Origin of the sequence: Actinosynnema sp. NPDC023794 (genome assembly GCF_040639675.1) — a bacterium.
Taxonomy (GTDB): domain Bacteria; phylum Actinomycetota; class Actinomycetes; order Mycobacteriales; family Pseudonocardiaceae; genus Actinosynnema; species Actinosynnema luteola.
Map to the genome: position 1 here is coordinate 56,639 of NZ_JBFAFR010000007.1, position 57,177 is coordinate 113,815.

At 72.9% G+C, this 57,177-nt stretch carries 51 protein-coding genes, 1 tRNA gene and 2 pseudogenes (1 of these 54 running past the window's edge); 31 read left to right on the plus strand and 23 right to left on the minus strand.

Annotated features, from left to right (window positions below):
• Positions 1-355 carry the 5' end (the start) of a hypothetical protein gene (locus tag AB0H12_RS17630; protein WP_499623873.1) on the minus strand. It extends 632 nt beyond the left edge of the window, so only the first 355 of its 987 coding nucleotides appear in the window; its start codon is at positions 353-355; the stop codon falls past the left edge of the window.
• A gap of 71 nt (positions 356-426) precedes the next feature.
• Between AB0H12_RS17630 and AB0H12_RS17635 the strand changes: the two genes are divergently transcribed.
• A complete protein-coding gene (locus tag AB0H12_RS17635; protein WP_499623874.1) occupies positions 427-897 on the plus strand; it encodes a MarR family winged helix-turn-helix transcriptional regulator in 471 nt (156 codons plus the stop codon).
• A 12-nt stretch (positions 898-909) separates the two neighbouring features.
• On the opposite strand, the gene AB0H12_RS17640 is transcribed toward AB0H12_RS17635, so the two are convergent.
• Genes AB0H12_RS17640 through AB0H12_RS17650 form a run of 3 tightly spaced genes read right to left on the minus strand, consistent with a single transcriptional unit; the run spans position 910 to position 4,155 of the window.
• Complete coding sequence (locus tag AB0H12_RS17640) at positions 910-1,368, minus strand: NUDIX hydrolase (RefSeq protein ID WP_499623875.1); 459 nt, start codon at positions 1,366-1,368, stop codon at positions 910-912.
• A gap of 35 nt (positions 1,369-1,403) precedes the next feature.
• Complete coding sequence (locus tag AB0H12_RS17645; protein WP_499623876.1) at positions 1,404-1,904, minus strand: hypothetical protein; 501 nt, start codon at positions 1,902-1,904, stop codon at positions 1,404-1,406.
• A 7-nt stretch (positions 1,905-1,911) separates the two neighbouring features.
• Positions 1,912-4,155, minus strand: a complete 2,244-nt coding sequence (locus AB0H12_RS17650) for an NACHT domain-containing protein (RefSeq protein WP_499623877.1) — start codon at positions 4,153-4,155, stop codon at positions 1,912-1,914.
• 530 nt (positions 4,156-4,685) lie between these two features.
• Between AB0H12_RS17650 and AB0H12_RS17655 the strand changes: the two genes are divergently transcribed.
• The 3 genes from AB0H12_RS17655 to AB0H12_RS17665 all read left to right on the plus strand — a co-directional run bounded on the left by AB0H12_RS17655 (position 4,686) and on the right by AB0H12_RS17665 (position 11,787).
• The gene (locus AB0H12_RS17655) at positions 4,686-7,358 is read left to right on the plus strand and encodes a tetratricopeptide repeat protein (protein ID WP_499623878.1); all 2,673 of its coding nucleotides are present in this window, start codon (positions 4,686-4,688) and stop codon (positions 7,356-7,358) included.
• Positions 7,359-8,055: 697 nt separating this feature from the next.
• Positions 8,056-8,397: a hypothetical protein gene (locus AB0H12_RS17660; RefSeq protein ID WP_499623879.1), complete on the plus strand. Its 342-nt coding sequence runs from the start codon at positions 8,056-8,058 to the stop codon at positions 8,395-8,397.
• A 567-nt stretch (positions 8,398-8,964) separates the two neighbouring features.
• Positions 8,965-11,787 (plus strand): tetratricopeptide repeat protein, encoded by a 2,823-nt coding sequence (locus AB0H12_RS17665; RefSeq protein ID WP_499623880.1) that lies wholly within the window; start codon positions 8,965-8,967, stop codon positions 11,785-11,787.
• A 121-nt stretch (positions 11,788-11,908) separates the two neighbouring features.
• On the opposite strand, the gene AB0H12_RS17670 is transcribed toward AB0H12_RS17665, so the two are convergent.
• From AB0H12_RS17670 to AB0H12_RS17680, 3 genes are all read right to left on the minus strand, one after another.
• Positions 11,909-12,859 (minus strand): DUF7710 domain-containing protein, encoded by a 951-nt coding sequence (locus AB0H12_RS17670; protein ID WP_499623882.1) that lies wholly within the window; start codon positions 12,857-12,859, stop codon positions 11,909-11,911.
• Between the two features lie 42 nt (positions 12,860-12,901).
• The gene (locus AB0H12_RS17675) at positions 12,902-13,342 is read right to left on the minus strand and encodes a barstar family protein (RefSeq protein ID WP_499623883.1); all 441 of its coding nucleotides are present in this window, start codon (positions 13,340-13,342) and stop codon (positions 12,902-12,904) included.
• Positions 13,343-13,430: 88 nt separating this feature from the next.
• The gene (locus AB0H12_RS17680) at positions 13,431-14,075 is read right to left on the minus strand and encodes a 4a-hydroxytetrahydrobiopterin dehydratase (RefSeq protein ID WP_499623884.1); all 645 of its coding nucleotides are present in this window, start codon (positions 14,073-14,075) and stop codon (positions 13,431-13,433) included.
• A 210-nt stretch (positions 14,076-14,285) separates the two neighbouring features.
• Between AB0H12_RS17680 and AB0H12_RS17685 the strand changes: the two genes are divergently transcribed.
• Together AB0H12_RS17685 and AB0H12_RS17690 are read left to right on the plus strand one after the other, a co-directional pair.
• Positions 14,286-14,360, plus strand: a tRNA-Arg gene (locus AB0H12_RS17685).
• 18 nt (positions 14,361-14,378) lie between these two features.
• Positions 14,379-16,688 carry a hypothetical protein gene (locus AB0H12_RS17690; protein ID WP_499623885.1) on the plus strand — a complete coding sequence of 770 codons (2,310 nt, stop codon included), beginning with the start codon at positions 14,379-14,381 and terminating at the stop codon, positions 16,686-16,688.
• 414 nt (positions 16,689-17,102) lie between these two features.
• Here the strand turns inward: AB0H12_RS17690 and AB0H12_RS17695 are convergent, their stop codons facing one another.
• Positions 17,103-17,741 (minus strand): DNA-binding response regulator, encoded by a 639-nt coding sequence (locus AB0H12_RS17695; RefSeq protein WP_499623886.1) that lies wholly within the window; start codon positions 17,739-17,741, stop codon positions 17,103-17,105.
• A gap of 95 nt (positions 17,742-17,836) precedes the next feature.
• Between AB0H12_RS17695 and AB0H12_RS17700 the strand changes: the two genes are divergently transcribed.
• Positions 17,837-18,742: an oxidoreductase gene (locus AB0H12_RS17700; protein ID WP_499623887.1), complete on the plus strand. Its 906-nt coding sequence runs from the start codon at positions 17,837-17,839 to the stop codon at positions 18,740-18,742.
• Positions 18,743-18,770: 28 nt separating this feature from the next.
• Here the strand turns inward: AB0H12_RS17700 and AB0H12_RS17705 are convergent, their stop codons facing one another.
• Complete coding sequence (locus AB0H12_RS17705; protein ID WP_499623888.1) at positions 18,771-19,337, minus strand: hypothetical protein; 567 nt, start codon at positions 19,335-19,337, stop codon at positions 18,771-18,773.
• A gap of 150 nt (positions 19,338-19,487) precedes the next feature.
• Here AB0H12_RS17705 and AB0H12_RS17710 point away from each other — a divergent pair, with 150 nt between their 5' ends.
• Positions 19,488-20,045 carry a TetR/AcrR family transcriptional regulator gene (locus tag AB0H12_RS17710; RefSeq protein ID WP_499623889.1) on the plus strand — a complete coding sequence of 186 codons (558 nt, stop codon included), beginning with the start codon at positions 19,488-19,490 and terminating at the stop codon, positions 20,043-20,045.
• A gap of 81 nt (positions 20,046-20,126) precedes the next feature.
• Here AB0H12_RS17710 and AB0H12_RS17715 read toward each other — a convergent pair whose 3' ends face one another.
• Positions 20,127-20,705 carry an SMI1/KNR4 family protein gene (locus AB0H12_RS17715; RefSeq protein WP_499623890.1) on the minus strand — a complete coding sequence of 193 codons (579 nt, stop codon included), beginning with the start codon at positions 20,703-20,705 and terminating at the stop codon, positions 20,127-20,129.
• Between the two features lie 592 nt (positions 20,706-21,297).
• Positions 21,298-21,918, minus strand: coding sequence for a CGNR zinc finger domain-containing protein (locus tag AB0H12_RS17720; RefSeq protein ID WP_499623891.1), 621 nt, complete (start codon positions 21,916-21,918; stop codon positions 21,298-21,300).
• Between the two features lie 138 nt (positions 21,919-22,056).
• Between AB0H12_RS17720 and AB0H12_RS17725 the strand changes: the two genes are divergently transcribed.
• Positions 22,057-22,998, plus strand: a complete 942-nt coding sequence (locus AB0H12_RS17725) for a pyridoxamine 5'-phosphate oxidase family protein (RefSeq protein ID WP_499623892.1) — start codon at positions 22,057-22,059, stop codon at positions 22,996-22,998.
• Positions 22,995-23,462: a nuclear transport factor 2 family protein gene (locus AB0H12_RS17730; RefSeq protein ID WP_499623893.1), complete on the plus strand. Its 468-nt coding sequence runs from the start codon at positions 22,995-22,997 to the stop codon at positions 23,460-23,462. The genes AB0H12_RS17725 and AB0H12_RS17730 overlap by 4 nt, the downstream gene beginning before the upstream one ends.
• Before the next feature lie 125 nt (positions 23,463-23,587).
• Here the strand turns inward: AB0H12_RS17730 and AB0H12_RS17735 are convergent, their stop codons facing one another.
• From AB0H12_RS17735 to AB0H12_RS17750, 4 genes are all read right to left on the minus strand, one after another.
• Positions 23,588-25,516, minus strand: coding sequence for a bifunctional aldolase/short-chain dehydrogenase (locus AB0H12_RS17735; RefSeq protein ID WP_499623894.1), 1,929 nt, complete (start codon positions 25,514-25,516; stop codon positions 23,588-23,590).
• Positions 25,497-26,447 (minus strand): S-methyl-5-thioribose-1-phosphate isomerase, encoded by a 951-nt coding sequence (gene mtnA, locus AB0H12_RS17740; RefSeq protein ID WP_499623895.1) that lies wholly within the window; start codon positions 26,445-26,447, stop codon positions 25,497-25,499. The genes AB0H12_RS17735 and mtnA overlap by 20 nt, the downstream gene beginning before the upstream one ends.
• Before the next feature lie 130 nt (positions 26,448-26,577).
• Positions 26,578-27,057: a LysE family translocator gene (locus tag AB0H12_RS17745; RefSeq protein ID WP_499623896.1), complete on the minus strand. Its 480-nt coding sequence runs from the start codon at positions 27,055-27,057 to the stop codon at positions 26,578-26,580.
• 21 nt (positions 27,058-27,078) lie between these two features.
• On the minus strand, positions 27,079-27,357 hold the full coding sequence (locus AB0H12_RS17750) for a hypothetical protein (RefSeq protein WP_499623897.1): 279 nt from the start codon (positions 27,355-27,357) through the stop codon (positions 27,079-27,081).
• A 198-nt stretch (positions 27,358-27,555) separates the two neighbouring features.
• On the opposite strand from AB0H12_RS17750, the pseudogene AB0H12_RS17755 reads away from it, so the two are divergent.
• From AB0H12_RS17755 to AB0H12_RS17765, 3 genes and pseudogenes are all read left to right on the plus strand, one after another.
• Positions 27,556-27,714, plus strand: a pseudogene (locus AB0H12_RS17755) (phosphopantetheine-binding protein); the annotation flags it as partial.
• Positions 27,691-28,524, plus strand: a complete 834-nt coding sequence (locus AB0H12_RS17760; protein WP_499624115.1) for a thioesterase domain-containing protein — start codon at positions 27,691-27,693, stop codon at positions 28,522-28,524. The pseudogene AB0H12_RS17755 and the gene AB0H12_RS17760, both read left to right, overlap by 24 nt.
• Positions 28,457-28,699: an acyl carrier protein gene (locus AB0H12_RS17765; protein WP_499623898.1), complete on the plus strand. Its 243-nt coding sequence runs from the start codon at positions 28,457-28,459 to the stop codon at positions 28,697-28,699. Before AB0H12_RS17760 ends, AB0H12_RS17765 begins: the two co-directional genes overlap by 68 nt.
• An 11-nt stretch (positions 28,700-28,710) precedes the next feature.
• Here AB0H12_RS17765 and argJ read toward each other — a convergent pair whose 3' ends face one another.
• Positions 28,711-29,868: a bifunctional glutamate N-acetyltransferase/amino-acid acetyltransferase ArgJ gene (argJ, locus tag AB0H12_RS17770; RefSeq protein WP_499623899.1), complete on the minus strand. Its 1,158-nt coding sequence runs from the start codon at positions 29,866-29,868 to the stop codon at positions 28,711-28,713.
• A 438-nt stretch (positions 29,869-30,306) separates the two neighbouring features.
• Between argJ and AB0H12_RS17775 the strand changes: the two genes are divergently transcribed.
• The 7 genes from AB0H12_RS17775 (at position 30,307) to AB0H12_RS17805 (ending at position 36,069) form a co-directional block, all read left to right on the plus strand.
• Complete coding sequence (locus AB0H12_RS17775) at positions 30,307-31,086, plus strand: enoyl-CoA hydratase/isomerase family protein (RefSeq protein WP_499623900.1); 780 nt, start codon at positions 30,307-30,309, stop codon at positions 31,084-31,086.
• Complete coding sequence (locus tag AB0H12_RS17780; RefSeq protein WP_499623901.1) at positions 31,083-31,412, plus strand: hypothetical protein; 330 nt, start codon at positions 31,083-31,085, stop codon at positions 31,410-31,412. Before AB0H12_RS17775 ends, AB0H12_RS17780 begins: the two co-directional genes overlap by 4 nt.
• Positions 31,409-32,248 carry an asparagine synthase-related protein gene (locus AB0H12_RS17785; RefSeq protein WP_499624116.1) on the plus strand — a complete coding sequence of 280 codons (840 nt, stop codon included), beginning with the start codon at positions 31,409-31,411 and terminating at the stop codon, positions 32,246-32,248. The genes AB0H12_RS17780 and AB0H12_RS17785 overlap by 4 nt, the downstream gene beginning before the upstream one ends.
• Positions 32,249-32,256: 8 nt before the next feature.
• Positions 32,257-33,066, plus strand: a complete 810-nt coding sequence (locus AB0H12_RS17790) for a TauD/TfdA dioxygenase family protein (RefSeq protein ID WP_499623902.1) — start codon at positions 32,257-32,259, stop codon at positions 33,064-33,066.
• A gap of 186 nt (positions 33,067-33,252) precedes the next feature.
• Positions 33,253-34,899, plus strand: a complete 1,647-nt coding sequence (locus tag AB0H12_RS17795; RefSeq protein ID WP_499623903.1) for a vanadium-dependent haloperoxidase — start codon at positions 33,253-33,255, stop codon at positions 34,897-34,899.
• Between the two features lie 104 nt (positions 34,900-35,003).
• Positions 35,004-35,564: an RNA polymerase sigma factor gene (locus tag AB0H12_RS17800; RefSeq protein ID WP_499623905.1), complete on the plus strand. Its 561-nt coding sequence runs from the start codon at positions 35,004-35,006 to the stop codon at positions 35,562-35,564.
• A 37-nt stretch (positions 35,565-35,601) separates the two neighbouring features.
• Entirely contained in the window at positions 35,602-36,069 is a 468-nt protein-coding gene (locus AB0H12_RS17805) for a peroxiredoxin family protein (protein ID WP_499623906.1), read from the plus strand.
• Between the two features lie 4 nt (positions 36,070-36,073).
• On the opposite strand, the gene AB0H12_RS17810 is transcribed toward AB0H12_RS17805, so the two are convergent.
• Complete coding sequence (locus AB0H12_RS17810) at positions 36,074-37,597, minus strand: MFS transporter (RefSeq protein WP_499623907.1); 1,524 nt, start codon at positions 37,595-37,597, stop codon at positions 36,074-36,076.
• Positions 37,598-37,811: 214 nt separating this feature from the next.
• Between AB0H12_RS17810 and AB0H12_RS17815 the strand changes: the two genes are divergently transcribed.
• Positions 37,812-38,813, plus strand: coding sequence for a methyltransferase (locus AB0H12_RS17815; RefSeq protein ID WP_499623908.1), 1,002 nt, complete (start codon positions 37,812-37,814; stop codon positions 38,811-38,813).
• Positions 38,814-38,974: 161 nt separating this feature from the next.
• A complete protein-coding gene (locus tag AB0H12_RS17820) occupies positions 38,975-41,023 on the plus strand; it encodes an NACHT domain-containing protein (RefSeq protein WP_499623909.1) in 2,049 nt (682 codons plus the stop codon).
• Here the strand turns inward: AB0H12_RS17820 and AB0H12_RS17825 are convergent.
• From AB0H12_RS17825 to AB0H12_RS17845, 5 genes are all read right to left on the minus strand, one after another.
• On the minus strand, positions 41,004-41,858 hold the full coding sequence (locus AB0H12_RS17825; RefSeq protein ID WP_499623910.1) for a hypothetical protein: 855 nt from the start codon (positions 41,856-41,858) through the stop codon (positions 41,004-41,006). The two genes, AB0H12_RS17820 and AB0H12_RS17825, sit on opposite strands and share 20 nt — an antisense overlap.
• A 203-nt stretch (positions 41,859-42,061) precedes the next feature.
• Entirely contained in the window at positions 42,062-42,739 is a 678-nt protein-coding gene (locus tag AB0H12_RS17830) for a response regulator (RefSeq protein ID WP_499623911.1), read from the minus strand.
• Entirely contained in the window at positions 42,721-43,830 is a 1,110-nt protein-coding gene (locus AB0H12_RS17835) for a hypothetical protein (RefSeq protein WP_499623912.1), read from the minus strand. Before AB0H12_RS17835 ends, AB0H12_RS17830 begins: the two co-directional genes overlap by 19 nt.
• Positions 43,823-44,944 (minus strand): sensor histidine kinase, encoded by a 1,122-nt coding sequence (locus AB0H12_RS17840; RefSeq protein ID WP_499623913.1) that lies wholly within the window; start codon positions 44,942-44,944, stop codon positions 43,823-43,825. The genes AB0H12_RS17835 and AB0H12_RS17840 overlap by 8 nt, the downstream gene beginning before the upstream one ends.
• Before the next feature lie 226 nt (positions 44,945-45,170).
• Entirely contained in the window at positions 45,171-46,358 is a 1,188-nt protein-coding gene (locus AB0H12_RS17845) for a PucR family transcriptional regulator (RefSeq protein ID WP_499623914.1), read from the minus strand.
• 109 nt (positions 46,359-46,467) lie between these two features.
• On the opposite strand from AB0H12_RS17845, the gene AB0H12_RS17850 reads away from it, so the two are divergent.
• From AB0H12_RS17850 to AB0H12_RS17865, 4 genes are all read left to right on the plus strand, one after another.
• On the plus strand, positions 46,468-47,142 hold the full coding sequence (locus AB0H12_RS17850) for a response regulator (RefSeq protein ID WP_499623915.1): 675 nt from the start codon (positions 46,468-46,470) through the stop codon (positions 47,140-47,142).
• 76 nt (positions 47,143-47,218) lie between these two features.
• Complete coding sequence (locus AB0H12_RS17855) at positions 47,219-47,437, plus strand: hypothetical protein (protein ID WP_499623916.1); 219 nt, start codon at positions 47,219-47,221, stop codon at positions 47,435-47,437.
• 212 nt (positions 47,438-47,649) lie between these two features.
• Entirely contained in the window at positions 47,650-48,027 is a 378-nt protein-coding gene (locus AB0H12_RS17860; protein WP_499623917.1) for an STAS domain-containing protein, read from the plus strand.
• A gap of 405 nt (positions 48,028-48,432) precedes the next feature.
• Positions 48,433-50,016: a lipase family protein gene (locus AB0H12_RS17865; protein WP_499623918.1), complete on the plus strand. Its 1,584-nt coding sequence runs from the start codon at positions 48,433-48,435 to the stop codon at positions 50,014-50,016.
• Between the two features lie 10 nt (positions 50,017-50,026).
• Here AB0H12_RS17865 and AB0H12_RS17870 read toward each other — a convergent pair whose 3' ends face one another.
• A complete protein-coding gene (locus tag AB0H12_RS17870; RefSeq protein ID WP_499623919.1) occupies positions 50,027-50,512 on the minus strand; it encodes a hypothetical protein in 486 nt (161 codons plus the stop codon).
• A 254-nt stretch (positions 50,513-50,766) separates the two neighbouring features.
• Between AB0H12_RS17870 and AB0H12_RS17875 the strand changes: the two genes are divergently transcribed.
• The 5 genes and pseudogenes from AB0H12_RS17875 (at position 50,767) to AB0H12_RS17895 (ending at position 56,805) form a co-directional block, all read left to right on the plus strand.
• On the plus strand, positions 50,767-51,180 hold the full coding sequence (locus AB0H12_RS17875; RefSeq protein WP_499623920.1) for a hypothetical protein: 414 nt from the start codon (positions 50,767-50,769) through the stop codon (positions 51,178-51,180).
• Between the two features lie 174 nt (positions 51,181-51,354).
• A pseudogene (locus AB0H12_RS17880) lies at positions 51,355-51,954 on the plus strand (RNA polymerase sigma factor); the annotation flags it as partial.
• Positions 51,955-52,343: 389 nt separating this feature from the next.
• Positions 52,344-53,573, plus strand: a complete 1,230-nt coding sequence (locus AB0H12_RS17885) for a hypothetical protein (RefSeq protein ID WP_499623921.1) — start codon at positions 52,344-52,346, stop codon at positions 53,571-53,573.
• Between the two features lie 284 nt (positions 53,574-53,857).
• Complete coding sequence (locus AB0H12_RS17890; protein WP_499623922.1) at positions 53,858-54,106, plus strand: hypothetical protein; 249 nt, start codon at positions 53,858-53,860, stop codon at positions 54,104-54,106.
• A gap of 89 nt (positions 54,107-54,195) precedes the next feature.
• Positions 54,196-56,805, plus strand: coding sequence for a CHAT domain-containing protein (locus AB0H12_RS17895; protein ID WP_499623923.1), 2,610 nt, complete (start codon positions 54,196-54,198; stop codon positions 56,803-56,805).
• Positions 56,806-57,177 lie beyond the last annotated feature (372 nt).

Sequence of the window (57,177 nt, forward strand, 5' to 3'; positions counted from 1 at the left end):
CGTCGTAGAACACCCGGGTCTGCACGGCGTGCAGCGCGATGAACCCGCCGTTGGCCGCGAGCGCGACGACGTTCACCCGGTGCAGGCCGGTGGTGTAGCGGCGGACCCGCGTCTGCGCGTAGTGGATGAGCCACCAGGACACGACCTGGTGCGCCACGTACCCGGCCCACGCCGACGCGCGCGTCCAGAAGGTCGGCTCGGGCAGTTTCCAGTAGTACCAGGAGGCACCCCGGTCGGGAAGCAGGACCGTGCCGTGCAGGCCCTGGCCGACCAGCCACACCAGGCCGGTGAGCACGAAGCTCCCCGCCACGCCCCAGAGCAGCAGCCGGCCGTGACCACGCAAAACGTTCAGCACGCTGAACATTATGGCAAAACGTTCAGCATGCTGAACGATCGCGCCCCCGGTTGCTCTGCGAAGATGGTCCGATGGGCCGAGGAGACGAGCGGGAGGTGTCGCGGCGACCGGATCAGGTGCGTGCCGACGTCGACTCCTGGCCGACCGGACGGCTGCTGTCGGTGGCCGCGCGGGTCGTGGAGAGCCGGTTCGACGAGGTGCTCGACGGGCTCGGCCTGACGCACGCGGGCCTGATCGCGCTGCACCACCTCGCCGACGGGCCTCTCGCCCAGCGCGAGCTGGCGACGCTGTGCAGGGTGACCGACCAGACGATGAGCCGCACCATCGAGCGGCTGAACCGCTCCGGCCACGTGACCCGCGGCTCCGACACCCGCGACCGCCGCCGCACCCTGGTCGGGATCACCCCGACGGGCCGCGACGTCCTGGCCGCCGCCCGCCGCAAGGAGCAGGAGTCCGAGTCGCTGCTGGGCGCGGTGGACGACTACCACCACTTCCGCCGTCAGCTGATCACCCTGATAACCGCCGCCACCCGACCGCGCTGACGGGGGGCCGGTTCACGCGGTCGAGGGCCGTGCGACGCGTCTGGCGATCTCGGCGTCGAGCGGGCTCATGCCGTCAGCGACCGGGTCGGAGGGTGGCCACCACAGGAAGTCGAGCACTTCTTCGTTGACCAGCAGCCGGGGCGCGGCCCGGAGCCTCACCCGGTAGACGGCGAGGAGTTCGTGGCGGTCCGGGGCGACGAGGTCGAACTCGGCCACCGCGACACCGTCCAGCGCCACCTCGCCGATGCCGGTCTCCTCGCGCAACTCCCGGACCGCGGTCTGGCGCGTCGTCTCCCCTGGCTCACGCCCGCCGCCTGGGAGCTCCCACTCCCGGCGCCAAGCGTCGAACACCATGAGCACGGCGCCCGCGTACTCGACCACCACCAGGGCAGCCGGGACGACGTCCCGATCGCCCAGGGACTCCAGCTCCCCGTCGACGACAGTGCGGAACCCCACCAACGCGTTGCCCACGCGGTCACGGATCGGGAGCGGTCGCGGGGAAGGGTTCACCGCGATTCCCGCTCGCCGCCCGTCGCGGTGGTGCGCCGCCCGCCCGGCGACCCGTAGAACCACCACGTCCCGGTAGGCGGCGGTGGGAGCGTGCCGCGGATCAACTGCGCCAACGCGTGCCCCAACTCCGCCGCCGGCGCCGTGGGCGCTGGTTCCCGGCCCCGGAACCTGACCGGCGCATCGTCGAGGATCAGCCACGCAGCCGCCTCGTCGGCGGTGAAGGCCCCACGCTCCCGCACCAGTTCGGCCGCCTCGTCGAACAACCGCGCCAGTTCCTCCCGCTGTCCGGTGTTCAGCCCGAGGTCGAGGTCGAGGTGGAACTCGGTGATCACCGCGTGCACGCGCAGCTCCCGCACGACACCCGACCACCACGCCGGCCGCCGGTCGGGCGAGGACTCCTCGACGAGGCGCACCGTCTGGGCGAGCAGCAGCGACAAGCTCGCGTCGTACGCCCACAACTCGGTGCCGTGCAGCCCCACTGCCTTGGTCGCGGTCACCGCACGATCATCGCAGGGACTTCCCGGTGAGGTGGTCCTGCAGCCGTGCGTGCCGGAACTGGTACACCGGACCGGTCCGGCGGACGATGCCCAGCCGGTGGGCGTCGTCCAGGAACCCCAGGAGCCGCCGGGGGACTTGCCGTCCGGCGCGCAGCGCGAGGACTGCCACCAGGTACCGCCCGCTGGGCTGGTGAGCCCCGACCCCGAGTGCGATCGCGAGGGTGACGAGGACCCCGACCACGAGCCCGGCCGGCGATCCCCCGGTTCCGCTGAGCACGTCCTGGAGCCAGAACGCGAGGCCGATCACGGAACCGCCCACGACCGACTTGAGGCACACCAGCCGCACGTCGCGGCGGAACGCGGTGACAGGAGTCTGCGGCCGGTCGTCGGCCTGCGGGGTCTCGGCCCAGTCGACCAGCCCGACCGCGAGCCAGGTGGCGCCTCCGAGCACCAGGCCGAACACCAGGGCGGACCGCAGCCCGTCCGAGGTCTCGCCCGCCGCGCCGAGCACGCCGCCGAACACGAGTCCGGCCGAGAACCCGGGCACGAACCTGAGCACCAGGCCACCGCCGGCCCACTTCGTGAGCTCGCGCACGAGCAACCGGGTTCGACCGCGCAGCCGCAGATCCGCGTACACCGGCGTCTTCGGTGGGGTGAAACCGACGGCCCGCGCCGCCAGCACGCCGACGATCACCACCGGGATGCCGCCTGCGACCAGGAACACCAGTCCCACCACGGGTTCGCCGCCGACGAGTCCCGCGCCGACGCCGGCGCCCAGCAGGCTGAACCCGAACACGAGTCCGGCCACGTGCCCGATCGTGAGCCCCCGGGCGAACCCGACGACCAACCCGAACGCGAGACCGACCAGGGGGCCGAGGAGGACCCCGTTGACGGGCCCGACGAGAAGCCCTTCGCCCACCGCCACCGCCATACCCAGCACGACCCCGGCGATGAGCCCCGCCGCGACCGCGACGCGGCGTCGTGCCGCGCGGTGCAGCCGCCACCAGGCGAAGTCCCGGCTGCCGATCGTGGTCAGGTGGTGGGCGAGGAACGTCAGCCACCTCGTCGCGTCGGTCGGCTCCCAGGCCCGCCGGGGCCGGAACACGTGCTCACCGTCCCGGGGCGGGTTGACGCTGATGAGCGCGGCCACCAAGTGGTCGAGCAGGTGCTCGACCACCGCGTCCGCACTCGGGAACCGGCTGCGGTCGCACAGCTCGGCCGGGTGCGTGCCGGTGTCGACGTAGACCTTGCGGAGCAACCACAGCGCCAGCGGGGTGGACAACGCCTCGGTGACCGGGCCGCGCCGATCCCCGGCGAGGGTCGCCAGCAGACCGCGCCAGTCGCCCGCGGCGCCCGGCGGGAGGCACCCGGCGAGGTAGTCGGCGGCGTCGGCGGGGGTGAGTGGGTCCGGCTCGATGACCGCGCCACCGGTGAGCGCGTCCCCACCCGGCGCGGTCACGGCCGCCTGGTACTCCGCGGTCCGGCAGGTGAGCACGAGCGGATCCGCGGCGACCTCGTTCAGCCGGAGCAGCACCGCGGGGCGGACGCCCTCGGGCAGCTCGTCCAGACCGTCCAGGACGGGCAGGACCCTCCGCCCGGTCACCAGCGAGCGGGCGGCGTCCGGACCGAACGCGGTCGCGCGCAACGCCGGGTAGTCCTCGGCCAACCGACGGGTCAGCCACTCGTGGAGCGTCTCGGCGCCGGGGTCCCACTCCGACAGGGGGACGAGCACGGGCACTGGCTCACCGGGCTCCGCGTGGTCGAGCAGTTCGCGGAGCAGCAGCAAGGCCAGCGTGGTCTTGCCCGTGCCCGGCTCGCCCAGGATCACGAGCCGTCGGCGCTCCAGGCCCCGGAACCGCGCGGCGATGTCGCCGATGCGGTCGGTCCGCCCCGTGAACCGGTGCCGCCCACGACCGAGCAGGACGCGCAACCGGCTCTCCCGGGCGACGTGATCCGCCACGTCCAGTTCGGTGAACCGCCAGCGCACCGCGAGCGGGCCGGGATCGTCCAGCTGACGGACGTCGACCTCGTCGCGCCACTGACCGAGCACCTGGCCCGCGAGCTGGCGCTGGGCCGCGTCGGTCTGCTCGACGGTCGAGGTCGTGAGCGTCACGAGCGGTGGCCGGCGCGCCCAGAGGACCAATCCCAGCACGAGCGGGGTCAGCGCCGCGACCAGGCTGCCGACGCTGGCCGCCGACTGCAGCCCGTTCGGGGAGCCGAGGGCACGGACGAGCACGGTCACAACGGCCACCAGCGCGACCACCGCGACTGCCCACCGCCGCCAACCCGCCACATCACCTACCTCGCCGACAGGCGGACCGCGTTAGCCCGTCCGCACCCGCTTCACCCGATCGAGTCATACTTCGCCCGAACCGGGACGGCGGGCGCGGCATCACCGAACGCTCGACGAACGCGTGCTCATGCCGGTGAGCGCACCGATCGGTGTTCGTCGTCGTCCGACCGGGCCAGAACCTCCTCGACCAGCCGACGCTGACTGTCGTCGAACTCGAGCCATCCACGAACGGCGACGTGCATACCCAGGGCCGTGCACGTACGGGTACCCCCGCCGATCGTCGGCTCGTGCGTCGTTGCGCGACGCCCGTTTCAGCGGCACGAGCGGGTGTTCGGCTGGTCTCGAATCGACGGTGTCCGCAGTTGTGCGTTGTGGCGGGTCGTGCGAGTGGGTTCTGTTGGCGGTTGGTCGGTGGTGGTTGAGGTTCGGGGTGGGTGGTGGCCGGTTCGGGGGACGATGGTGGCCTCGGCTTGGTGAGACAGGTCGGCGTGGCTGCGGCTGGTTCGGTCGTCAACCAGGCGGCCCGTGACCTCACGGTGCAGGCTCCGCCGGTGGTGCCGGTGATGGAGTCGGTGTCCGCGGTCGTGGGTGTGGGTCGTGTTCCGGCGAGTGCGGACGTGTTCGTGGGCCGGTCGGAGGAGTTGGCGCGGTTGGACGCCGCCGTCTCCCGGGCGGGTGGTCGTGCGGTCGTGGTGGCGGTGCACGGTCTGGGCGGGGTGGGCAAGTCCACGTTGGCCGCCCGGTTCGCCGAGGTGCACACGAACCGGTTCTCGCTCGTGTGGTGGGTGGTCGCGGACTCGCCTGCGGCGATCGAGGCCGGGCTCGCGGACCTGGCCGTCGCGATCGCGCCGGAGGCGGCGGTGCTGCCGGCGGAACAGCGCGTCGAGTTGGGTGTCCGTTGGCTGGCCACGCACGACGAATGGCTGCTGGTGTTGGACAACCTGACCACGCCGGCCGACGCGGCGGGGTTGTTGGAGCGGGTTCGCACGGGCACGGTGGTGATCACCAGCCGCCAGGGCACCGGCTGGCGCGGGATCTCCACCGTGGTGCTGGACGTGCTCACGGCCGGGCAGGCAGCGAACCTGCTGGACCGGTTGGTGCGGGCCGAATGGCCCGACGCCGACCTGTCCGGCGCGGACGTGTTGTGCGCGGAGTTGGGGTTCCTGCCGCTGGCGATCGAGCAGGCGGCGGCCTACCTGGCCCAGAGCCGGGTCAACCCGACCGCGTACCTGGATCTGCTGGGCAGGTTCCCGGCGCGGATGCTCACCGCCGCGCGGGAGGGCGGGGACGTACGGCGGACGATGGCCCGGGTGTGGCACGTGACCCTGGACCGACTGGCCGACACCCCGCTGGCGGGCGACGTGTTGCGGGTGGTGGCGTGGTGGGCGCCGCACGGCATCCCCCGCGACTTCCTCGCCGGTCTCAGCGAGGAACCCGACGTGCACGAGGCGTTGGGACGTCTCGCCGCCTACAGCATGATCACCCTGACCGGGGCGACGGTGTCGGTGCACCGACTGGTCCAGGCCGTCACCCGCACCCAGGACCCCCACGACCCCCATCGCCGCCCAGAGGACGTCGCCGCAGCCCGCGACGCCGCAGCCGCCATCCTGTCGAACACCGTGACCGAGCTCGACCCGCGGTCACCTGCCGACTGGCCCCGCTACCAACAGGTGCTTCCCCACGCCCGCGCCCTGCTCGGGCACACCACCCCCGACACCGACATTCCCCACACCACTCACCTCCTGGCCCGACTCGGCCACTACCTGGACAGCCGGGGCGAACCCGACACCGCCGTCACCCACCACGCCCGCGCCGTCCACATCTGCCAGCGTCTCCACGGACCCGACCACCCGGAGACGCTGACCGCCCGCGGCAACCTCGCCAACGCCTACCGGGCCGCCGGTGATTCCGGTCGGGCGATCCCGCTGCTCGAAGCCGTCCTCGCCGACCGCGAGCGCGTCCTGGGCCCCGACCACCCGGACACGTCGACCTCCCGCAACAACCTCGCCTACGCCTACGAGACCGCCGGCGACCTGGGTCGGGCGATCCCGCTTTACGAAGCCGCACTCGCCGACGGCGTGCGTGTCCTGGGTCCCGACCACCCGGACACGCTGCCCTTCCGCGGCAACCTCGCCAACGCCTACCGGGCCGCCGGTGATTCCGGTCGGGCGATCCCGCTGTACGAAGCCAACCTCGCCGACTCCGAGCGCGTCCTGGGCCCCGACCACCTGGTCACGCTGACCTCCCGCAACAACCTCGCCCTCGCCTACGAAACCGCCGGCGACCCGGGTCGGGCGATCCCGCTGCTCGAAGCCACCCTCGCCGACCGCGAGCGCGTCCTGGGCCCCGACCACCCCCACGCGCTGACCTCCCGCAACAACCTCGCCTACGCCTACCACGTCGCCGGTGACCCGGATCGCGCGATCCCGCTGCTCGAAGCCGTCATCGCCGACCGCGAGCGCGTCCTGGGCCCCGACCACCCCCACGCGCTGGACTCCCGCAACAACCTCGCCTGTGTCTACCAGCTCACCGGTGACCTCGACCGGGCGATCCCGCTGCACAGAGCGGTCCTCACCGACCGCGAGCGGGTCATGGGCCCCGACCACCCGAACACCTTGGTGTCCCGCAACAACCTCGCCCACGCCTACGAGGCCGCCGGTGATCCGGGCCGAGCGATCCGGTTGTACGAAGCCGCCCTCGCAGGCTTCGAGCGCGTCCTCGGTCCCGACCACCCGAACACCTTGGCGTCCCGCAACAACCTGGCCTACACCTACCAGCTCGCCGGTGCCCCGGGGCGAGCCATCCCGCTGCACAGAGCGGTCCTCGCCGACCGCGAGCGGGTCCTGGGGCCCGACCACCCGGACACGTCGACCTCCCGCAACAACCTCGCCGTCGCCTATCTGGCCACCGGTGACTCGGACCGTGCGATTCCGATGCTCGAAGCCACCCTCGCCGCCCGCGAGCGCGTGCTCGGTCCCGACCACCCGGACACACTGGGCTCACGGACCAGCCTCGCCAACGCCTACTGGGACGCCGGCCACCTGGGTCGGGCGATTCCCCTGCTCGAAGCCGTCCTCGCCGACTTCGAGCGCGTCGTGGGCCCGGACCACCCGATCACGCTGACCCTCCAAGGCCGGCTCGAGAGCGTACGCCGCAGTTGACCGGTGATCGGAAGACGTGGAGTGCCGCCCGCTGCCGCGAAGGTCCGCTCATCGGCATGTGCGGGCAAGTCGGAGCACCCGGTCGGCGGCAGGAGCAGATCGTGCCTCGTCTCGGGTTTGCGCGATCATCTCCGCATGAGGTGGCTGAGGCGTCGGCGCCGTTGGTACGGTCCACGGTCCCCGCCCCTCCACCTCGAGCGGGACAGGGCAGGCATCGGACAAGATCGATCTCGCAGGCCACCGACTTCGCCCAAGATCGAATCACTCATCCGCTACTCGGCATGACCGTGTGGTGGTCAGGTGGCTGAGGCCACGTAGGCGGCGAGGATGTAGTCGGGGTGACGGTCGAGGTTCTTGCGGGCGCGGTCGTAGCGCATGGTGGTTCTATGAACCGGCGGACCTCCTGCACCCACCGCACGTACAGCTCCACCTGCGCCCGCCCGACCGACAGCGGCGCCAGTCCCCGCTCCGCGCACCAGGCGAAGAACAACCGCAGGTCGGACTCGGAGTGGACTCGCGACGCCCCGGTGAACCCACCGAGGTAGGCCGAAGCCGCCAACCGCGCCACTACATCATCAACACCCGATACGGTATTCACGAACCACCATCTCCACGAGGCAAGCCCCGGCACGCGGTCCGCGGCGGCGGTGGGCAGACCGTGGCCGAATGTGCTCGTCCGAGGTGGAAGGCCAGTCGAGTGATCGAGTCCGACGTCGTCAAGGCGTTCGCATCGTGGCTTCGTCGCGAGGGGTGGTCGGTGCGTACGGAGGTCGGGTACGTCGACGTCGTCGCCGAACGCGACGGGGTCACCTTGCTGGCTGAAGCGAAGGGACGTACCGGATCACCCGGTCTTGACATCGACACCGCCTACGGTCAGCTTCTCCGTCGGATGGAGCCAAGCTCCAGCAGCCGGCGCTATGCGCTTGTCGTCCCTGCTTCAGCTCGGAGGGCGGCTGAACGAGTGCGGCCCGAGATCCGGGCGGCTCTCAACATCGAGCTGTACATCGTCGTGGATGACGGCTCGGTCGAGCCCGTCTAGCCAGGCGTGACGGCACACCAGATACGGCATGAGAGCGCATTCGTGGCGCTGTGGAATTCCAGGTCTGGTGTCGCGGTTTCGTGGTCGGTCAGCGTCTGGTCGGTGCAGGATGGTTGTGCTGTGGACGTGAGGGGGTCGTATGGGCGCGCGTCGGCGTGGCCGGTGGTTGGCGGTCGCCGGTGCGGCCATGAGCGGGGTTGCGGTGTGGGTGGTGGTGCGGTTCGAGTTGGTGGGGTGGCTCGGTGATGAAGGGCACAGTGCCCGGCCGGTGGTGGAGGGCTTGAGTTGGGTCGCGGGCATCGGTGGCCTGCTGGTCGGTGCGGTGGCGTTGGTGGTCGCGGTACGGCAGGGTCGTGCCTCCGTTGCCGGGGATCAAGCTGCTGTCGGACCCGGTGGTTCGCAGACGGCCACGGGTCGGGGCGTGATCGTCTCCGGTGGCGTGTCGGGTGGTTCCGGTTCCGGCCCGACGGTGGGGGTGAACCTCGGGCACATCGGTGGTGTTCCGCCGGACCCTTCGTCGCCGGCGTGGGGATAGGCCGCCCCGCGTCGGGTGTGACGGCCGGACCGGTGTCGATCACCGGTGGGGTGGGCGGTGTCGGCGGGACCGCGGTGGGCGTCGTGCACGGGGACCTGGTGGTGGGCGGTTCGGGTGTGCCGACGATGGAGTCGCGTGCGGCGGCGCCGGGTGTGGGGCGTGTCCCGGCGGCGGCGGGTGTGTTCGTGGGCAGGGTGGAGGAGTTGACGCGGCTGGAGTCGGCGGTGGTCAGGCCGGGTGCTCGCGCGGTGGTGGTGGCGGTGCACGGTTTGGGAGGTGTCGGCAAGAGCACGCTGGCCGCCCGGTTCGCCGAACTGCACGCCGGGCGGTTCTCGTTGGTGTGGTGGGTGACGGCGGATTCGGTGTCGGCGGTGGATGCGGGGTTGGCGGACCTGGCCGGCGCGGTGGCGCCCGAGGTGGCGGTGTTGCCGTGGGAGCAGCGTGTCGAGTTGGGTGTGCGGTGGCTGTCGACCCATGACGACTGGCTGCTGGTCCTGGACAACGTGACCACGCCCGGGGACGTGGAAGGCCTGCTGGGTCGGGTGCGCACGGGCACGGTGGTGATCACCAGCCGTCGGCGCTCCGGCTGGCGGTCGGTGGAGACGGTGCCGCTGGACGTGCTGTCAGAGCGCGAGGCGGTGGAGTTGCTGATCCGGATCGTGCGGTCGGAGTGGCCGCAGGCCGACCTGGATGACGGGGACCGGTTGTGCGCGGAGGTGGGGTGGTTGCCGTTGGCGGTGGAGCAGGCCGGCGCATACATCGCGCAGAACCGCATCACACCGGTCGACTATCTCGACTTGTTGGCGCGGTTCCCAGCGCGGATGTTCACCGCGACGGCGGAGGGCGGTGACGCGCAGCGCACGATGGCGCGGGTCTGGCACGTCACCCTCGACCGCCTGACCGACACTCCCGCCGCGGGGAAGGTGCTGCGGCAGCTGGCCTGGTACGCGCCGGACGGAATCCCCCGAGCCCTGCTGAGGGCGGGCGGACTGGCGGACGAGCCGGAGCTGTCGGAGGCGTTGGGTCGCCTGGCGGCCTACAACATGATCAGCCTGACCGCGGATGCGGTGGCCGTGCACCGCCTGGTCCAGGCGGTCACCCGCACTCCGGACCCGACCGACCGCCACCGACAACCCGCCGACATCACCACCGCACGCGACGCGGCCACCACCGCCCTGACCGTTGCCATCACCGGTCCCGGCCCGCACGATCCCGTCGCCTGGCCCACATACCGGATGATCCTTCCTCACGCACGGAGCCTGCTCGGCCACGCCGCACCCGACACCGACACTGTCCCGACCAGCCACCTCCTCAATAATCTGGGGCTCTACCTGCAGGACCAAGGCGACCTCGGCACCGCCATCGCCTTCTACGCCCGCGCCGCAGACAGCCAACACCGCCTCAACGGCCCCGACCACCCGGGCACCCTGTCCTTGCGGGGCAATCTGGCCCATGCCTACGAGTCGGCGGGTGACCTGGGTCGGGCGATCCCGCTGTTCGAGGCCACCCTCGCCGACTGCGAGCGGGTGTTGGGTCTTGACCACCCGAACACGCTGACCGCGCGGAACAACCTGGCCAACGCTTATCAGACGGCGGGTGACCTGGGCCGGGCGATCCCGCTCCACGAAGCCACTCTCGTGGACCGTGAGCGGGTGTTGAGTCCCGATCATCCGGACACGCTGAGCTCCCGGAACAACCTGGCTTACGCTCATCGGGCGGCGGGTGACCTGGGTCGGGCGATCCCGCTGTTCGAGGCCACCCTCGCCGACTTCGAGCGGGTGTCGGGCCCCGACCACCCGGACACGCTGAGCTCCCGGAACAACCTGGCCGGCGCCTACTGGACGGCGGGCGATCCGGGTCGGGCGATCCCGCTCTTCGAGGCCACCCTCGCCGATCGCGAGCGGGTGTTGGGTCCCGACCACCCGGACACGCTGAGTTCCCGGAACAACCTGGCCGGCGCCTACTGGAGGGCGGGCGATCCGGGTCGGGCGATCCCGCTCTTCGAGGCCACCCTCGCCGATCGCGAGCGGGTGTTGGGTCCCGACCACCCGGACACGCTGAACTCCCGCAACAACCTGGCCGGCGCCTACTGGACGGCGGGCGATCCGGGTCGGGCGATCCCGCTCTACGAAGCCACCCTCGCCGACCGCGAGCGGGTGCTGGACCCCGACCACCCGGACACGCTGAACTCCCGGAGCACGTTGGCCGGCGCCTACCTGGCTGCCGGCGATCCGGGCCGGGCGATCCCGCTCTTCGAGGCCACCCTCGTCGATCATGAGCGGGTGTTGGGCCCTGACCACCCGGACACTCTGTCCTTGCGGAGCAAAGTGGCCAGCGCCTACGAGTGGGCGGGGGACCCGGGCCGGGCGATCCCGCTCTACAAGACGACCCTCACCGCTCGGGAGCGGTTGTTAGGTCCCGAGCATCCGGACACGCTGGCCTCGCGGATCAGCCTGGCCTTCGGCTACCAGTCGGTGGGCGATCCGAGGCAGGCGATCCCGCTGTACGAGACGACGCTCACCGTCTCCGAACGGGTGCTCGGCGCCGACCACCCGAACACACTGACGTCGCGCAACAACCTGGCGTACGCCTACGCGTCTGCAGGTGATCTTGGCCGGGCGATCCCGCTCCTCGAGGCCACCGTCGCCGACGAGGAACGGATATGGGGCCCTGACCACCCGGACACACTGATCTCGCGGAGCAACCTCGCCGGCGCCTACTGGTCGGCGGGTGATCCGAACCGGGCGATCCCGCTCTACGAGGCGACGTTGGCGGATGCCGAGCGAGTGCTCGGTTCCGACCATCCCACGACCAGGACGATACGAGCCAACCTGGTGAAGGCGAGATCGACCTGAAGCCGCTCCTGTCCGGTCGTTCCGGTAGGGACCGGTAGTAGCGTCGAACGTCCGCGCATCGGCGGAAGCGGACGTTCGTCGGCACCCTGCACCCGGCACCCGGCATGACCGGATGCCTGCGTCAATCGCGACGGCCGTCGATCAGGTGGATGTGACGTAGCCCGGGACCGAAGGCCGCGACGTGGTCGGCGGTGCCGTGGTGTGCCTTCGTCGGCGTGAAGCGGCCTTCGCCGACCGCGACGTCGTAGGCGCCTCCGTGTGCGTATTCGGCCAGGATCCCGGTGACCTGGCGCTCGGCGGCCCAGGCGAGTCCGGCGTCCAGGGTGTCGAACACCCCGGAGGCGTACCGGCCGCGGTCACCGTGGAAGACCCAGACGGTCGACCTGCGCGGGCTCCGCTGATCGGCGGTGGGCCTGCGGTGCAGACCCTCCGGGGTGAACGAGAACGAGCCGGGAAACTTGCCTGGCCGATGACGTACGGCGAGGACCACCGGCTCGGCGTCCGCTCCCCGTAGCCCTGTCTCGGGTGTCGTGTTCGCGAAGGCGTTCCACAGGTGGAAGCAGATCAGGTCTCGGTCGCGATCGGCCGTGGTGTAGGCAAGGGTCTTGGAGCAGAGAGGGTCGGTTCCGCCGATCCGCAGCGACGGGGGCCCGAACGTCCCGAGGACCTCCGACAGGGTCCGGTCCTGCTCCACCCACTCGCCGACATCCCGGCTCAACCGCTGGAACTCCGCTTCCGGCAACGCCCGATCGAGTTCGAGCCAACCGAGGCGATGGGCGATCCCGGCGTAAACGGAAGCCGTGGCATCACGCAAGGCATCCGCCGGCAGAACGTTGCTGTAGGCACCCGCGACGCCCGCCGCAGCGAACGCGTCGCGTTCGCGCAGTCCATCACACTCACTCCGCCACAGCTCCAGGCTTCCATCCACGGCGGCCATCGCCTCCAGCAGAAGCCTTTCGGCCATCTCATCCCTGCCGTACAGGCCGGGACGACGAAGCACGGCGTTCACCTGCGTCAGGTGATGCCGGCGGACTTCACCGAGAACGAAGTCGGAATCCTGTTCGCTGCTCATCGCCGCCAATCATGGCACTCCAACGAGCCGGGGGACGTCCGCTCATCGGCATGACGGCGTGATGGGCTGGTGGTGGCTCCAGGACGTGATCCACGGTGGTAACCGCTCGGCGGAGCGGTGGACGAGTCGGAACTCGTGCCGGGTCCACCCGGGCTGCTCTCCGCCGAGGACACCGAGGTCCCGTTCGACGTCGTTGGTCTCGATGAGGCAGATCAGCCGCCGACCGAACGACAGGTGCCACCGGGCGGCGGCTGCCAGGAGGTCCAGCAGGGTGGAGACGGCGTCCTGGTCCCTGTCGCGGACGTGGTCGAGACCGTGGAGCACCAGGGTGACGAGCGGGTGCTCCGCGGTGAGCAGGTGGTCGGTCAAGCCGTCGGTGAACCCCGGCCAGGTGCCGCGTCCGTAGCCGGTCGGCCACCGGTCGACGGGGCGGACCACGGCCTCGCGCAGGCTGTCGGCTCCGTCGCAGTCGAACACCGGCACCCGACAACGGTAGGCGCACCTCACCGGCGATGTCACACCGGTTGTCGCCTTGCTGCTCACTGCTCGCTTCGCCCTGGCTCCGGCGTCCCTACTCGCGGCCCACCCAGGTGGCCACGTCGACCTCGTTGCCCTCGGCATCGGCCAGCGTCCACCACTCGGGCGCGTGCCGGTCGCTCACGAGACGCCCGCCGGCGGCGATCGCCGCCGCGACCCGCGCCTCGGCCTGGTCGTGCGGCACGGAGACGTCGACGTGGATCCGGTTGCGTTGCGGGCGCGGGACGTCCATCCCCTGGAACCACAGCGACGGTCCCCGGCGACGCGGGTCGAGCAGGTCCTCGTCGCCGACCTGCTCGTACCCGAGCACGGCCCGCCAGAACGGCATCACCTCGTCGGTGACGAGCGCGTCGACGGAGATCTGGACGGTCTGCACGGCGGCCGGGTCGGCAGTCAGCCCCGACTCGCGCGCCGCCGCCGAGATCCGCCGGGCCAGCTCGACGTCTCCGCCGTCCTGGCCGCCGAAGCCCACCGGCGGCAGGCACACCGTCACGCCTGTCGGCCGGAGGTCGACCTCCGGGTCGCGGCCCGCGGCGAGCCTGCCGATGGCGTCCACCAAGGCGACACCCGCCGTGAACGAGTCGGCGCGGAAGTGCGCGCACGCCCCGGAGAACAGCACCCGCCAGTCCTCGACGCCCTCGGCCTCGTGGAACTGCCGCGGCGAGATCCGATCCGTCATCCGCCCGATCCAACCGCAACGCCCCGAGCGACGTGCCGACAACGGCGATAACGCAGGAGGATCGCGGGCCCGTGCGGGTGTGGAACCACGACGTGACCGCGGCGCGCTCGCCTCCCCGGCTCTCCCGGAAGCCGGGTTCGCGATCGATGGAAGCGGCCCGGGGTAAATCGGGAGCGACGGGCCTGCGCGGCCGATACGATCCGGCAATCTCATGGAGTAGATCAGTGGCAGATCGCCCCGCTCCGGACGGGGAGGGCGCGGGTTCGATTCCCGCCTCCATGTCCACCAACCGTGGAGTCCACCGTGTCCGACCAGATCCGCACCGCTTCCTCCGGGTACGCGACCGGTCGGCTGGCGCGGGCGTTGGCCGCGGTGGCCTCCGCGCGCGCCGAGGCCGACGGTGAGCGCGCGTTGCGCGAGGTGCGGCGCTGGGAGGACGTCGTCAACGGGATGACCGACGGCACGCTCGCGGTCGGCTCCCGCACCCCAGTCGCGAACACCCCGGCGTGGGTGACGCTCGAAGTCGCGCACGGCGGCTTCGCGACCGGCCGGTACCTGGCCGAGGCGCCGTTGTCCGAGGACGAGACGGCCCGCGTCGCGTCCCTCCCGGACGACGTGCCCGGCCGGAACGCCCGGGAACGGCTCAACCTCTGGTACCTCGGCGACGCCGGCCAGGCCGGGCTGCTCGACGCGATCCGCGACGGGCACTACCGGGTCGAGGTGCCGGAGGACGCGGCCCTGCCGGTCGTCGCGTTGCTGCTGGACACGGGTTTCCCGGAGCGGGCCCTCGACCTGATCGCCGAGCTGCGCCCGCTGATGCACCGGCTTCGGCTGACGCCGCGCTTCGCGCCGGTCGCCCGGCCGTCGGACGCCGCCGTCCGCCTCACGTCGGTGGAGGACGCAGCCGCGTCGCTGCGCTCCGTGCGGGTGCCGGCGCGGATCACCGCGATGCGCGACACGCTGACCGTGTGGGACCCGCTGTACGACCGGCTGGTCGCGTTGTGGTGTCGCACCGTCGACGGCGAGCTGCCGCACCTCGACGCGGACGGGACCGTGCGCGGCGGTTGGCCGTGTCGCACGTGGCCGGCCGAGTGGGCGGCGGCGAGGGCCCAGTGGCGCGCGGACTTCGCCGAGGCGTCCCGCACCCACGCGCTCTCGGGCAGGCAGACCAACCCGAAGAACAACTTCGCGAGACTGCGCCACGCCCTGGAGTCCTGTCCGGACGGCAGCGACGCGCTCACCGCGCGGGAGGTCGGCCGGCTCCGCCGCGCCATCGCCAACACGGTGAGCCGCCGGGGCGCGCCGGAGTCCGACCACCGCGACGCGTGGCGCACCGCCGGGGCGGCGTCCGTCGCGGCGCCGACCAAGGCCGCGCTCGCCGGTGTGCTCGCGAGCAGGCTGGACCGGTACCCGGCCGACGGCGGCCTGCCGTCGCTCGACGTCGCGTCGGCCGAGGTGTCCGAAGCCGAGACGACCGCCGAGGTCCCCCGCGGCACGACGATGCCGGACCGCCTGGTGCACAAGGCGGCGCGAGCGCTGGAAGCACCGGTGGACGAGCTGGTGCGCCTCGGCGTGATCACGTCCGGGGAAACGCTGGCGGTCGTGCTGCCGCAGCTCACCTCGCGGCTGCTCGGCACGGCGATCGACGACCCGGTCGTGGCGGGGCTGTACGAGCAGACCTACACGGCGTTCCGGCGTCGCCGCGGCCTGCTGCTGCTCAACCTCGAACACCAGGTGCGGTTCACCGAGCTGCCGTGGGTGCGGGCGCTGGAGCCGCACCGGTCACCTCGGCCGGACGGCGCGGCGGCGGCGTACGGCGCGCTGCGGCAGGTCACGATGCTGGCGCTGACCGCGTTCCCTCACGCGCTGCTGCCGAACCCGCTGGTGACCGAGCTCAGGACGCTGGCGAAGCAGGCCGCGCTGGACTTGCCGCTCGTGGAGGAGGTGGCCGCGGACATCTTCACGGGCAGCTTCACCGCCAAGTGGCGCGACGCCGCGGTGGTGGCGAGCCGGCTGCTGGCCGACACCCCCTACGCGAACTACTACGACCTGCCGGCGGACTGGTCCGAGCCACCGCGCACGGTGCTGCGCTGGGGCAAGCGGACCGCGCCGGACTTCACGGCGCTGTGCCGGGAGCGGGCGGGCGCCTCCGGTGGCTCGGTCGCGGCGAACGGCATGCTGCTGGAGCAGAGCCAGATCCTGACCACGCACAACCTCGCCGTGCTGATCGACGGCCTGGACCTGACCGACGAGGTGCGCGAACGCGCGCCGGAGTTGGCGTGGCGCGCGTTCGGTTGGCTCGTCCGCCGGCTCGACCAGCGCCCGGACCACCGGCACGCGGCGTTGATCCAGGTGAAGAACGCCGCCTACGCGTGGCGGCAGGCCCTGTTCCTGCTCAGCTTCTGCGAGCCGGCCGTGCGGCTCGCCCAGGCGGAGAGGTTGGCGGGCGAGGCGCGCGGCACCGTGCTCCAGCCGGCGGTCGACGGTCTGCTGCACGTGCTCCACGGCGGCCGTTTCACGGCGGCCGGAACGGCGCGGCACGGCGCGGGCCTGCGGTTCCTCGGCTGGTCCGACGGCTCGAACCCGTTCCTGGTCCACCCCGGCCGCGGCTGACCCGGCGGAGCGGGCGACCCCGCGACGCGATCACCGGAGCCGGTCCGGGCCGATGAGGGGACGGGACGTAGCTGTCGAACCAGTAGCCCGGGGTCGGGGCGACGTCCACGTGCCGGAAGTGGCCGGCCTCCTCCGACGAGGTCGACGCGCGTCGCGGGAGCGCGTGATCGGTGGCCGCGGCACCCGGGACTCGGCGGGCCGACCGCAGTGGAGCTCTTCGGCCGGGGTCAGGAAGACCTCGATGTCACGCGGCTCCGCACCCGCCTCGACCCCCAGCTCGGCCGGCCCATCTCCGGACAGCACACGAGGAGCCGCACGAGGGCGCGGCCTCACGCCTGTGGACGAAGTGCGAGGTCAACGGACGCACAGCGCCCGCGTCACCGTGCGGATCGGCTCTTCCGCACGGCGTCCGGCTCAGATCAGACCGAGGTCGCGGGCCCTCGCCCCGGCCTGGAAGCGGGAGTCCGCGCCCAGGACGGCCATCAGTTCCGCCACCCGCCGCCGGTAGGTCCGCACGCCGAGGCCGAGCGCGCGGGCCGCCGTCTCGTCCTTGCAGCCCGATGCCAGCAGCTCCAGCACCCGCGGCGCGAGCGCGCGCAGCTCCGCGTGCTGGGCGTCGTACACCGCGAGGTCGGTCGCCGAGCGCCACGCGGCGTCGAACAGGGACGCCACGTTCTGCACCACCGTCGGCTCCGTCACGACGCCGTAGCCGCGGCGGCCGTCCACCACGTCACCCGCCAGGATCGCGAGCCGGCGGTCGATGATGATCGTCTCGTTGATGTCGTCGCGCGTGATCCGCACCGCCGCGCCCCGCGACGAGGCGGCGCGGAGGTGCTGCGCCATCGACGGGTTCAGCAGCGCCTCCGGCCGGTACAGCTTGCGCAGCCTCGGCATCGGCGCCGGGTGGACGTCATCGCGGCGTCGCCGCGTCACCGCGAAGGTGTTCAGGTCCCTCGCGGCGCACGTGATCTCGGTCGCCGTCGCGAACAGGTGGGCCGTCCGGTTGAACAGCTCCTCGTCACCGTGGAGGACGGGCACGAAATCGAGGCTCATGCCACCCAGTCTGCGCACGGCGCAACCCCACCGCCCACGTCGGCAGGAAGTTGCCGTTCGCGGCGGGCCGCACCCGCAGGACCGAAGCTGGAGCCATGAGCACAACGATCGACGCGACGGCCGCCGGCACCTGGGAACTCGGCGACCGGACGGTCAACCGCCTCGGCTTCGGGGCGATGCGGCTGATGAGCGACGCCGACGGCGGCCCCAGCGACCGCGGGCGGGCCATCGAGGTCCTCCGGAAAGCCGTCGAGCTGGGTGTCAACCACATCGACACCGCCGCCTTCTACTTCTCCGCGCTGCGCTCCGCCAACGAGCTGATCAACACCGCCCTCGCGCCCTACCCGGACGACCTGGTCATCACCACCAAGGTCGGCCCCGGCCGCGACCCGTCCGGCGACTGGCTCCACGTCGAGGACGGGAAAGGCCTCCGCGGCCAGGTCGAGGAGAACATCCGCCAGCTCGGCCTCGACCACCTCGACGTCGTCAACCTCCGCATCGGGCGGGGGCTCGAACGGGGCGAGGGCTCCATCGCGGACCGCTTCGGCGCGCTCGCCGAGCTTCGGCAGGAAGGTCTCATCCGGCACCTCGGCATCTCGAACGTGGGCGTCGAGCACCTGGAGGAGGCCCTCGCGATCGCGCCGGTGGTGTGCGTCCAGAACCAGTACGGGCTCGTCACGCGCCGCGAGGACGACGCGCTCGTCGAGCTGTGCGCGGCGCACGACGTCGCGTTCGTGCCGTTCTTCGCCATCGGGGCGGCGATCCCCGGCGCGTCGCCGTTCGGGGCGGCCGACGGGACCGGCGAGGACGTGATCGCGGACGTCGCGAAGGCGCACGACGCCACCGCCGCCCAGGTCCGCCTGGCCTGGACGCTCCACCAGGGTCCGAACGTCCTCGCCATCCCCGGCACCGGCAATCCGGCGCACGTGGCGGAGAACGTGGCCGCCGCCGGGTTGCGGCTGACCGACGAGGACATGTCCCGCTTGAACGCGATCGCGTGAACCACGGCCCGCCCGCACCGCCGCGTCCTCACCGACCGCGGCGGTGCAGGCGGATCGCCGAGATCAGGAAGAAGACGCCGCCCACGGCCGCGTAACCGGCGACGTTGGTGAGCGTCGCCGTCGTCCCGGCGGCCTGCGCGATGAAGGTCGTGCCGGCGACCGCGGAGAGCCCACCGCTGAGGATCATCGCCCACTGGCCGCCCAGCCGGTGGCGCAGGACCGCCACGATCAGCTGCACGATCCCCGCCGTGATCGCCCAAGCGCCCCACACCCGCAGAACGCCCGGGATGCCGGAGGTGGCGGCGACGGCCAACCCGATGGCGGCGAGCAGGCTCAACGCCATGTTGGCGTAGAGCGCCACCCGAGGTCGCGCGGCGTTCGAGGAGCGGAAGTCGATCACGGCGGCGGCGACGTCGAACAGCGGGTAGGCCACCAGCAGCGCGATGCCGACGGGGGTGAGCGTCGAGGCGGTGAGGGAGAGCAGGCCGGTCCAGACGATCGCGAAGCCGAATCGGACGTAGTAGAGGTTTCGCAGCGCCTTGGCGCTGCCGGCGATCTCGGCGACCGGGTTGCCGGCTTGGGTGGAGCTGGACATCGGGTTCCTCTTTCGACGATCGAGGCGGGTGACGGCTCGAGGTAGACAGAACGATCGGTACACCTGAGAGCGTGCGGCAGGTTCGCGCGCCTGTCAAGACCGACCGTTCTATCTGCTAACCTCGGGACCGGGCCTCGAAGGGGGAAGCGGATGTCGGAAGCGCGAACGCGGCTGCTCACCACGGCCGGCGGGCTGTTCTACGCCGAAGGGCTCCACTCGGTGGGCATCGACCGCATCATCGCCGCCGCGGGGGTCACCCGAGCCACCCTGTACCGGCACTTCCCGGGCAAGGACGACCTCGTCGTCGCCTACCTGACGCTGGCCGACGAGGCGATCCGCGCGCGCGTGGACGCCGCCCGGACGCAGGGCCTCTCCCCCGACGACGTCGTCCGCACCGTCGCCCGGTCCATCGCCGACGACATCCAGCGCCCCGACTTCCGGGGCTGCGCCTTCCTCAACGCCGCCGCCGAGTACCCCCACCCGACCCACCCGGTCCACCAGGCGGTCCTCAGGCACCGGCAGTGGTTCCTGGCCACGATCACCGAACTCCTCGACGCCACCGGGGAAACCGACCCGGAAGCCGCCGCCCGCCACTTCGTCATGCTGCGGGACGGCGCCATGGCAGCAGGCTGCCTGACCGACCCGAAACCGATCGGCGAGACGTTCCTCCTCGGGGTCGAAGGCCTCCTCGAGCACCGCGGTCGGTAGCCGAACTCGGGAGTGCTGCCGTTCGACGTTCCGGCCGCCGGGATGCCAGGGCGTGCGATCGCGGGCACAGGCGCGCGCGCCTCAGCCCGGGTGGGAGACGTACCCGCCGGCCCAGTGGCCGCCGAAGTCCACCGGCTTGCCCGCCATGTCCCACCGGAGGAGGTTGTCCTCGCCGGTGCTCACCAGCAGGTCGCGGATGGCGCTCGTCATCGGCCCGGGATGCTCCTCGTGCCAGGAGTCCCGGTTGTTGTAGGCGACCCGCCAGTCGTCCGGGTCCGCCGAGTCGGTGATCCACCAGAACGTTCCCCCAGCTCCGTTGGTCCCCCACGGGTAGAGGCCACCGGGCTCGGGGAACAGCCGGTACGGGACACCTCGCAGGTAGTCGAGGTCCTCGTCGCCGAAGATCTCCAGCAGTTCGTCGTTGTGCGCCTTGACGTTCGCGCACTCCTCGGCGCTCTGACCGGGGTTGAAGAACTGGATGGCGCCGCGGAAACCACCGGAGGGGAACCTCGTGAGGAACTCCTTGTAGTCGCCGGGGAGCGGTGTTCCCAGCTCGCGCTCGACGGTGGCCCAGTCCAGCTCCGGCCGGAAATCGCCGGCCCGCCACCCGACGAGCTCGCAGATCTCGTCCACGTACGACCGCCTTGGTGCGTCTGCCACGGGTTCTCCTGGTCGCCGTCAGGCCGTCCGATCGGGGAACGAGCTCCTCCACGACGTTACCGGTGGCGATGTCGCACCAGTGCCGTGGCAGGCGGCCTTTGCCCCGCGGGGCCGGAGCACGCGGCCGGCCGAGCCGTTGACGCCGGCCGCCATCGCCGCCGAAGTCCACCTCCGCGCGTGCCACTTCGTCCGCGTCTTCCGCGCGGCGACCGGCGGGACGCCCCACCGGCACCTCACCCGGCTCCGCATCGAACGGGCGCGAACCGCGCCAATCCGGCGCACGTCCCGCGCCGGGCACGTCGCCCGGTTTCGGAGTGGCCCGATCCCGACGGTCGGGACCCCGTCGGCGCGGTGCGCGCGTTCCGCACCGGGCGGTCGTCGGCCTCGCACCCACGGCCGGCGGCGGCACGGCGATCCACCGGCACGGCACCTACCGCGCCCGCCGGGGACTGGGGCGGCCGGCGAAGCGCGTCATGCACCGCGTCATGCACCAGATGGCGGACGGCCTCGCCGCCCACGCCGCGACTCTCCCCGACCAGCCCTGGAGCGAGGTCGGCCGGCGAGCCCGGTCGGCGACGGGGCGGTGCGGCGGTCAGGCCGTCACGCCGCGGTGGCGCTGGTAGTGGCGGGCGGAACGAGCGCGGTTGCCGCAGCCCGCCGAGCACCACTCCCGACGGGGGTGGTGCTTGAGGAAGTACAGGACGCAGCCGGGGCCGAGGCAGGCGCGCAGCTGGTGGCGGGTGTCCTGGCTGAAGAGCGCGACGGCGTCCTCGGCGATGGCGGAGACGGCGGCGGAGGCGGCCTGCCCGCCGGTGCGCGCGTGACGTGAGGGGACCTGGCCGGGCGTCCAGGACAGCGCCGACCAGTGGGGCGTGTGACCGGCGGCCCGGTTGAGCTCGGTCACGGCCGCTTCGAGGCCGCGGGTGTCGGAGGCGGCTGCCGGGCGCGGGTCCCCGGTGGCCTCGGTCGCCAGCCGGCGCAGCGCGTCGCGCAGGCCGATCAACCGGTGGCCGAGGCGGTCGAGGTCGGACGCGGTGAGCGCGTCGAGGTCGCCCGGGGTCATCAGGTCCGTCCTGGCGCAGACGGCGCGCAGCCAGGCCCTGGTGCCGTCGGGATCGCGCAGCGCGTCGTGCACGCCGTCGCGGTCGGCCCAGACGGTGTTCATCAACTCCACCGGGAGCGGCTCGCCCAGCAGCGGCGCGTCCGTGTCCATGCCGTCGAGGCTACTCCACTTCTAACGGTTGCAGAGGTCTTCATCCGTTGACAACGGGCGGGTGCGCGTGCCATGGTCCTTCTAACGGTTGCTGACGCGCGCAAACGTCAGAACCGGTGATCGAAGGAGTGCTCCCGCATGACCGATCCCGACACCGCGGGCTTCCACGAGGGCGAGTTGGCCGTGCAGCGCCGCGCGGGCGTCTCGAGGGACGCTGCCCGGCTCGCGGGCATGGTGGCGCCCTCCCGGCTGAGCGGCGGGGCGACGCGGTTCCTGGCGGAGCGCGCCTTCGCCGCGATCACCGCACGCGACACCGGCGGCTCGCTGTGGCTCTCACCGCTCACCGGGCCGCCGGGGTTCCTCCGCGTCGACTCCCCCACCACCCTCACGGTGCGGACGTCGCCGGCCGAGGGCGATCCGCTCCGCGGCCTGCCGGCGGACCAGCCCGCCGGTCTGATCGTGGTCGAGTTCGCCACCCGCAGACGTTTGCGCGTCAACGGCGCCCTGACCGACGCCGGGGACGAACTGCGCGTCGAGGTGGAGCAGGCGTACGGCAACTGCCCCCAGTACATCCAGGCCCGACGCCTCCACAGCGCGCCCGGCACATCCAGGAGCGCCGCGCCGGTCCGACGCGGCACGGACCTCGCGCCGGACGACGTCGACCTGATCCGCCGGTCCGACACCTTCCTGGTCGGCACCACCCACCCCACCCGCGGCAACGACGCGTCGCACCGCGGCGGGGCGCCCGGATTCGTCCGCGTCGAGGACGGGGGGCTGCGGTGGCCGGACTACTCGGGCAACAACATGTTCAACACCCTCGGCAACCTCCGGTCCGACCCCGACGCCGCGCTGCTGTTCTGCGACTTCGCCACCGGCCACACCCTGCACCTGTCCGGCCGGGCCGAAGTGGAGTGGACCCGTCCGGGCGTTCCCGGCGACGACGACCGCACCGGCCGCCGCGTCCACTTCACCCCCCGGCACGTGGTCGCCGGCCGACTGCTGCCGCTGCGGGCCGACTCCGTGGCCCCGTCCCCCTACAACCCGCCGCTCACCGCACCGCGAAGGACAGCCCAGCCATGACCGACGCACGCCCGCCGTTCCCGCCGTTCGACGTCGACGGCGCCCTGGCCAAGGTCCAAGCCGCCGAAGACGCCTGGAACACCCGCGACCCGCACCGCGTCGCCCTCGCGTACACCGAGGACTCGGTGTGGCGCAACCGCGACGTCTTCGTCACCGGCCGCGCGGAGATCGTCGAGTTCCTCACCGCGAAGTGGGCTCGCGAACTCGACTACGTCCTGCGCAAGAGCCTGTGGGGTTTCCGCGGCAACCGCATCGCCGTCCGCTTCCAGTACGAGTGGCGCGACGCGGAGGGCCGGTGGTCCCGCTCCTACGGCAACGAGCTGTGGGAGTTCGCCGACAACGGCCTGATGAGCCGCCGCGAGGCAAGCATCAACGACGTGCGCATCGACGAAGCCGACCGCCGCTACTTCGGGCCCCGCCCGCAGGACGAGCGGGGCCCCGGCCACGACATCCCGCTCGCCTGACCACCGGGCCCGCGACCGGGGTCGGCGCCGGACGACGCCACCGGTCGGCCCAGGTCCGTCCACAGAGGACGCGGCGGGCGGACCTGGGTCGACCGGGTGGTCGAGGCGACGAGCCGGCGGTGGCGTCAGACCACCCGCTCGTTCCCCCCGTCGACCGGCACCTGCGCACCCGTGGTGCAGGCGAAGGTGTCCGAGCACAGCTCCGCGATCACCCGGCCGACCGCCGCGCTGGTGATCTCGGCGCCCAGCAGGTTGCGCCGCTTGTAGGCCTCGACGCTCAGGCCGTAGTGCTCGGCGCGCCGGGCGAGCACCTCGGCGGTCCACAGGCCGGTGTCGAAGACCGCGTCCGGGTGGACCGCGTTGACCCTGATGCCGTCGGCCGCCCACTCCAGCGCGGCGACCCTGGCCAGTTGCGTGACCGCCGCCTTCGAGGCCGAGTACGCCGCCGCGCCCGGTCCGGGGGCGGGCACGTTCTTGGAGGCCACGACCACCACCCGCCCGCCGCGCGGCGCGAGCTTGAGCAGCGGGTGCGCCTTGGCGAACAGGACGGCGATCGCGTCCGCGTTGACCGACATCGCGTGCCGCCACGTGGCCGGGTCCAGCTCGGCGATCGGGGTGTTGGCCGGGAACACCCCGGCGGACGCGACCAGCACGTCCAGCCCGCCGAACCGCGCCACGCCCCGGTCGATCGCGGCCTCGACCGCGGCCGGGTCGGTGACGTCGACCTGGAGGCCGAGGTAGTCCGCGCGGCTCTCGGTCGGCGTGAGGTCGAGGCCGATCACGCTCGCGCCCTTGGCCCGCAGCGCGTCGACGCACGCCCGGCCGATGCCGGACGCCGCGCCGGTGACCAGCGCGACCTCGCCGGTGAACTCTGCCGGCGCGCCGGAGAGCCGCAGCTTGGCCTGCTCCAGCTCCCAGTACTCCATGTCGAAGAGGTCTCCCGGCGGCAACGCGCGGTACCCGCCCAGCTCCTCCCCCCGCTCGATGACGTCGATCGTGTGGGCGTAGACGTCGTGGGCGATGTCGGCGTCCTTGGCCCGCCTGCCGACCGAGAGCATGCCGAGCCCGGGGTCGAGCACGACGCGCGGCGCCGGGTCGAGCATGGTCAGGCCCGGTCCCGCGTGCTCGTCGAAGTACCGGCGGTAGTCGGCCGCGTAGCCGTCGACGTCGTCGCCGATCAGCGGGACGCGCTTGGTGCGGATCACGTGGTCTGGGGTCGCCGGGCCCCGCGTGGCCACGTCGGCGAGGTCCGGCCGGGCGACGAAGGCCATCGTGGCGGCGTCGGCGTGCCGGCTCACGATCATCGGCGCGCCGGCGACGTCCGAGATCCGCCTGCGGAGACCGGCGAGCCGGTGGCGGTCGACCGGGGGCGCGGGCACGGACCTCCGCTCGGGCCGGTGCCGGGACAGGTACGCCTCGGCGTCGCCGACCAGCTCGACGTGCCGGTCGTAGGCCTGCCTGGTGTCCTCCCCGAACGTGAACAGGCCGTGGTTGAGCAGCACCACGCCGATGGTGCGCTCGCCGACGTGCCGGGGGAAGATCTCCGCGCACGCGCGGGCGAGGGCGAACCCCGGCATCACGTAGGGGATCACCACGACGCGGTCGCCGAAGACCTCCTCCACCAGCGGTTTGTCCAGGTTGGTCAACGTGATCACGGCGTCGGCGTGGCTGTGCAGCACGGCCGGGTGCGGCAGCACCGCGTGCAGCAGCGTCTCCACGCTCGGGTCGGGCGCGTTCGCGTCCAGCAACGCGCAGCGCAGCTCGTTCATCATCGCGGAGTCCGGCAGGCTGGGCACCGTCAGCAGCTCGCGCAGGCGGTCCAGCCGCAGCGGTGCGAACCCGGCCCGCTCGATGGTCGCGAGGTCCCAGCCGCTCCCCTTGACGTGCAGCACGTCCACCGGACGGCCGGTGATGTCCGCGGTGGACGTCTTGACCGAGGTGTTGCCGCCGCCGTGCAGCACGAGGTCCGGCTCGCGGCCGAGCAGCCGCGACCCGTAGACGCACGCGTCCAGCTCGTCGGAGTGCGTTTCCGTTTCAGCCCAGCGGTTTTCCACAGATCGTCCGTTCGTCGGTGACGATGGCCGTGACCAGGTCGGCCGGGGTGACGTCGAAGGCGAAGTTCAGCGCGGCGGTCGCGCGGTCCCCGACGACCTCCGCCGGGTCCCGCACCTCGATCTCGACGTGCGCGCCGTCGGGGGTGGCCAGGTCGATGGTCGACTCGGGCGCCGCGACGACGAACGGGATGCCTGCCCGCGCCGCGGCCAGCGCCAGCGGGTAGGTGCCGATCTTGTTGACCACGTCGCCGTTGGCCGCGATCCGGTCCGCGCCGACCACGACCGCGTCGGCCAGGCCCTTGGCGATCACCGTCGGTCCCGCCGAGTCGACCACGACGGTGTGCGCGACGCCCATCCCGGCGAGTTCCCACGCCGTCAACCGGCTGCCCTGCAGCAGCGGGCGCGTCTCGTCCACGTAGACGTGGCCCAGCGCGCCGTTCTCGTGCAACGCCCGCACCACGCCGAGGGCGGTGCCCCACTCGACGCACGCCAGGGCGCCCGCGTTGCAGTGGGTCTGCACGTTGACCGGTCCGCCGAGCCGCTCGACCAGCCACTGCGCGCCGCGCAACCCCAGCGCGCGGTTGCGGCGGATGTCGTCTTCGAGGACGTGGACGGCCTCGGCGACCACCGCGTCGAGGCCGTCGTCGAGCCGGGCCAGCACCCGGTCCACGCCCCAGGCGAGGTTCACCGCCGTCGGCCTGGCGGCCCGCAACCGCGCCGCCTCCGCGCGCACGTCCCCGCCACCGCCGGCGGCCAGCGCCACCCCGAGCGCGCCGGCGACGCCCAGCGCGGGCGCGCCCCGGATCGCCAGTCTCCTGATCGCGTCGACGAGCTGGTCGACCGTGTCGATCCGCAACGTCGTCACGACGTCCGGCAGCAGGGTCTGCTCGATCGCGATGATCCGGCCGTCCACCCAGTCGATCGTCCGCATGGCTGAAGTCTCCCGGTCAGGCGCCGGTCGGAGAAGGATGATCACTCCGTCGGCACATCGGTGGTGGTGGTCGCGCGTCACACGACCGCGACGATGGTGCCGACGCCCAGCGCGCACAACGCGGCGGAGCTCAGGCCAGCCAGACGAACGCCACCACCGCGTCGATCATGCCGAGCAGCATGATCGTGCCCACGTTGATGGCCTCGGCGGGCAGGAACTGCGGCACCACGGCCAGGAAGAACAAGCCGACCTTCGGGTTGAGCAGGCAGGAGAGCACACCCGACCGGAACGACGGCCCCCACCGCCACTGCACCGGGCCCTCACCGCAGGTGTCGGCCACCTGGTCGCGTTGCAGGAATCCCACCACTCCCAGGTACAGCAGGTTCAGGCCACCGACGATCTTCACCACCAGGAACGCGGTGGGCGAGGAACTCAGCAGGTCCGCCAACCCCAGCGCCACGGCCGCCGCCCAGAACAGCGAGCCGATCCCCGATCCCGCGGACGCGAACACGCCGAACCGCGCGCCGCCCAGGCCGTACCGCAGCACGAGGAAGGTGTCCGGTCCGGGTGTGATGGCCAGCAGCAGGCACAGGCCCGCGAACCCGAGCACCGCTCCGGCGGTCGCGCGCGCTCACCCGCCGATCGTGACGCCGAGGCCCTTGCCGTACTGGCGCACTTCGGCGCGGGCCGCCGCGAGGGCGTCGAGGGTCAGGCCGGGCATCACCGACTCGACGTAGTCGGCCATCGCGGATTCCCGGTCGATCAGGTCGGTGTCGCGCCACCGCCGCGCCAGCTCCTCGTGCCGGTCCCGGTCGGGTAGCGAGAGGCCGAGCTCCTGCGCCCGCGCCTGCGCCACGGCCGGGTCGAGCAGCATCTGGAAGTCGAGCGAACCCGGTTCCGGGGACAGCACCTCGACGTCCAGCCGGGCAGTCGTGCTCGCCGACCCAGCGCAGGGTGTCCACGACCTCGTCCAGGTGCGGTCGCAGGAACGGGAAGCTGGTTTGCACCACCGCGTACAGCGTGCCGTCGGGGCGGATGACGAAGAGGCCGGGCTCGCTGAACTCGTTCGGCTGGCCAGCGCGACCTCGTCGGGCACGAGGTCGCGGCCTGCTGGCAGGAGGTGCTGGGCGAACCGCCGGGCGAGGGCGGCTTCTTCGAGGCGGGCGGCGGTTCGTACGACGTGATCCGGCTGCTGTCCCTGCTGCGCGCCAGGTACGGGTACGCCGTGTCGTTCGGTGACTTCATGGTCGACCCGACCGTCGCGGGCCTGGCGGCACGGTGCCGGCGAGCGCGTCCGGCGGAGCAGGCGATCTGGGCCTACCAACCGCGGGCCGCGGCGGCGCCGCGGTTGCGGCTGGTCCTCTTCCCACCGGTGGGCGGCGGGGTGTCCTGCTACTCCCCCCTGATCCGCGACCTGCCGGTGGACGTCGAGGCGCACGTCGTCGGCTTCGACGCACCGCAACCCGACGAGGCGCTGACGTTGACCGACCTGGCGCGCCGCTGCCTGGAGCGGCTGCCCGCCGACGTCCGGTCCGGTGACGTGCCGCTCGTGCTGGGCGGGTGGTCGTTCGGTGGCGCGCTGGCCTTCGAGGCGGCACGCCTGTGCGGCGAGGAGGTGGCACGCGTGGTGGTGGTCGACACGCCGGTGTCGGCGGGCTCGCGCGCCTTCGACGAGCCGTCGCTCGACGGGTTCGCCGCGGACGTGCTGGAGACCAACGGTGTGGCGGTCGACGCGGAGCAGGTGGCCGCGGACCCGACGTTGGCGAACAGGGTCGAGGTGTACCGCCAGAACCTGGCGCTGCTGCGCGGGTGGACGCCGGACGCGGCCGGGCCGCCGGACGTGCCGGTCGTGGAGTGCCGCGCGGAACGGCGCCCGGCCGAGCGCGATGCCGACGCCTGGAGCCGGGTGGCGGAGGTGGCGGACGTGGTGTCCTGGAGGGCGGGCACTTCGACGTGTTCGGTGGCGACAACGCCCGCTCGGTGCTCGCGGCGATCAGGGGTGTGCGGTGATGGCGGTCGACGTGCGTGGCGCAATCGCCCGGGAGCTGGGGGCCCGCGGGTTCACCCTGTCCGGTGACGAGCACGAGGTGGACCTGATCAGCGCCGGGGTGAACTCGGCGACGCTGATCCAGGCCCTGTCCGCGTTGGAGGAGGTCTTCGACGTCGACCTCGACACCGAGCGGCTGTTCTCGGCGCGCGTGACCGTGACCCGTCTGGAGGCGGAGATCACGCGCGCCTTGGCGTCGCCGTGAACGGGCCGTCGTCAGGTCGTGTAGTCGGCGTTGATCCGGACGTAGCCCTCGGTGAGGTCGCAGCCGTACACGGTGAACGCGCCGTCGGCGATGCCCAGGTCGATGTTGATGACGACCTCGTCGGCGCCGAGGTACTTGGCCGCGCGCTCCAGCAGCGCGTCGCTCGGCTCCTCGGGGTGCATGGGCAGGTCGTCGAAGAGGATGCGGACGTTCTCGGGAACGATGTCGGTCTCGTCCTCGAGCTTGCCGATCGCCATGGCGATGCGGCCCCAGTTCGGGTCGCAGCCGTGCACGGCGGTCTTGACCAGCGGGGAGTTGACGACGCTCTTGCCGACCAGCTTGGCCTGCGCGTCGTCGCGGGCGCCGGTGACGCGCACCTCGATCAGCTTGCTAGCGCCCTCGCCGTCGGAGGCGATGTCCCGCACCAGGTGCAGCGCGCAGTCGTAGAGGGCCTGCTCGAACGCGGCGTTGTCGACGGGGCCTGCCAGGCCGTTGGCGAAGATCGCCGCCGTGTCGCTGGTCGAGGTGTCGGTGTCGATGCTCAGCGCGTTGAACGTGCGGTCGACGACGCGGCGGAACGCGGCGTCCAGCTCGGCGCCGTCGATGTCGGCGTCGGTGAAGAAGAACGCGAGCATGGTGGCCATGTTCGGCTCGATCATGCCGACGCCCTTGGCGATGCCGACGAGCACGGCGTCGCCGACGCGGACGTGGCAGGTCTTCGGGCGGGTGTCCGTGGTCATGATCGCCGTCGCGGCGCGTTCGTAGTCGGCCTCCGGGAACGGCCACGTCAGCGCGTCGAGGTTGGCGCGGATGCTCTCCATCGGGTAGGGCCGGCCGATCACGCCGGTCGAGCCGATGACCACCTCTTCCGGCGCCACGCCGGCGATCTCGGCCACGCGGCGGCGCACCTCGACGGCGTGGGCGGCGCCCGTTCGCCCGGTGGCGACGTTGGCGTTGCGCGAGAGCACCACCATGCCCCGGCAGTGGCCGGTCGCCGCGGACTCGCGGCTCAGGACCACGCTGGGACCGGCGAACCGCGACTTGGTGAACACCGCGGCCGACCGCGCCGGCACCTCCGAGACCACGGCGGCGAAGTCGTCGCCGACGTCCTTCAGCCCCATGTTCTTCGTGATCCCGCGAAAGCCCCGCGGCACCGCCGTCTCCGTCATGGACACCTCAGATCTGCTCGTGTGCGGCCACCCCGCCCAATGGATGGGCATACCTTACACTGCATAGTCAACATACGCTCTGGCGACAGAGAGCGGAGTCTGCCGACGACGTGTTGCATAACTATCCACAGCGCGCCCGTCCTTCGATCGGGTGAGTCGGCCGCGTCTCCCACGATTCGGGAGGTTTCCGGCCGCGCATTGCCCCCGCGGCGCGCGCTGCGCGACGCCGGCGTCCGCGCGCGGACGCCGGGGGACGCGTGGCGGGCACTGGGGGCATCGGCGCTTCGGCTTGCGCGACAAGGGGTTTCACCGCGGATCGCGCCACGTCCGCCGTCCGCGTCCGACGCTGTCCGGGCGAGCCAACCCGGACCGACGACACGGCGGTGTTCCGGTTCCCCGCCGTGCGCTCTTCTCCCTTCCCGTGGAGGACGGTCGGCAATGACAAGTCTTGACACCTCGGCCAGAGAGACGCTCGCCGTGCACGCGCACGACGGCGTCGTGCGGATCGCCTTCGACGGCACGCACCGGTCCAACGCCATGAGCAGCGCCCGGACGCGGGCCCTCACCGAGATCCTGCGCGAGGTGGAGGCCGACGACGACGTCGCGGCCGTGGTGTTACACGGCGGCGGGGGCGACTCCTTCGCCGTCGGCGGTGACTTCCACGAGGTCAGCCACTTCTCCGGCGGTGACGAGGTCGACCACTGGATCGACAGCATCACCGACCTCTACGTCGCGAGCCTGGAGACCGCCAAGCCGACCGTGGCCGCGATCGAGGGCTACGCCATCGGCATCGGCCTGCAGCTCGCGCTGACGTGCGACTTCCGCGTCGGCGCGGACACGTCGGTGCTGCGGATGCCGGAGTTCCAGCTCGGCATCGCGTGCAACTTCGGCGCCTACACGCTGGAGCGCTCGGTCGGGCGGCACGTCATGCAGAACATGCTGCTGTCGTGCGAGGAATGGCCCGCGGAACGCGCGCTGCGCGACGGGCTGCTGCACCAGGTGGCGCCCGCGGCGGAGGTGTCGGCCGCGGCGCTGGCGCGGGCCGCCGCGTTCGCCGAGTACAACCCGGTCGCCGTGCGCGGCACCAAACCGCAGATGAACGGCGACTACGTCGAGGGGTTGCACGTGCTGCGGGAGACCGCGAAGAAGTCGCACCGCGCCGGGTTCGCCTCCGGTCGCCCGCAGGAGCGGATGCGCCGCATCGTGGGGCAGGCGTGAAGGGAGCGTGGGCGGTCGTCGCCGACCGGCGCGTCCCGGGGCTGGAGCGGTTCACCGAGCCCGTGCGGGTCGGTGACCTGTTCGTCTACCACCGGGGCGGCACGAGCCTGCCGTCGACCGCGCCGTTCGAGATCGACGTGCGCACGCTGGCCGCCTCCGCGCCGGACGGCGAGCTGCCCGCGGAACCCGTGCAGCGGACCGTGATCCGGGTCGCCGAGGGCGAGGTGCCGGCGTCCACGTCGGTGTTCAACGAGGAGGCGGTCTACGCCGCGGAGGGCCCGGCGGGCGGGTTCGCCCAGCCCAGCTGTCCGGATTGGACGGTGTGATCGGCGCCATCGCCGCCGACCGGCCGGGCGCGGGTTACGCGACGTTGCTGTCCGGCGGCATCGACTCGGGAACGGTGACCTACCTGGCCGCCGCACGCGGGCTCGACGTCGTGCCCTACAGCGTCGGCACGCCGTGGGGCGACGAGTTCGCCGACGCCCGGGAGCTGTGCGACGCCGCCGGCCTCGGGATGCGGGAGGTGCGGCTGGACGAGGACGCGATCGTGCGCGCCATCCCCGCCGCCGTGCGGTGGCTGGGCACGGCCGCCGCGGAGGTGGTCGAGGTCGCGCTCACGGCCACCGCCGTCTACCAGGCGGGCGTGCTGGAACCGGGTCGCGTGCTGCTCACCGGCTACGGCAGCGACCTGATCGACGCGGGCCTCTTCACGCCCTTCGAGCGCCCGGAGGAGCTGATCGAGCAAGGGCTGGAGTCGATCCGGCGCACCCGCGTCAGCGGCGAGCTGTCCAACCGGATGCCGATGGCGCACGGCGTCGAGGCGTTCCACCCGTTCTGGACCCTGCCGGTGATGCGGGTCGCGCACGAGACCACGCCCGCGTGCAAGGTGCGCGAGGGCCGGGAGAAGTTCCACCTGCGGTCGGCCATGGCCGAGCACTCGCACCGGGGATCGCCTGGCGGCGCAAGATCGCCGTGCACCACGGCGGCGGGCTCCAGGACGGCATCCGGCGGCGGGTCGCGGCCGACCTGGGCGAGTCCGATCCCGAGCGCGTCTACCGGGCGTGCTTCGCGGAGCTGCTTTCCCTGGCCGGGCAAGGGTATTTGGACGACTGGGACGCGCAAGAGATCTACACCGCCGCCGTCGCGGCATCCCGATGAGTGAGGAGAGTGGTGTCGTGGAAGGCAGCTGACCGAATCCGGCTCGGCGCGGTGCTGGCCGCGGGAGCCGGCGAGCCGATCGAGGAGTTCGTGCCGCGGGTGCGGGAAGCGGCGCTGGCGCGCGGCGTCGTCCTGGTGCGGGGGCTCGACTTCGACGAGCCGTCCTTCCAGCACCTGGTCCACCTGCTCGGGCAGACCGTCGACCACAAGTTCGGCGAGGGCCGGGCCGACCTGCTCAAGCTCAACGCGTCGCGGGACGAGGGCAAGGTCGTGACGGGCCGCGGCCCGCTGCCGCCGCACGCCGACGGGCTGCTGGTCGGTGAGCAGGTCGACCTGATCGTGTTGTTCGCCAAGGACTTCTCCGACGAACCCGGCTCCGGCGAGACCACGGTGTGCGACCAGTTGGCGGCGTGGCGGGAGATGCCGGAGCACTTGGCGGAGGCGCTCGCCGAGGGCAAGCTGGAGCACCTGGTGGAGGAGCGCGGCTACTTCCCCCAGGTGCCCGCCGACTGGTACGAGATCGCCACCACCCGCGACTACGGCCGGGTCCGGTCGCTGGACCTGGCGCTGCGGTTCGGGCCGGACGTGCCGCGCGGCCGGCTGGTGCGCCTGGCGGGCGTGGACGAGGCCGCGTCGGACAAGTTCTTCGAGGAGCTGTCGGACCACCTGCACTCCCCGCGCTACCTCTACCAGCACCGCCGGCAGCCGGGCGACCTGCTGGTGATCGACAACCAGCGCACCCTGCACGGGCGCACCGCGATCAGCTCGGACGGCGTCCGCCTCCTGTTCCGCGGCCAGGTGACCCTGCCGAACGCGTCCTGACCGCCGGGCGTCCGGATCCCGTCGGGCCGGCGGGATCCGGGACGGCGTCACGCCGGGCGGGTGGTATCGCACCTTCGGGTGGACGGTCGGTTCCGCCGTTCCGCGACGCCGGCGCTTCGCGCGATGCTGGCTCACAGGCCCGCCCCGGGCCGACGAGAGCCGCAGCCGAGGACAGGACGGGCAGTCGTGGCAGTGCCGTCGGACGAACCGGTCGAGAACGCGTCGGAGCACCGCTCGGTCAGCCGTCGCGCCGTCCTCGGCGGGCTGGGGGCCGCCGGGCTCGCCGCCGGCCTGCCCGGCGCCGTCGCCTACGCCGAGAACCGCGCGGACCCGGCGCCGCCGGGCTCGCGGCGAGCACGGGCGTACCGGATCCGCGAACAGGCGGCGGCGCGCCAACTACGGCTGCCGGCGGCGCAGCACCACGACAACGGTGACGAGGCGGCCCACCCCGACCTGATCGGCAACTACGGCAAGGGGCTGCCGCACGACGGGCTGGGACGCGTGGACCCGGCCGCCTACGCCGGCATGGTGCGCGCGGTCTCCGGCGACGAGCCCGGCGACCTGGACGGGATCGTCGTGGACGGGCCGGTCGGGCTGACCAACCCGCACGCCGCGTTCACCTACGGCCTGGTCGGCGCCGACTCCCACCAGCTGACCGTGCCGCCGCCGCCACCGTTCGCCGGCGCGACGACGGCGGCGGAGATGGTCGAGCTGTACTGGCAGGCGCTGTGCCGCGACGTGCCGTTCGCCGCCTACGACACCGATCCGCTCATCGCCGCCGCCTGCCGCGACCTGTCCCGCCTCACCGGCTACGAGGGCCCGACCGAGCACCGGCGCGTCACACCGGCGACCGTGTTCCGCGGCCTGATGCCCGGTGCCCTGAACGGGCCGTACCTCTCGCAGTTCCTCCTGCGTGACGTCCCCTTCGGACCCGCGACGATCAAGCAGGTGTTCCGCGTGCCGGCGCCGCGCGACGACCACCTCACCGACTACGACGAGTGGCTGCGCAACATCCGCGGTCACCAGCCGGAGCGCGAGAGCGTCTACGACGGCACCGCCCGCTACCCGCGCAACGGCCGCGACCTCGCCGAGTACTCCCGCCTGAACTTCGCCCACCAGCCCTACCTGATGGCCACCCTCCTGCTGATCGACCAGGGCCCGGACGCCTGGGACCGCGACAACCCGTACCTGCGCGCCGCCACCCGCCCCGGCGTCACCTTCGACTGGTCCCACCCCCTCGACCTGGTGACCCGCGTCGTGCAGGCCGCCCAGCTGGCCGCCTGGTTCCAGAAGTGGTGCGTGCACCGCAGGCTCCGCCCCGAGGAGTTCGCCGGTCACGCCCACAACCACGCCCTCGGCCGGACCGACCACCCCCTGCACCCGCAGCTGCTCGACGCCGAGGCGCCGGACCGCGTCCGGGCCGAGCACGGCACCCTGCTGCTGCCCATGGCCTACCCGAGGGGATGTCCCACCCACCCCTCCTACACCGCCGCGCACGCCACCGTCGCGGGCGCCTGCGCGACCGTGCTCAAGGCGTTCTACGACGAGGCCTTCGTCCTGCGCGACCCGGTCGTGCCCAGCGCGGACGGCACGTCGCTTCGCCGCTACCGGGGGCCGGCGCTCACCGTCGGCGGGGAACTGGACAAGCTCGCCTTCAACGCCGCCTACGGCCGCAACTTCGCCGGCGTGCACTGGCGCTCCGACACCACCGCCGGGCTGCTCCTGGGCGAGCAGGTCGCCGACCACGTGCTCACCGACCTGCGCCGCACCCTCACCGAGGAGTTCGACGGCTTCACCTACACCCGCTTCGACGGCACGACCGCGATCGTGTGACCTGACGGCGTGAACCCTTTCGAGGTGTCGGGGCCTCTTATGAGCGATGGTTACGTCAAGAGGGACACGTGCGACGGGTTCGCGGCGTGCTGCGGGGGGTGGACGTGGTTGACCGTGGTTGGGCGAGCGAGCAGCTCATCGAGGCCGCACAGGGTGGTGACCTGGAGTCGCTCGCCGCCGTGGTGCACGGTGCTCATCCGCACGTGCTGCGCTTCGCCGGGCACCTGTGCGCCTCGCCGCAGGACGCCGAGGACGCGGCGCAGGAGGCGTTGATCGTCCTCTACCGCAAGATCGGCTCGTTGCGGGCCACCGCGGCGCTCGCGTCCTGGATGTTCCGGGTGGTCCGGCACGAGTGCCTGCGCCGCGCCCGGCGGCTGCTCGACCGCTACGACGAGGCCGGCGTCGTCCCGGTGGCGTCCGCTGAGGACGAAGTCCTCCGGCGGCTGGAAGCCGAACGCGTCGCGGAGGCGATCCGGGCGCTGCCCGACGTCCAGCGCCGCGTGCTGATCATGCGCGACGTGCTGGGCCGACCCGGACGGGCGGTCGCCGAGGCGCTCGGGCTGAGCACCCCGGCGATGAAGTCCCACCTGCACCGGGCCCGGACCGCGCTCCGGCTCAGCCTGGGTGGCGGGGCAGTCCCGCCCTCGCCGTCCGGCCCGAACTGACGTTCTCGACCACCCCGCTCCGAAAAGGAACCCCACCATGCTCGAAGCCGGATCACCCGCACCGCGGATGGCGCTGGAAGACACCGCGGGGCAGGCCGTCAGCCTGTCCGACTACCGGGGACGGCACGCGGTGCTGCTCTTCTTCATGCGATCCACGTCGTGCCCGGTCTGCAACGCGCACGTCCGCGACCTCGTCGAGCGCGCCGACGAACTGGCCGCCGACGACGTCCGCGTCCTCATCGCGGTCCCGGAGGACCGCGAGGCGGCGACGGCGTGGAAGGCGAAGCGCGGGATCCCGTTCCCCGTCCTCACCGGCCGCCGCGAGAGCCCTCACGAGATGGTCGGCTTGGGCAAGAAGGTCTTCGGTTCGATGCAGCAGTCCGGCAGCGTCCTCGTCGACCGCGACGGCGTCGTCCGCCACGCCCACGGCGCCACGCTGCCCACGGGCAGCTACGACAAGGAGGGGATCGCCGCGGCCGTCGCGTCGCTGCGCGCCCCGGCCTGAGCGGTCAGCTGTTCTCCAGGGCGGGAACCGGCTCCTCGACGGGGCCGGTCCCGCGCAGCGCGATCATGCCGACCACCGCGAACACCACGACGACCGAGGCGCCCGCGACGGCGACGGTGTGCAGCCCGGACGCGAAGGCGTCCCGCGCGGTGGCGAGCACGGCGTCCGCCGGCGAACCGGGCAGGGTCCCCGCCGCCTGCAGGGCGCCGGCCATGCTGTCCGTCGCCAGGGCGGCGGCCTCGGCGGGCACCTGCTCGGGAACGGCGACCTCGGCGCGGTAGACGGCCGTGCCGACGCTGCCGAACACCGCGATGCCCATGGCGATGCCGAACTCGCCGCTGGTCTCCGACATGGCCGAAGCGGCGCCCGCCTTCCGCGGTGGCACCGAGCTGACCACCATCTCGGTGCACAGCACGCCCTGCGGCCCCATCCCGAAGCTCGCGATCGCCATGCCCGCCACCACGAACGCCACCCCGCCGACCCCGGTGGCCTGCGTGAACAGCAGGATCCCGCCCGCCGCGACCAGCATCCCGAAACCGAGCACGAACTCCGGCCGGAACCGCCGCGCCAGCCGCGGCGCGATCAGCGACCCGACCACCACCGCGCCCGCCTGCGGCACCAGCCAGAGCCCGGCTTGCACCGCGGTCAGCCCGGCGACCATCTGCAGGTACTGGCTGACCAGCAGGAAGACACCGCCCATGGTGAGCGCGCCCACCAGCATGATGCTCACCGCCGCGCTGAACGCCCGGACCCGGAACAGCCGCAGGTCCAGCACCGGGTCGGCCAGGCCGCGCTGGCGGCGGACGAACACCACCCCGACCGCCACGCCGACGACGAGCACGACCACGTTGAGCAGCGACACGCCGTCCTTGGCCGTCTCCTTGAGGGCGTAGACGATCGGCAGGATCGCGCCGAGCGACAGCACCACGCTCGCCAGGTCGAGCCGCCCGGCGGCGGTGTCGCGGTACTCCGGCAGCAGCTTCGGCGCGGCGGCCAGCAGCAGGACCATGACCGGCACGGCCATCAGGAACACCGAGCCCCACCAGAAGTGCTCCAGCAGCACGCCGCCGACCACCGGCCCGATCACCATGCCGCCCATGAAGCAGCTCATCCACACCGCGATCGCGGTCCCCCGCTGCCCGGGGTCCTGGAACATGTTGCTGATCAGCGCCAACGTGGACGGCATCAGCGTCGCGCCGGCGATCCCGAGCACGGCCCGCGCACCGATCAGCATCTCCGGGCTGGTGGTGAACGCCGCCACGACCGACGCCACGCCGAACGCGGCACCGCCCGCCATCAGCAGCTTCCGCCGGCCGATCCGGTCACCCAGGGTGCCCATCGTGACCAGGAAGCCGGCGATCATGAAGCCGTAGACGTCGATGATCCACAGCAGCTGGGTGCTGCTCGGGCGCAGGTCGGCGGCCAGGTGCGGGACCGCCAGGTGCAGCACGCTCATGTCCACCGACAGCAACAGCGTCGGCAGCGCCAGCACCGCCAGCCCCGACCACTCGCGTCGTCCTGCCCTCATCGTCGTCTCCCCGGTCTCGATCGTGTCCTGTCACCTTGAGTCGAACGGCGGCGGCGCGGATCGACATCCCGGCCGGAAGTCGTCGAGAGAACTTCCGCGGGACCGGCGGCGGGACCACTCCGCGAGGAAGCGCACCAACCCGTCCGCGACGAGTCGGAAGGGACGGCCCGACCGGGAGCTTTCTCCTTCGACACGCCTGGGAGAGTGGATTTTCGTGGGACGAAACGATGACGCGAATGCGCTCCGTGACCTGGCCGGGCTGGCCACACCGATGGCGCTGCGGGTCGCGGTGACCCTGGGGTTGCCGGATCGGCTGCTCGGCGACGATTCCCCGGCCGACGACCTCGCGGTCGAGCTCGACGTCGACCCGGTCGCCCTCGAACTCCTCCTGGCCCACCTCGTGACCCTCGGGGTGCTCGAACGCACCTCCACCGGCTACCGGACGAGCGCGTACGGCGCCAACCTCCGCGTCGACGCCGGCAACGGCCTCGCCGACCTCCTGAGCCTGGACACCGCGGGAGGGCGGGCGGAACTGGCGTTCGTCGAGCTCGCGCACAGCGTCCGCACCGGTCAGGCCGCCTACCCACGCCGGTACGGGCAGGACTTCTACCGCGACCTGGCCGAGCACCCGCACCTCCGCGCGTCGTTCGACCGGCAGATGACGCACCGGTTCCGCGCCCACATCCCGCAGATCGTCGCCGGTGTCGACTGGTCCCGGTTCGCCACCGTAGTGGACGTCGGCGGCGGCGAGGGCGGCTTGCTCGCCGCGATCCTCCTCGCCCACCCCGGGATGCGCGGCCACCTGGTCGACCTCCCGCCGACCGCCGCCGGGGCCCGGCGCACGTTCAGCGCTCACGGTCTCGACGCACGGACCGAGGTGACGGCCGGCAGCTTCTTCGACCCGCTCCCCGCCGGCGCGGACGCGTACGTGCTGTTCGACATCCTCCACAACTGGGACGACGAGCACGCCGACCGCATCCTGGGCCGGTGCGTCGAGGCCGCCCACCCCGGTGCACGCGTGCTGGTCGTCGAAGGGGTCGGCGGGCTGCGGGCGAGCACCGCGAGCGACCTGGACATGCTCGTGATCTTCGGCGGGCGCGAGCGGCGGCTCGACGAGTTCCGCGCGCTCGGCTCGCCGCACGGCCTGGTCCTCGACACCGTGACCGACCTGACCGATCACCGGTGCCTGCTCGAATTCCGGCTCACGGCCGGGTGAGCGTCACCCGCGTGGCGACTTCGGCAAACTTCCAGTCCCCGTCAGTGTGAATCCACGTCTCGCCGTTAACAGATCGTGATCGTCTCGGTACCGTCCGAACAAGGGCGGGAGACCAAGGGGACGGCATGGGTGGTTCCGGGCGTGATGGAATCGGGCCACGGGTGGTCCACAACGACTTCGGCGGTCACGCGGACACCGTCGTCCAAGCCGACGTGATCAACGGTGACGTGGTCACCCGGGCGCGATCCGCCCTGGACGACGCCGCCGACCTCCTGGCGGCCGTGGTGCGCAGGCAGTGGGGAGCCGAGGCCGCCGTCCGCTCGCTGCGGCGGCCGGCGCCGTTGCGGCTGCGCTGGGCACCCACCCGCCGGCCGGTCGCCTACCCGGACGCGCCGGCGGTCGCGGGCGGCGACCTCGGCGACCTCGACCGGCTGTTCGCCTCGTTGACGAGCCGGCAGTTGGTGGTCCTGGGCGGACCGGGCGCGGGCAAGTCCGCCACCGCCCTGCTGCTCGTCCTGGACCTGCTCGAACGCCGCACGCCCCGCGAGCCCGTGCCGGTGCTGCTGTCCCCCGCCTCGTGGAACCCGCACAACGAACACCTCGAGGACTGGATCATCCGCCGGCTGGAGACCGACTACCCCGCGTTGAACGACCGGAGGGCCCACGGCCGGCACGCCGCCCGCCGCCTGGTGGCCGAGCAGCGCCTGCTGCCGCTGCTCGACGGGCTGGACGAGTTGCCGCCGGAGCTGCTCGCGCCGGCGCTGGAGGGCGTCCACCACGCGTTCGGCCCCGGTCGGCCGTTGGTCCTGACCTGCCGCGGTGACGAGTACGAAGCCGCGGTGCGCGCCGGTGGCGCGGGGCTGCCCGCCGCCGCGGTGGTCGAGCTCGAGCCGGTCGCCGCCGACGACGCGGCCGAGTTCCTCGCCACCTCGTTGCCGCAGGTCGTCCAGCGCTGGACCCCGGTGCTCGACCACCTGCGCACGACCCGGGACCCGGTGCTCGCGCGGTCGCTGTCCACGCCGTTGACGATCAACCTCGCCCGCGCCGTCTACAGCCGCGCCGACCGCGACCCCGCGGAACTCGTCGACCGGACGCGGTTCGCCGACCACACCGACCTGGAACACCACCTGCTCGACTCGCTGGTGACCGCGGTCTACGGCGCCCCGCCGACACCGCCGCCCAGGCTCGCGCCCCTGCCGCCGGGCGCCGGGCGCTACCCGGCCGACCGGGCACGTCGCTGGCTCGGTTTCCTGGCCCGCCACGCCGCCGCGAACGCGGCCGGCGACATCGCCTGGTGGCGCCTCCCCCGGCCGCGCCTCGTCCTGGCGACCGCCATCACCGGCCTGCTGTTCTGGGCGACGGTGAGCGAGAACTCCAGCATCGCGGTCGGCTTCGCGCTGGGAGTCTCGTTCACCTGGCTGATCGGCACGGTGCGGCGGCGGGCGCCGTGGCGTCACCTGCTCCTCACACCCGTGGTGCTCGGCGCGGCGACCTTCTTCATCAACTACAAGTACCCCAACTCCCCCGGCATGAACGCGGCGGCCGGGGTGGGGCTCGCGCTGCTGGTCGCCATCGCCCTGTCGGTGGACCGCCCGCCGCACCGGACGGGCCTGCGCCTGCACGGACGTGGCAAGGCCATCGTGTCCAGGATGGCCCTCGGCCTGGTGATCGCGGTCGCCGCCGTGGTCGCGGCAGCGGTCGTGCACGGGGCGGGCGGCGGCCGGGAGGTGTGGATGGCGCCTCTCGCGCTCGGGGTGATGGTGGCCGTGGCCCTGGGCATCGGCGCCTGGCTGACCACCCCGCCGGACCGGTTCAGCGTGCCCCGCCCGGACCGGTCCCTGCGAGGTGACGTCGCGTCGACCGCCGTGTGGCTGCTCGCCTGGGCCGTGGCGTTCCAGCTGCCCTTGGCGTTCGCCATCGTCGTCCTGGGCAAGTCCGTCGACGCCTCGCTGGTGGCCGCGGCGTTGAGCTTCGGCCTCGGCACCGGCCTCGGCTGCGTGGTCAACAACGCCTCGGTGCTGTACGCGGCCTCCCTGGCCTGGTGGGCGTTGCGCGGCCGGCTCCCGTGGCGGTTGATGCGGTTCCTCGACGACGCGCACCGACGTGGCGTGCTGCGGCAGACCGGCGGCGTCTACCAGTTCCGGCACACCCGCCTGCGGCGTCACCTGGCCGCGTCCGGCCGACGCCCGGTCAGTCCTCGTGAGCCTTGACCACCTTGCCGATCGCGGTGGCGGCCAGGGTGGTCGCGCCTGCCTTCACGTTCGCTCCCTCGGTCTGGTTGGAGTACGTGACGGAGTAGACGACGTTGCGGTAGCGGACGACGATCTCCGCGGTCCACTTGACCTTCTCCTGCGCCACGAGCTCGGCCTCGTCGGCGCCTTCGACGTGCACCGCGACGCCGGTGCGGACCCGGTCCTCCATGTGCTCCTTCGCCTTGTCCACGCCGGACAGCTGGTGGTTGGCGTGGTAGACGTAGCTGGTCACGATCACGAAGGCGCCGCGGACGTTGTCCTTGGCGAGCCTGCCCGAGTTGTTCCAGGTGCACTGCCCCTGGTCGTGCAACTGCCCCGTGCCCGGGTTCGCGCCGCCCGCGCTGTAGTCCATGCGGCCGGGGATGTGCGGCGCCACCTCCGCCTCCTCCAGCATCGCGCAGCCGATCGGGGCCTTCTCCAGGTCCTCGGACGTGTCCACGACCGGCTTCGCCTGGCTGTCGCCTTCGAGCTCGACGTACACGAAGTACCCGCCGACGCCCAGGCCCAGCACGAGGAGGATGACCAGCACCGCGATCAGGGGCCCCTTCCCGCCGCGCCGGGCCGGCGGTCCCCCCGGCATCCCCGGCCCACCCGGTCCCCCGGGCCCCCACTGCCCGTTGGGCATGCCCGGTCCCCCCGGCATCCCCGGTCCCCCCGGCATCCCCGGTCCCCCCGGCATCCCCGGTCCCCACTGCGGCGGGTGCGGTCCGGGTTGCGGGAACTGCCCCGGCGGCTGGAACTGCGGGTGGTGGCCGGGCTGGGGAAACTGCTGTGGCGCACCGGGGTGCGTCATCCGATCTCCTCGACCAAGGCCGTCGTGTCTCCCATGTGCGATACCACCCGCGTTTCCCGGCGAAATGTTCCCGGCAGCACGGCGGCCCGACCGCGGACCGCGCCTACCCCACAGAAGGCGCGGTGCGCAGGCGAAAACCCGCCGACGACCTCCGGATCACGACCGTACGCGGGCGCCCGCCCCCGCGGTGTCGGGTGAACGCCCTACAACGGGGTAACGGTTCGGTTGAGCTCCGCGAGCGTGACCAGCCCGTCGTCGAGCGCCCGGCCCACCAGTTCGCTCTTGGTGCGGGCCGCCCGCCCGACGTTCGCGTACTTCACCCGCACGCGGGCGATGTGCGTGTCGACCGTCTTCACGGTGATGTTGAGCTTGGCGGCGACGAGGTCCTTGGACGACGAGGTGAACCACGCCCGCAGCACCTCGACCTCGCGCGGTGACAGGCGTGGCCGGTCCGGTGCGTCGTCGGCGACGAGCGCGCCCGACAACGACGGCGCGGTGTACGGGAGGCCCTGCGCGGTGGCCCTGATCGCCGGGATCAGGTGGTCGAGCCCTTCCCGCTTGGTCAGGTAGGCCAGCGCGCCGAGGTCGACGCACTTGAGCGCGGTGGCGGTGTCCGCGTGCTGCGAGTAGACGACGACCCGGCGGCCGTTGTCCACCAGCCTGCGCAGTTCGGCGAAGTCCGGCCGGCCCGGCGTCAGCTCCAGGTCGAAGATCACCACGTCGGCGTCGGCGCCCGGACCGGCCCACACGTCGGCGAGCCGGGTGCCCGCGTCGACCAGGCGGATCGGCGGTACGGCCTGCTCGCACCAGTACCGCACGCCTGCGGTGATGGCCGCGTGGTCGTCCACGATCACCGCCGTGATCACGCCGTCGGCTGCCACGTCGCCTCCACCCAGACCGTCGCACCGTTGCCGAGCACCTCGACCCGCACGTCGGACGCCGCCGGGCTCGGCGGCGCGACCTCGTCGCAGTCCGCGACGACGTTGACCGACACCAGTCCCTGGTCGCCGACCACCGTGACGCGGGCCCACGAGCCGGCCGTGGCGAGCGCGGTGAGCGCGGCGTCGGTCAGGTCGCGCCGGACCGCCACGGGCGGTGTCGGCCAGTCGCCGCGCGCTTCCAGTTCCACCACGACGCCCTTGCGGTCGGCGACGTCCGCGCAGTGCCGCAGTTCGTGCAGCAACGGGTTCGTCACCACGTCCGTCTCCGCACCGAGCCGCCGCATCCGGGCGGCCTCGATCGCGGCGCGCCGCCGCACCGAGGGGTCCTCGGGGCTGAGCGAGCCGTCGGCGAGACCCTCCAGCAGCGGGATCGCGCCGGCGGACAGCTCGGCGAACCGCTGCTGCCTGCGCCGGTGGGACTCCGCCGCGACGGCCTCCGCGGTCCGCACCCGTTCGACCTCGGCGGCGGCGGTCGCGGCGTCCGTGCCGAGCCGGTGCAGCACGGTGGCCACCACCGCCAGGCACAGCGGGAAGCCGATCACGGTGACCGAGCCGGTGGCGAGCCGCGCCAGGTCGCCCTTGTCCACGTCGGAGAACAGGAGCATGTTCGACAGGGCGATCAGCTCGTGGGCCGACAGGAACGCCGCGACCGTCCAGAACGGACGGTCCAAGAGGACGACCAGGCCGACCCAGTTGGCCGCGCCGAACGCCCAGTCGACGGCGCTCGCGGTGCGATCCTCGGGCAGCGTCACGGCGGCCAGCGCGGACGCGGCCAGCACCACGGCGACGGCGAGCGGGCGCAGCCTGCCCCACGGCCGGCGCCGGGAGAGCAGCACGGCTTCGCCCACGAGCACCGCGGCCAGTGCGGCGAACGCGGACAGCTGCGCGAGCGGGAGGTCGTGGGACTCCCAGCGGCGCAGCAGGTTGACCAGGCCGAGCACGCCGACCACGACCGCGGTCACGAGCAGGGTCGCGACCCGCAGGCCGAACAGGAGCTGGGCCCGCGTCTGCCCGCCGACGGCGTCACTCACCACGACCGCGCCATTCCAACCGGACGACGGTGCCCGCGCCGACGGTGGAGAGGACCGTGGCCGTGCCGCCGATGCGGTTCAACCTGCCGTGCACGGATTCCCGCAGTCCGCGCCGGGTCACCGGGACGGTGTCGGGCGAGAAACCCTTGCCACCGTCGGCGATGTCGAGGCGCAACCGCCGCTCGTCACCGCCGAGCCGGATGGAGGCGTGCGAGGTGCCCGCGTGCCGGCGGACGTTGTTGAGCGCCTCACGGGTCGCGTCGGCGAACACCGTCGCCACGTCGGACGGCAGCGGCAGCCGGGCGGGCGCGTCGAAGTCGACGTCCAGGTGCACGGCCTCGACCTCGACGGCCAGCAACCGCACGAGGTCGGTGTGCCGGGTCGCGTCGGCGCGGCCGGAGCGCAGCCGGTCCAGGTCGCGCCGCGCCTGCGGCGCCAGCCAGGCGCTGTCCGCGCGCACCTGCCCGCTGCCGACCATCAGCAGCGTCGCGGCGGCGGTGTCGTGCAGCGCCGCCGCGAACTCCCGTTCCTCGGCCCGCACGGCCGCCGCCACCGACGACTCCCGCCGCGCGCGGGCGGCGTCGGCGGCCGTCCGGTCGGCCCGTTCGGCGGCCCGCCGGACCACCTGCCAGGCCGCGCGGGACAGCCCGGCCGCCACCAGGACCCACACCTGCGAGATCACCAGGTCCCGGTCCTGCGACCCGGCCGCGGTGACCGCGGCGGCCAGCCCTCCGCCGGCCACCAGTGCCGCGACGGCTCCCGCCCTCGGCGACGTGTGCCACTGGTAGGTCACGCAGGCGAACGTGACGAGGAGCCTGATCCACCCGACGTTGGTGCGCTCGACGGCGTCGGTCGCGAAGATGCTCAGGCACAGGCCGAGCAGCACCACCACGTCCACCGCGACGGGCAGGCCGCCATCGGTCCTTTGTAGCCACCAGGCGTAACCGCAGGTCCACACCACGGCGACGCCGACCGCCGACGCGGTGGCGGGCAGGTGTTCCGGCGTCACCCGGAGCATGGCGATCGCGCCGATGGGCAGCACCGTCACCAGTCGCACCACCGCCGCGTACCGGCGACCGAACCGGCGCAGCAGGAGTTCGGCCTGCCCTGCCATGCCTCGCACCTCGCCTCGCACTCGCCCCCGGTACTCGTGCCGGGGCGACGTTACCGGCATCCCGGTCCGAATCGGACACCCAGGTCAGGGCTTCCCGCCCGCTGGACGACGGGCCCCGGGCCGGGTCCGCTCCGCGCGGCGGACGGCCGACCGGCTTACCGCCGCACGGCCGGGTCGCCCGCTGCCGATCGGCGGCGTCCTCGAGGTGCCGCCCTCCCGGCCGCCGTCACCGGACCTGATCGTCGGACGACGGCCAGTCGAGCAGCTTCGCGCCGAGCACCGCGACCTGGAGCGACAGCGCCTGGGTCGGATCGTCCACGGTGTACCCGGTGAGCTCGGCGACGCGCTGGAGGCGATAGGTCACCGTGCGGACCCCGAGGTGCAGCTCGCGTGCGCAGGCGGCCGTCACCTGGCCGTTGGCGAAGTAGGACGACAGCGTGTCCAGCAGCGGCCCGGCCCCGCCCCGTGCGCCGCGAAGGGGTTGCAGGACGACCGACACCAGGTCGGCCAACGCGGCGCTGTCGCGCAGCAGCACCTGGTAGACCAGCAGGTCGGCGGCCTTGTGCAGGTGTCCGGGCAGGTGCAGCCGTTCGGCGATGTCCAGGGCGTGGGTCGCCTGCTCGAACGAGCGGACCACGCCGCCGGGACCGGAGTGGGCGCGACCGAGGCCGACCCGCCAGGCGGCGTCCGGTCCCAGGACCGCGGCCACCTGGCGCACGAACTCGGCCGGCACGTCGGTCATCGTCCCGGGTGCGACGCAGACGAGCAGGCCCTCCTTGGTGGTGACCAGCACGCCGCGGGAATCCAGCCGCATGGCCAGCGACGTCTCCACGGCCCGGGCCACCTCGCCGCCGTCGACCACCGGGCGCGCCGAGCGGACCGCCGCCACGACGTTGCTGCCGGCCAGCCGGAGCCCGAACCGCTCCGCCCGTTCGGCCAGCTGCCCGAGGTTGCGCCCGTCGAGCAGGTCGTCGACGAACTCCCGGCGGAACGACTCCTCCTGGCGCACCGACCAGCGCTGTGCTTCCTCGTAGCCCTCCGCGATCGCCGTGACGGCCGCGTCGGCGGCCTTGAACACCGCCTCGCCGGCGGCGCGGACGGCGTCGGCACCGGTCGCCCGCCGCACACCGGACAACGACCGCCAGGCCAGCCAGGTCGCGCTCAGGTGCAGGTCGATCACCCCGTGCAGGGTGACGCCGCGCTCCGCCGCCCGGGCGCCGACGTCGCGGCGGACCCGGAGCTGGTCCGGCCGGAGCTGCCGCCTCGTCGTGCTGACCTCGTCCAGCTCCTCCAGGTAACCCTTGAGGAGGTCGGCGGGCACGCCGTGCGCGTCACGACTGGCCGTCTCCGCCACCCCGGCCAACGGGTCGCCCCCGTGCTCGGGCGTGGGCGCCGCCCGCCTGGTTCGTGCCATGCGGAGGAGTCTGACAACCGGGGTCGACCCCGGGACCGCGCGGGTGAACCTTGCGTTCGGCTTGCGATCCGGGCACACGCGGACGACGTGCGGCAGGATCGCGGGGGACATGGACTTCTCAGTGCTGCTGGTCGAGGACGACGAGCACATCAGGCAGGCCCTCGGCCTGGCCCTCGCCGACGAGGGCTTCGCCGTCACCGACGCCGTCTCCGGCGAGCAGGCACTCGACCTGCTCACCACCGCCCGACCCGACGTCGTCCTGCTCGACCTCATGCTGCCCGGCGTGGACGGCCTCCAGGTCTGCCGGACCCTGCGCGCACGCGGCGACCTGCCCATCATCATCGTCACCGCCCGCACCGACGCCGCCGACGTCATCGCCGGACTCGAAGCCGGCGCCGACGACTACGTCACCAAACCCCTCGTCGCCAGCGTCCTCGCCGCCCGCATCCGCGCCCTGCTGCGCCGCCGCGGCGGCCGGCACCACGAAGCGCTCCAGGCCGGACCACTGCGGATCCGTCCCGACACCGGCACCGTCCACCGCGACGGCACCGAGATCCACCTCACCCGCACCGAGTTCCGACTCCTCGTCGAACTCGCCTCCGCCGGCGGCCGGATCGTCACCCGCGAACAACTCCTGCACCGCGTCTGGGGCTACGACTACTTCGGCGACACCCGGCTCCTCGACGTCCACATCCGCCGCCTCCGCCGCAAGGTCGAAACCGACCCCGACGACCCCACCCTCCTCCTCACCGTCCGCGGCACCGGCTACCGCCTCGACCCCTGACGTGCGCGGTCGTCAGGTCGACCACCAGCCGCCTACCGCAGGGTGGACCGCAACCCCGAGACGAACAGGAGCGACCGTGGTCGACGACCCCCATCAGCCGGACCAGCTCTGCCACGCCACCACCGGCACGTTGGCCGCGCACTTCGGCGGCCGGGTGCCCCGTGACGTCGTGGCCCGGACCGTCACCGACGCGCGGCTCGACCTGGAGGGCCGGATCCAGCCGGAGGCGCTCGCCGAGATGCTGCACCGCCTGGCGGCGCACCGGCTCGACGCCATGATCGCGACCCGCACCTGAACCCGGCGGCCGGGACCGCGTCGGCGCAGGTCAGCGCACGTCGGCGCAGGTGGGCGGTTGTGGTTGTCCGGGCGGGGTCGTATCGTGGTGGGAGTCCGACCGCCACCACACGCAGTGCGGAGCGACGAATCGGGTTGAGCAGAAGCTCGGTTGTTGGTTCTTGCGCCAACCGAGGAGTGCCCGTGGGCGATACCCGCGCCGAATTCACACCCGTGACGACCACCCGAACCGCCGATCACGACGGCATCGCCGTGGTCGCGGTCACCGGTGAGATCGACATGTCCTGCGAACAGCCGGTCCGCGCGGCCATCAACGGCCAGCTGGACCGACGGCCCGCCGGCCTCGTCCTCGACCTCGCCGAAGTCGACTTCTTCGGCTCCGCCGGCATCCAGTTGGTGGTTGAGGCCGTCGTGCGCGCACAACGCCTGAACGTGCCGCTGGTGCTGGCGGCAGACCGGCGGGCCGTCCTGCGCCCGTTGGAGATCACCCTCGTGAGCCAGACGGTCGACATCCACCCCGACCTGTCCGACGCGCTCTCCGCGCTGCGGGGTGACGACGTGCCGTCGGCGCGACGGGCGGCGACCCGGTAGTCCCCGTTCGGAGCTGGTGCGGGCGCAGTCGCGGCCCGTGCCCGTCATCGGCCGGGGCCGTCGATCAGCCCACCTCACCAGCCGACCGCACCCCCTTCCGCAGACCTTCTGGAGCGCCTGCGACCAGTGAGAGCGCCAGTTCCGGGTCCGCCGACCCGGGAGGCGCCTGCAGAGCCCACCACTCCCGCAAGGCCTGCCGCGGGTCGTCGAGAGCCCCGACGAGTTCGACGACGGCGGGCGCCGGGGTGACGCGGACCCGACCGTCACGGGCGAGGCCGAGGACGATGCACGGCGGTCACGGCCGCACCCTGTCAGAAGACGGCAACCGCGAGTAAGCGCACCACAGCTCGACGGGGCAGGAGTTCACCCGATCGGTCAGCCGATAGCCGCTACCGTCCGGGTGACATGGACGCACCCACCGGGACCGAGCCCGTCAGACGACCCGGCGCGCTGATCCGCGCCGACCCGCTCGCGCGCCGGTTCCGCCCGGACCACGCCGAGGCCGCGTACCGCGTGTTCTACCAAGGCGTCGGGCACGACGGCCGAGGCCGGCTCGTCACCGGGTCGGTGTTCGTCCCCGAAGGCACGCCGCCCGCCGCCGGCTGGCCCGTGGTCAGCTACGCGCACGGCACCACCGGCCTGTCCGACCGCACCGCCCCCTCGCGCACCGGCCTGCTCCGGCTGGAACGCGCGCACATCGCCGCCTGGCTCGCGTCCGGCTACGCGGTCACCGCGACCGACTACGAAGGTCTCGCCACCCCCGGCCCGCACCCCTACCTCAACGGCGAGGCGGTGGCCGACGACGTGATCGACATCGTCCGCGCCGCCCGGCGGCTCGACCACCCGCTGGACCGCCGGTGGCTCGTCGCGGGCTTCTCGCAAGGCGGCCACGCCGCGCTGTTCACCGCCCTGGTCGCCACGAAGTACGCGCCGGAGCTGGACTTCCTCGGCACGGTCGCGCTCGCGCCACCCGTGCACCTGGTCCGCGTCATCGCCACCCGCACCAGCGACGCGGCCGGGCCCGTGTGCGCGTTCGTGCCGATCGTCCTGGCCGGCATGCGCACCCGGTACCCGGGCTTCGCCGACGGCTTCCTCACCGAGCGCGGCATCACGCTGGTCGACCTGGCCGAACGCGTGTCCCTGGTCGAGATGCTCCGCGCCACCAGGACGATCACCAACCACGAGACCGGCATGACCGACCTGACCCGCCACGTCGACGTGGCCAGGGTGCTCGACGAGTGCCGCGTCCCCGTCACCCGCCTGGACCGCCCGGTCTTCCTCGCCGCGGCCGGGCTCGACGAGATCGTGCCACCCGCCGTGGTCCACGACTTCGCCGACGACATCACCACCGCGGGCAGCACGGTTCACCTGACCACGTACGCGGAAGCCGACCACGGCACGATCCTCACCGCCGCCCACCCCGACGCGACGGACTGGGCGGCCGACGTCACCGGCCACACCCGCACCCCGGTCACGCCGTCCGTCCGCTTCGACCTCCTGGACGCGACCGGCGACGGCTACCTGCGCCGCGACGACTACGAGGTCTTCGCGCTGCGCCTGGTCCAGTCGTTCGGCCACCCGCCCCGCTCGGCCGCCGCGATGGCCGTCCGGCTCGGCTACCGGGGCCTGTGGCGCGCGCTCGCCGCCGAGTCCGACACCGACGACGACGGCCGGGTCGGCAAGGCCGAGTTCCTCGCCTGGGCGGGTCGCGCCGCGCACACCGAGTTCGACCGGACCCTCCACCCGCTCGCGGCGGCCGTGCTGGCGCTGGTCGACACGAACGGCTCGGGCGTGGTGGAACGCGACGAGTTCCTGACCCTGATGACCCGGTGCGGCCTGCCGGACCCCGACGCCCGGACCCTGTTCGAACACCTCGACGCCGACCGCCGCGGCACCGTCGGGACGGCCGAGATCATCCACGCCACCAGGGAGTTCTGCCTGGACCCGGCGCCGGACAAGCCCGGTCAGTGGCTGTTCGGGCGGTTCTGAGCCCTCGTCGTCACGTCTGCGGCCACATCGAGTAGACGAGGTCGTCCTCGTCCGCGCACACGACCTGCGGCAGCGCCGGTTCGGGGACCTGGTTGCACGTCATCGAGCCGATCACCAGCGGCGCGAGTCCCGGCGTCGGGTCGCGGCGGCGAGCGTAGTAGTCGAACAGCACCGCGGCGGCCTGGTCGCACGTCAGCCGGCCCGACGGGGTCTCCACGACGACGGCCAGCATGGGCTTGCCCAGCGCGCCGGGGAACGGGTCGTCGCAGTACCGGGCGGGCGCGCCCTCGTCGATCGTCGGCAACGGGACGGTGCCGGCCTCGGAAGTCGGCTCCGGTGACGGCTCGGTGGTCGACCCGGTGGTCGCCTCCGCCTCGACCGTCGTGGTCACCGCCCCGGAGCCGGCGCCGGTCACGGCGGTCGAACACCCCGTGACCAGCGCGAGGAGCGCGACGAGCACCACCCCCGACCGCGTGGCCCGGTTCGCGCCCGGCACGGCGTGGCTCGTCGCGTTCGATCGTCTGGCAGGCGGCAGCGTTGTCACGGTCACTGGGACGTGCCGAGGAGGCCGGCGGTTGCGGTCGGTTCCGCCCGGAACCGCGGAGCGAGTCCGCCTTTCGCGAATTCCAAGGGAACGGACGCGGGGAATGCGCGAACCGGTCCCTCCGGCGACCGCCACCACGTCACAGCGCGGTAACGGTTGGCCGGGGTGGGCGCGGAGGTTTCGCCGGGCCGGGTTTGCTTTGCGCCATGAACACGAAGGTCGCGTCCGCGCTGCTGGCGCTGGGTTTGAGCGCCTCGCTGGTCGGGTGCTCCAGCAACGAGGACAAGTTCGTCGACGAGCTGAAGGCCGCCGGCTTCACCGCGGTCGGCGAGCCGCGCAGCGAGTCCGAGAAGAAGTCCAAGAAGATCGGCAAGCGGACGGTCAAGTCGTCGCAGAAGACCATCGAGGTCACGGTGCGCGTCAAGGGCTGCGACCTGGAGTTCGCGAAGGTGTCCGGGCAGTCCGGCTACTGGCTGGACGAGCTGCACGTCAACGGGCAGGAGCCGGACTGGCCCGGCTACCCCGAGAACCTCAAGCAGCAGGACGTCGTGACCGCGTTCGCGGGCAACCAGCCCAAGCCCGACGGCTTCAAGGACTGCTACCGGCCCGACCAGCCCTAGCCCTCCGGCGGGCCCCGTCCTCGGTCCGGGGGCGGGGCTTTCCGCATTCGCCACAAGGCTTTCCGCTGAAACTCGGGAGTTGTCGACCGCACTAGTGCGGGCAACTTGTCGCGCGCTCGTGGTGGTGTAGCGGTCGACCGTGCGTTACTCACCCCGGAAAAGGGAGTGGTGGCACTGCCCGGAACACAGCGGACCGGATTCGACCCCGAACCCCACTGGCTGGAGTTGGCGGGCGCGGAGCGGCACGCCGCCTGCTTGATCGCCGCGCGCGAAGGGGACCGCCGCGCGCTGGACGCGTTGATCGCGGACCTCACGCCGCTGGTGTGGCACGTCGCCCGGGGCAACGGGCTGGACCGCGCCACGGCGGAGGACGTCGCGCAGACGGTCTGGCTCTCGCTGCTGCGCAACCTCGACCGGCCGGCCGACCCCCGCGCGTTGGCCGCGTGGCTCGTCGTCACGACGCGTCGCGAGGCCCAACGGACCTGGACACCGGCACGCCGTGAAGCGGCGGTGAGCGACGGGTCCGCGGAGCTGGTCGGCGAGTACGGCCTGCCCGAGGACGCCGTGCTGCTCGACGACCGGGACCACCGGCTGTGGCGGGCGTTCGGCCGCCTGTCCCGGCGGTGCCAGGAACTCCTGCGCCTCACCGTGCTCTCCGGCCGGGCGGAGTACCGCGCGGTCGCCGGAGCGCTGTCCCCACCGCGCGGGAGCGCCGGCCCGACCGGCAACCGGTGCCTGGACGTGCTGCGCGCCCACGTCGACGCCGAGACCGGGTGGCCGGGTCTGCCGTCCCCCGCACGGCCGCAGCACCCGCCCCGCGACCCGCGGGTGCGGTTGCGCTCCAGCGCGCCGGTGGTCGCCGGCGCGCCGGCGGAGGTGGAGTTCGGCTACACGGTGGTCCGGGACGCTCTGACGACGTCCGGGCACGACGCCCCGCCCGTTCCGGAGGTGGTGCGCGTGCTGCTGCACGCCGGGGGCGCCACCGTCGAACCCCTGACCCGCGTGTTCCGGCTGCCCGACGACTTCGACGCGGCAACGGTGCGGTTCCGCGTGGTGCCGGTCGAGCGGGGCGCGCTCGAACTCGTGTTCCGGGTCTACCTCGGCGACGGCCACCTGCTCCAGGAGGTCCGCGCCGTCCTGCCCGTCGGTGAGGCCGAGGCCTGATGCGCGAGCTGGCGAGCACGGTCACGGTCGACCACAGCGACCGGCTCCGGTCCGTCCCGGACACGCGCGACCACCGCGACCGCACGATCCACCTGCGGTTCGCGCGCTTGGACGACGGCTACCTCGTCCAGGCCTGGGGCAGCGCGTTCGGGCCGGACGGCGGCGGTTGCCAGGGGCGGGTGCGCCTGGGGGCGTCGACGGTGGAGGCGGGCGTCGGCGACCTGCGCGCGCGGTGGCGCGCCGGGCTGATCGAGCACGTCGAGCCGGGCGCGCGGCCGACCCGCCGTCCGTTCGTGGACGACTGGGACCTCGCGGGCCGGGACGTCGACGAGGCGGCCCTGGCGCTCGCCCGCGCCGGTCACGACCTGTTCGCCCTGCTGTTCCGCCACGGCGACGCCGGGCTCGAGGAGATCTGCGACCTCCTCCTCGCGGCGCTGCGCACCGGCGAGCACGTCGTCACCGTCGAGTCCGACGACCTGTTCGTGCCGTGGGGACTGCTCTACATCCCGCTCGACGACCACGGCTCGGTGTGGGACGACGACTACCGCTGGGACCCGCGAGGTTTCTGGGGCTACCGGCACCTGGTCGAGCACAACTCCTCCCGCTCACCCGGCTTCGACAGCCGGATCACGGTCGCGGGCTCCGGCGTCACCGTCGGCGTGAACGTCGACGTGGGGGTCGACGGCGACCACCCGCCGACGCCGCGCGTCAGCCCGTTGATCGACTTCCTCTCCGCCGGGGCCGCCACGACGGTCCGCACGGGCGAGGCCGAGCTCGCGGCGGCCTCGCGGAGCCCGGACTTCGCCGACGACGTCGTCTGGCTCGGCTGCCCCGGGCGGGTGGACGAGGACGACCGGCGGGCGTGCCTCGTGCCGGGCGACGGCGAGACGGTCTGCAGCACCGAGCTGGTCCCCTGGCCGGCGACGGGGCCGACGAGCGGGCCGGTGGTGCTCGTCGGCGCGTGCCAGGGCGCGTCGACGTTCTACCCGGCGTTCGGCTGCCACCTGCTCCGGGGCGCGCGCTGCCTGATCGCGCCCCAGGTCGACCTGCCACGCCCGTTCGCCCGCGAGTACGCCACGCGGCTGTTCGAGGCCTTCCTCGTGCCCGGCGCCAGGCTGGGCGACGTCGTCCGCGACCTCGCCCGCTCGTTCCTGGACGAGCACCACAACCCGCTCGGCCTGGCCTTCTCGCTGCACCGCGGCATCGACGTGCGCCTGGCCGCACGGTGAGGCCCGCATCCGCCACCGGCGAATCGGCACACCTGTCGCTACCGTCGGCCCAGTGATCGAACTACCGCCCTGGTGCGTTACCTGAATGGGTGACAGTTGCGGACGTTTACGCACGACAACGGCGGATCGCCTACCCAATGTGCGAAATTCCCTCTCCGTCGTTACACCGTTGTGCCACTATTGCCCTGTTCGAGCGGTACGAGGGGTCCGCAGAACTTGACTCAGAGCAATCACATGAGTCGCTAGGCACGGCCAAGACAGATCATCAGGGGAGGGAGATCGTTTTGTCGACGCCCATCGAGACCAAGAACGACTTCGTGGACGAGAACGTCGAGACCGTCGAGAACGTCCAACAGGACGGGACCACGACTCCGGTCGCGCCGGAAACCGAGCAGGACCAGCACGGACACAACGGCCACGGACACAACGGCCACGAGCACAACGGCCACGACCACGAGCACACGGACGAGAACGGCGGGCTGTCGCCTGCGTGCGTGAGTGGTGGTTGCGTGACGAAGGCGCCAACGGGCTGACCTGTCAAACGTCATGGCGTCCGCCGGCCAGATCTCCTGGCCGGCGGACGTCTTTTGGCTGCGTTCTGTGATGTCATAGACAGGTGCCCGTGACCGTTGCTCGCGACGAGACCGTTGTCATCCGTGAAGCGCGCGAACTGCACCGCCGCGGAGTGGACGCGTCGTGCGCCGGACGGCACCGCGATGCGGTACGCCTGCTGCGACGCGGGCAGAGCCTGGCGGACGCGGTCGATCCCGCCGATCCGGCTACCCGGTCGGATTGGCACGTGACGCGGATCCGGTTGTCCTCGACGCTGGCGGCGTTGGAGGCGGAGACCTCCGGCCCGGCCGCGGGCCTGGACGGGCTGGCCCGGGTGCGGCGGCTGGTCGAAGACGTGGCGGATCCGCTGGTGAAGGACGAACTGCGCGGGGGCGTCGAGCACAACCGCGGACTGCTGCTGCTCAACGCGGGGTTGATCGAGGACGCGATCCCCCTCTTCGACTCCGCGCTCGAGAACTACGAGCGCAGGCTCGCGACCGGTGCGCCTACGCCTGCGTTGTTCGAGCTGATCGTGAAGTCGCTGTGGAGCAGGGGTACAGCGCACACCAGGCTGGGATCGGTCACCCAAGGACGACAGGACTTGAGCAGGGCGCTCGCGTTGGCGACCGAGCACGGGCTGCCGAGCCGGGCGGCCGACGCGAGCTTCGCACTCGGGCTCCTGGAGTTGCGGGTCGGCGACGTTCCGGCGTCCCTGCGGCGCTACGAGGCGAGCGAGCGCTCCTACCGCGAGCAGGGTCTCGACGTGCCAGTCCTGCTCGGCCTGCACCGCGGGCAGGCGTTGATGGCCGCCGGGCTCGCGGACGAGGCCGGCAGCCAACTCGACACCGTGCTGACCGTGCTGCGCGCCGAGCGCGGCGTGCCCCGGTACCTGGGCAACGTGGAGCTGTACCGGGCCGCGGCGGCGTACATGACCGACGACCTCGACCTGGCGCGCGCCATGGCCTCGTCCGCGCGGCAGCGGATGCGGCGCTGGGGCTGCGAGACCTGTGTCGCGAACGCGACGCTCATCGGGCTGCGCGTGGACACCCGGCTGGCGCTGCGGTCCGGACGGGTGTCCCGGTCGCTGCCCAGGCGGGCGGTGGACTTCGCCGACTCGCTGCCCGTGCCGCGGCTGGCCGAGCAGGCGGCTCTCGCCCGGATGCTGGCCGTGCGGCTGGAGATCCGCCGCGGCGACGTCGCCGCGGCGGAGGCCATCCTCGACCGGGTGCCCCGGCCCGGCAAGCTCGCCCCGATCGACTACCGCATGCTGCGCCGGCTGTGCCGGGCCGAGCTCGCCGTCGCCCGCGGTCGACGGGGCGTCGCGCTCGCCGAGATCCGGGCCGGTCTGACGGACCTCGACCACGTGCGCGACCGGATGGGCGGTCTCGACCTGCTCTCGGGAACCGCGCTGCACGGCCGGGAGCTGGCCGAGCTGGCCGTCCGGCTGGTGCTCGACGGCGGCAACGCGCGCCGGCTGTTCTCCTGGTTGGAGCGGACGCGCGCCCAGACCTACCGCTACGAGGCGCTGACCCGCGTCGACAACCCGGAGCTGGCCGAGCGGATCGCCGAGGTGCGCAGCCTCACCCAGTCGATCCACCAGGCCGAGCACGACGGTCACTCGACCGCCGCGCTGCGCGCCCGCCGGTCCGAACGCCTCCGCGAGGCCAACCGGCTCGGCTGGCACACCGGCCGGTGGGGCAGGCCGCGGCCGGTCGCCGGGCTGACCGACGTGGTGGCACGGCTCGGCGACCGGGCCCTGGTCACCTTCGCGGCGTCCGAGGACGACCTGGTCGCGGTGGTCGTGGTCGGCTCCGACGTGCGGCTGGCCAGGCTCGGGTCGGCCGAGCGGGCGGCCGAGAGCGCCCGGATGCTGAACGCGGACCTCAACGCGCTGGCGCCCGACCACCTGCCGGAACCGTTGCTGCGGGTGATGTCGGTGTCGGCGCGCAAGCAGGCCGACCGGCTCGACGCCCAGCTGATCCAGCCGTTGGCCGAGCTCATCGGCGAACGCGAACTGGTGGTCGTGCCGACCGGCGCGCTGTACGCGGTGCCGTGGGGCGTGTTGCCGACGCTGCACGGACGGCCGACCGTCGTGGCCCCGTCGGCCACCGCGTGGCTGGCCGCGGACCGCGCCGAGGGCGGGCCCGCCGGGCGGACGGTGCTGGTGCGCGGCCCCGGGCTGCCCGCCGCCGTCGGTGAGATCGACAAGCTGGGCGCGCACTACGCCACCGCCGCGTTGATGTCGGGCCGGCAGGCGTCGGTCGCCACGGTGCTGGAGGCGTTGGCCGGCGCGGGGATCGCGCACCTGGCCGCGCACGGTGTCCACGAGCCGGAGAACGCCCTGTTCTCCCGGCTGGAGCTGAGCGACGGCCCGCTCTACGCGCACGAGATGGCGGGGCTCGCCCACCCGCCCCGGCAGGTCGTGCTGGCCGCGTGCGAACTCGCCCTCAACCGGATCCGACCGGGTGACGAGCCCCTCGGCTTCGCCAGCGCCCTGCTCGCCAGCGGCTCGCAGATGGTGGTGGCCCCGCTGAGCCGGGTCGGCGACCAGGCGTGCGCCGCCGCGATGGACGACTACCACCGCAGCCTGGCCGCCGGCGCCCGACCGGCCGTGGCGCTGGCGGACGCGATCGCGGTCGACCCGCTGCGGCGGCCGTTCGTCTGCCTCGGCAGCGGCTGAGCCCGCTGCCAGTGCCGTGGCCGGCGGCCACTGCCCGTGTTCCGCGGTCGGACGGGTCACCGGCTTCGACCTGACGTTCCCGCACTCCCGGCACGGCGCCGATCCCCCGGCCGGCTCGCCCTCGGCGCGGCGCTCCGTCCCGACCTCACCCGCTGACCGGCGGGCGCAGTCCTCTGTGGACGAACGGACGGCACGGTTCACGCCGGCGGCGCCGACGGGACCTGGTCGACCAGCGCCTCGCACGGCGACTGCCCGTACCGGGGACGCCGCTACCGAGGGTCGACGAAGGCGCTCGGTGAAGTCCCTTTCGGGTGCCATTCCCAGCCTTGCGGCTCTTTCGTGGGATTGTGGTCGGCCTTGGCATTCGCGTTC

Excerpts from the sequence above, each read along its gene's own strand:
- AB0H12_RS17635 (WP_499623874.1), top strand. The coding sequence starts at position 427 with ATGGGCCGAGGAGACGAGCGGGAGGTGTCGCGGCGACCGGATCAGGTG.
- AB0H12_RS17670 (WP_499623882.1), bottom strand. The coding sequence starts at position 12,859 with ATGAGCAGCGAACAGGATTCCGACTTCGTTCTCGGTGAAGTCCGCCGG.
- AB0H12_RS17680 (WP_499623884.1), bottom strand. The coding sequence starts at position 14,075 with ATGACGGATCGGATCTCGCCGCGGCAGTTCCACGAGGCCGAGGGCGTC.
- AB0H12_RS17695 (WP_499623886.1), bottom strand. The coding sequence starts at position 17,741 with ATGAGCCTCGATTTCGTGCCCGTCCTCCACGGTGACGAGGAGCTGTTC.
- AB0H12_RS17700 (WP_499623887.1), top strand. The coding sequence starts at position 17,837 with ATGAGCACAACGATCGACGCGACGGCCGCCGGCACCTGGGAACTCGGC.
- AB0H12_RS17705 (WP_499623888.1), bottom strand. The coding sequence starts at position 19,337 with ATGTCCAGCTCCACCCAAGCCGGCAACCCGGTCGCCGAGATCGCCGGC.
- AB0H12_RS17710 (WP_499623889.1), top strand. The coding sequence starts at position 19,488 with ATGTCGGAAGCGCGAACGCGGCTGCTCACCACGGCCGGCGGGCTGTTC.
- AB0H12_RS17720 (WP_499623891.1), bottom strand. The coding sequence starts at position 21,918 with ATGGACACGGACGCGCCGCTGCTGGGCGAGCCGCTCCCGGTGGAGTTG.
- AB0H12_RS17725 (WP_499623892.1), top strand. The coding sequence starts at position 22,057 with ATGACCGATCCCGACACCGCGGGCTTCCACGAGGGCGAGTTGGCCGTG.
- AB0H12_RS17730 (WP_499623893.1), top strand. The coding sequence starts at position 22,995 with ATGACCGACGCACGCCCGCCGTTCCCGCCGTTCGACGTCGACGGCGCC.
- mtnA (WP_499623895.1), bottom strand. The coding sequence starts at position 26,447 with ATGCGGACGATCGACTGGGTGGACGGCCGGATCATCGCGATCGAGCAG.
- AB0H12_RS17760 (WP_499624115.1), top strand. The coding sequence starts at position 27,691 with ATGGTCGACCCGACCGTCGCGGGCCTGGCGGCACGGTGCCGGCGAGCG.
- AB0H12_RS17765 (WP_499623898.1), top strand. The coding sequence starts at position 28,457 with ATGGCGGTCGACGTGCGTGGCGCAATCGCCCGGGAGCTGGGGGCCCGC.
- argJ (WP_499623899.1), bottom strand. The coding sequence starts at position 29,868 with ATGACGGAGACGGCGGTGCCGCGGGGCTTTCGCGGGATCACGAAGAAC.
- AB0H12_RS17775 (WP_499623900.1), top strand. The coding sequence starts at position 30,307 with ATGACAAGTCTTGACACCTCGGCCAGAGAGACGCTCGCCGTGCACGCG.
- AB0H12_RS17805 (WP_499623906.1), top strand. The coding sequence starts at position 35,602 with ATGCTCGAAGCCGGATCACCCGCACCGCGGATGGCGCTGGAAGACACC.
- AB0H12_RS17810 (WP_499623907.1), bottom strand. The coding sequence starts at position 37,597 with ATGAGGGCAGGACGACGCGAGTGGTCGGGGCTGGCGGTGCTGGCGCTG.
- AB0H12_RS17825 (WP_499623910.1), bottom strand. The coding sequence starts at position 41,858 with ATGACGCACCCCGGTGCGCCACAGCAGTTTCCCCAGCCCGGCCACCAC.
- AB0H12_RS17840 (WP_499623913.1), bottom strand. The coding sequence starts at position 44,944 with ATGGCAGGGCAGGCCGAACTCCTGCTGCGCCGGTTCGGTCGCCGGTAC.
- AB0H12_RS17845 (WP_499623914.1), bottom strand. The coding sequence starts at position 46,358 with ATGGCACGAACCAGGCGGGCGGCGCCCACGCCCGAGCACGGGGGCGAC.
- AB0H12_RS17850 (WP_499623915.1), top strand. The coding sequence starts at position 46,468 with ATGGACTTCTCAGTGCTGCTGGTCGAGGACGACGAGCACATCAGGCAG.
- AB0H12_RS17865 (WP_499623918.1), top strand. The coding sequence starts at position 48,433 with ATGGACGCACCCACCGGGACCGAGCCCGTCAGACGACCCGGCGCGCTG.
- AB0H12_RS17875 (WP_499623920.1), top strand. The coding sequence starts at position 50,767 with ATGAACACGAAGGTCGCGTCCGCGCTGCTGGCGCTGGGTTTGAGCGCC.
- AB0H12_RS17885 (WP_499623921.1), top strand. The coding sequence starts at position 52,344 with ATGCGCGAGCTGGCGAGCACGGTCACGGTCGACCACAGCGACCGGCTC.